Here is a 56141-nt window from a genome sequence, read left to right on the forward strand (position 1 = left end):
CTTTAACCCGGCCAAAAAGATCATGGACCAGGTGGTCGAGGCAGCGGTGGAGCAAAAGAAGTTCTCCCGCAAGGAGGCCGAGGAGCGCGCGCGCACCCTGTTCGCCAAGCTGGGCCTGCCGGATCCGGACAATATCGGCGAGCGCTACCCCCACCAGGTGTCGGGCGGCCAGCTGCAGCGCTGCATGACGGCGCTGGCGCTGTGCCCGGAGCCGGATCTGGTGGTCTTTGACGAGCCCACCACGGCGCTCGATGTGACCACCCAGATCGACGTGCTGATGGCGATCAAGGAAGCAATCCGCGACACCGGCGTTGCCGCGCTCTACATCACCCATGACCTGGCGGTTGTGGCGCAGGTGAGCGACGACATCATGGTGCTGAAGATGGGCAACACCGTGGAATACGGCAGTGTCGATCAGATCATCAACAACCCTCAGGAGGAGTACACCCAGGCGCTGGTCTCGGTCCGCTCCATCGAGCATGAGGAAAAGGCTCCGACGCCTGATCCGGTGCTGAGCGTGAGGAACATCACCGCGCGCTACAAGGGCACCCAGTTCGACGTGCTGCATAATGTGAATGTTGATCTCTACCCCGGCCAGACACTGGCGGTGGTGGGCGAGTCCGGATCCGGCAAGTCCACCCTCGCCCGCGTCATCACCGGGCTTCTGCCACCGCGCGAAGGCGAGATCGAATTTGCCGGGCGCACGTTGTCGCCGGACCTCAAGGGGCGCAGCCGCGAGGACTTGCGCGAGTTGCAGATGATCTACCAGATGGCAGATGTCGCGATGAACCCGCGCCAGACCGTCGGCACCATCATCGGCCGGCCGCTGGAATTCTACTTCGGGATGCGCGGCGCCGAGAAGAGGAAGCGGATCATCGAACTGCTGGACGAGATCGAACTGGGCGAGAAGTTCATGGACCGCTATCCGGCAGAGCTGTCGGGCGGCCAGAAGCAGCGTGTCTGCATTGCCCGCTCGCTGGCTGCGAAGCCGAAGATGATCATCTGCGACGAGGTCACCTCGGCGCTGGACCCGCTGGTGGCAGACGGCATCCTGAAGCTGCTGCTGGACCTGCAGAAGATCGAGGATGTCGCTTATCTGTTCATCACCCACGATCTGGCAACCGTGCGCGCCATCTCCGACAACATCGCAGTGATGTACCAGGGCAAGGTTCAGCGCTACGGCGGCAAGTCCAAAGTGCTGAGCCCGCCGTTTGACGATTACACCGATCTGCTGCTGAGTTCCGTCCCCGAGATGAAGCTGGGCTGGCTGGAAGAGGTGATCGCCCACCGCAAAATGGAAAGCGCCGGCAACTGATCCGGCGGCCGTCTGCGACGCTATACGCCCCTGCCCGGTTCCGGGCGGGGGCATTTTCTTTTCTGCCCCTCGTGATTTTATGGTAAATTGCCGCCACCTGAGCGAATGCGGCGGGTCCAGCCGCTAACAAGATCCAGACATTGAGCGCGGCCGTTTCCTGTGCAGGCCACCCCGTTTCCGACGGGCGGTATTTTTGTTAACGATTTCCGGGAGGAACTGCCATGAAAGACTGGGCCATTCACGGTTTGGGAATTGCCAACTGCAACTGCGTTCCCGGCTGCCCCTGCCAGTTTTCGCAATTGCCCAGCGACGGCACCTGCGAGGCGATGCTGACCTTCCGCATCGACAAGGGCCATCACGGCAAGGTGTCTCTGGACGGGTTGACGGCTGCGGTGCTCTACAAGTGGCCGGGCGCCGTTCATGAAGGCAACGGCGAGATGCAGATGATCATCGACGAAGGCGCCTCCGCCGATCAGCGCGCGGCGCTGGAAGCGATCATGCGCGGCGAGGACACCCAGGAATTTGCCACCATGTTCCATGTCTTCAGCACCATGAGCCCGACCAAGCACGAAACCCTGACCGCGCCGGTCTCGATCGATTTCGATGCGGAGAAGATGACCGGCTCGGCCAAGGCTGGCGATATCGCCGAAACCACGGTCAAGCCGATCGCCAATATCGTGTCGGGAGAACCGCATTCCGTCAGCATCAAGCTGCCCAACGGGTTCGAGTACGCCGAGGCCCATGTCGCCAGCGGCAGCACCGTCACCCATAAGGGGGCAATCCGGCTGGAAAAAAACAGCGATACCCACACCCATGTGGCCGAATTGCATTTGACCGGCGACGGTGTCCAGCGCGCGGCCTGACCGGCCGTGGGCCGGCAGCAGCAGTTTCGGGGGCCGGCCGAACGTCTGGCCCGCCGCGATCAGGCGGTGGTGCTTGGTGCTGTAGGGATGATCCTGCTGCTGAGCTTGCTTTACACCGTTTCCGGCGCAGGGATGGAGATGAGCGCGGTCGAGATGACCCGCATGGCCCGCCCCATCGGGGAGCCGATGCAGATGGGCGCGGTTGGCGCCTGGACCCCGGGTTACGCGGCGCTGATCTTTCTGATGTGGTGGATCATGATGATCGCCATGATGACTCCCAGCGCGGCGCCGGTACTGCTGTTGTATACGGCCATCAAGAAAGCCGGCGCCCGGCCTGGCCAAGCATCGGTGCTGGGCCTCCTGTTCCTGTGCGGCTATCTGCTGGCCTGGGCCGTTTTTTCATTTGCTGCCACGGCCTTGCAATGGTGGCTGGAAACAGCGGGACTGTCGGACGGCCCGATGATGTCGCTCAGCAGCCGCGCGCTTGGCGGCGTGTTGCTGCTGGCGGCCGGCGCCTATCAGTTTACCCCCAGCAAACACGCCTGCCTGCTTCATTGCCGTATGCCGGTACAATTTCTGACCGCGCATAACCGCACTGGGCTGGCCGGTGCTGTGCTGATGGGCGCCCATCACGGCGTTTTTTGCCTCGGCTGCTGCTGGGCATTGATGCTGCTGCTGTTCGCCGGCGGGATCATGAATCTCTACTGGATTACCGGCCTTGCGCTTTATGTGCTGGCAGAAAAACATGTTCCCAACCCGCGGCTGTTTGCCTGTTCCACCGGCGGGCTTCTGATGCTGGCCGGCTGCTATGTCTTTGCTACGGCCTTCTGAGATCCGGCCGGCGCCTCCGCGGCAATGCAGGTGAACATCCACCTGCATTGCCGGTTTCTGACCATTCATTCGTTTTCTGAATGGCAATTCAAGAATCCGTGACGATGATACCGCACTTAGGCCCTAGCCATGCAAAAGGATTCGGCGAATGGACAACAAACTCCTGCTCATCATTCTGGATGGCGTGCCCTGGCGCAACTTCCGCCGCCTGTTCGGCAACCTCGAAGGCTGGGTCGACAGCGGCGATGCCCGGGTCTGGAAACTGCGTTCGGTGCTGCCATCGATCTCGGCCAGCTGCTATGCCTCGATCCACACCGGCGTCGCGCCCGCCATCCATGGCTGCACTGGCAACGCCAATGTGTTCCGGCTGAAGGAAAAGGACGTGTTCTCCCAGGTGCGCGAAGCGGGCGGCGTCACCGGCGCCGTGGCGCACAGCTACTGGTCGTCGTTCTTCAACCGTCATCCTTTCGACTACGTGCGCGACATCGAATACGACGAGCCGGAAAGCAAGACCATCAACCATGGCCGTTTTCACTCCATGACCGGCTACGGCAAGGACAACCAGATGACCCCGTCGGATGTCGACCTGTTCGGCACGCTGACCAATCTCTGCCTGCGCTTTGGACTGGACTACGGGATGCTGCACACCTGCACCCTGGACAGCATGGGCCACCGGTTCTTCCACGACTGCCACGAAATGGATCACGCCTGTTTCGTGATGGATGAAATGCTGGCCCCTTTCATCACCCGCTGGCGCGACCTGGGGTATGAGGTGATCGTCACTGCCGACCACGGCCAGGACGAACGCGGCCATCACGGCGGCCGTGGCGCCCTGCAGCAGGAAACAGCACTCTACTACTTTGGCCCGGCCGAAGGCCCCGATCATGACGCAGTGATCGACCAGCGCCAGCTGGCGCCCACTCTCCTCAAGCGGCTGGGCGCGCCGGTTGCGGACAGCATGAAGGCAGAACCGTTCCTGAAATAACGCGGCCGCGGCGGCTTTGTGCTAGACTGCAGCTCAGCCGCCGTATTCGAATGACAGGAATGATTGCCATGAAGTCCTTTGCTGCTGCGCTGTGCCTGCTGGCGCCCCCGGTCCTGGCCAGCGATGCCTGCCACGACCTTTGGTTCACCAGGAACGCTGTCATCGACCGTGCCGGGTACTGTTTCGGCTCCCCGCTGGGGCGGGCTGTGTTCAACAACGGCGATTGCATCGGAAAATCCGTCTCATTGCCGCCGCATGCCGAACGGATGGTGGCATTGGTCAAGGAGATGGAGGCGCGCTTTGGCTGCCGGGTGAACAACAAGCAGACCTATCTGGACCTGGACGATCTGTTCCTCAGGCAGCAGCTGTGGGACCTTCCTGTGCGCGACGAATTTGAAAGCGCCTGCCTGGGCTGGCTGGGTCCGGTGACCGGCCTGCGGGCGGGGCACCGGCCGCAGGCCCCGCTGGTCGGACAGATCGTTGCCGGGGACTATGTCAGCTACTCGCATATCCCGGTGGGCAGCTGGACCTATGTCACAACCTCCGGCCCGGACTGGCAGGCAATCAGCGGCGGCTGGCTGGATACATCCCTGGTTCAGGAGCAATGCCGGGAGGTTGCCGGCTAGGGCGCCGCGTCATCGTAGCTCCAGATCCCCTGCCCCAGCGCCTCGATCGCAACCGAGATCCGCTCAAAACTGTCCCGCGCCCGGCCCACGGTGTGGCGCGCGCGCAGGTATCCGTGGATCAGGCCCGGCTCGTTGATCCAATGCGCCTTGCCGCCGGCCTCCAGGATACGGTCGCGGTAATCGCGGGAGTCATCGCGCACCGGGTCGCAATCAGCCGTCACCAGCACGGTCGGCGGCAGGCCTGAAAAATCGCTGTCGGCAAGCGGAGTCAACCGCGGATCATTTTCCGGCGCCGCGCCATCGGTGCGGATATCCATGTAATACAGCACATCCTCGCGGGTCAGCATCGGCGCCTGGGCGTGTTCGATATAAGACCCCCGGTTCACATCGCCGCCAAAGGCGCCATAGATCAGCACCTGCCCCAGAATTGCCTCCGTCCGGCCACGCGCGTAATGGGAAACCGCGGCGCACAGGTTCGCACCGGCACTGTCACCCGCCAGGACAATACCCTTGCCGTAAGCCGCCTCCACCCATTCCAAAGCGGTCCAGGCATCCTCGAAACTGGCCGGGTGCTTGTGTTCCGGCGCCAGGCGGTAATCCACGGCCACCACCCGGTAGCCGGTCTGGGCGCAGATCTCGGCGCAGACATCGTCGTGGCTGTCGAGCCCGCCGACCACAAATCCGCCGCCATGGCAGAACAGCACCGTGCGGGTCGGATCGCCTGCGGTGTAGACGCGGACCGGCACGCCATTGGCCGAACTGCCGGTGACCGCCACAACATCCGGGCGCGGCGCCCGGAACTCGCGTGCCATGGAATCGTAAATCCGGCGCTGTTCCTCGATGGACATTTCCACGGCGTCATCAGGGTACAGCTCGCCGGTCTTCTGGATAAAGTCCCAGGTCTCCTCGTCGATCAGCCGTTCGTAATCCATCCGCGAGCCTCCCTGCGTGCCTGTTTTTCAGAGCCTAGGCAGAGATTCCCGCAAATGGAATGCCTGAATGAAAAAGCGCCCCTGAGGGCGCCCTTTATCTCACGCCTGCCGGCCGGTTCAGGCCGCCGCCGGCTCCCAGGGCCGGGTGAAGCTGTCCAGAACACCCGCAATTTCTGGCTCCGTACTGCCATTGGCCGCCACCTGGGCCACCAGACCGCGCTTCTTGTCGTCGGTCACGCTGACAACGCGCGCGGCCAGCCCGGCCTTTTCAAGCGCGCCATTGTAAACGCGGATGATCGCGTGTTTGCGCAGATCCGGCTTGAAGACTTTGCCCACGGCGGTCTTAGGCAGCTCCTCCAGCACTGTCAGATGCTTGGGGATCGCCGCGCGCTCATGCACGTGGATCTTGCAGTAGTCCAGCAGCTCCGCCTCGCTGACCGAGGCGCCTGCGACCAGTTCGACAAAGGCGCAAGGCAGCTCACCCGAATGGGCATCCGGCTGGCCGATAGCGCCGGCGAAAGCCACCGCTTCATGCCCCAGCAGCGCTTCTTCGATCTCAGCCGGGTCGATATTGTGGCCGCCGCGGATGATCAGATCTTTGGCACGGCCGGTGATCCACAGATAGCCATCCTCGTCAATCCGCCCCAGGTCGCCGCTGCGCAGGTATTTGCCCTGATAGTAGAGGTCCACGTTTTTGTCGGCTTCAGTATAGGTATTGCCGGGGTAGACGCCAGGGTTCGAGATGCAGATTTCCCCGACATCATCCACACCGCATTCCAGCGGGCCGCCGGAGGTCTGCTTGACAATCCGCACATCCGTGTAGGGGAGCGGGATCCCGACCGACCCAACTTTTTTCTCGCCGCCTGGCGGGTTGCAGGAAACCAGGCAGGTTGCCTCGGTCAACCCGTAACCTTCTACAATGGTCACGCCTGAAGCCGCCTGAAACCGCTTGAACAGCTCCATCGGCATCGGCGCCGAGCCGGAAAACGCAGTTTTCACCGAGGAGATGTCAGCGTCCACTTCGCGCTGCATCAGCGCCGAAACAGCTGTGGGCACAGTGATGATAAAAGTGATTTTCCAGCGCTCGATCAGCTTCCAGAAGTTGTCGAATACCCCCTCGCCCCGGTAGCCCTGCGGCGTCGGGAACACCACATGCGCCCCCGAGGATACGGCCGCCATCATGATCACATGCACCGCAAAGACGTGAAACAGCGGCAGCGGACACATAATGTTGTCTTCTTCGGTGAAGAGCAGCGTGTGCCCCAGCCAGCCGTTATAAATCAGGCCCGAGTATTTGTGCTGCGCCACCTTGGGCATCCCGGTTGTGCCGCCGGTGTGGAAATAGCAGGCAACCCGGTCGCCTTTGCTGTCGGCGAAATTCAACGTGGCGGGCTGTTTCGCCATCTCCTTGGAAAAATTCAGGTAATCCGCATGGGCCGCCTTGGCCTGATTGTCCAGTTTGGGCCGGATCAGCGGCACGATCCAGGATTTCGGCGGCGTCAGATAGCGGTTCAGGTCCACTTCCAGCACCGTGTTCACCCCGGGCGCATGGCGCACCGCCTCGGCCACCTTCTGCGCCACATCGGTCTTGGGGAAGGGCCGCAGGGTCACCACCACCTTGGCCTTGGTCTCCCGCAGGATCGAGGCGATCTGTTCCGGCTCCAGCAGCGGGTTGATCGGGTTCACAATTCCGGCCACCGCGCCGCCCAGCATGGTCACCAGTGTTTCGTTGCAGTTGGGCAGCACATAGGCGACCACATCCTGCTCGCCGATCCCCAGCGCGCGGAACATGTTGGCCGCCTGGCTCACCTGATCCTTCAGAGTGCTCCAGGTCAGGGTTTCCGCCTTATCCTGGGGGCCGGAAAAAATCTGATAGCTCACCGCCTTGCTGTTCGGGTATCTGCCCGCAGTCCGTGACAGCAGCCCGTACAGCGTGGCCGGCAGATCCCGCGCCTCATACGGCATTTCGTTCTGCAGCGCGTCGCGGTCCGCGACTCCGGAAAATCCCATAAATGTCCTCCCTGTTCCCCCAATGAAGGGGGGGTCTATTTTCGCCAGACTATTGCAAACGCGCCATTGCGCAAGCGCCGGCGCTGGGTCACGCCAAGGCAGTTTACGGCATGACGTGGCGCCATTTTGCGGCCCGTTGCAGCTTTCTGAGCAAAAAACACCCCGGACCCGGTGAGGGGTGCGGGGTGCGGGGTGTTTGGCAGAATTCGGCGTCTACTCCGCCGCCAGCCCTTCGGTGAACTGCAGTTTGGCCAGACGCGCATAAAGCCCGCCCTGCGCCACCAGTTCATCATGGGTGCCGGTGGCCACGATCCGGCCCTGATCCATCACCACAATCCGGTCGGCCTTTTTGACAGTCGCCAGACGGTGCGCCACGATCAGGGTGGTCCGGCCCTGGCTCAGCTCGTCGACCGCGGCCTGCACCAGACGCTCGCTTTCGGCATCCAGTGCCGAGGTCGCCTCGTCCAGCAGCAGCACCGGTGCATCGCGCAGGATAGCACGGGCGATGGCAATCCGCTGCTTCTGACCGCCCGACAGCATCACCCCGCGCTCGCCGACAAAGCTGTCATAGCCTTCAGGCAGTTTCGAGATGAAGCCATGCGCGGCGGCGGTCTGGGCTGCAGCCTCAACTTCGGCATCCGAGGCCTCAGGACGGCCAAAGCGGATGTTCTCGCGGGCCGAGGCGGCGAAAATCACCGGATCCTGCGGCACCAGCGCGATGTGGCGGCGGAACTCATCCCGCTGCAGTGCAGTCAGCGCGACGCCGTCCAGTTTCACCGCGCCCTGGTTCGGGTCATAAAACCTTTGCAGCAGCTGAATAATGGTGGTCTTGCCCGCTCCGGACGGGCCGACAAAGGCCACAGTCTCGCCCGGCTTCACCGCCAGCGACACCGCGTCCAGCGCCGAGACATCCGGGCGCGACGGATAGCGGAAAGACACGTTGTCGAACTGGATCTCACCCTTCACCGGTGACGGCAGAACCTGCGCCGCGACCGGATCCAGCACAGTATCCTCAGCATTCAGCAGCTCCACCAGACGCTCGGTCGCGCCGGCGGCCCGCTGCAGCTCGCTCCAGATCTCCGACAGCGCCGCCACGGAGCCGGCCACCAGCACCGCATAGATCACAAACTGGATCAGGGTCCCCTCGGACATAACCCCTGCGCGCACATCATTGGCACCCATCCACAGCACGCCGACAACGCCCGAGAACACCAGGAAAATAACGATCACCGTCAGATAAGCCCGTGTCCGGATCCGGCGGCAGGACACGGTATAGGCGGTTTCGGTCATCTCGCCGAACTTCTGCCGGCTGGCGGCCTCATGGGTAAAGGCCTGCACGGTCTGCACCGCCCCCAGCGCCTCACCGGCATTGCCCGAGGAGGCCGCAATCCAGTCCTGGTTTTCCTTGCTGATGGCACGCAGGCGGCGCCCCAGGACCAGGATCGGGACAATGACGGCCGGGACGATCAGCAGCACCATCATCGTCAGCTTGGCCGAGGTCAGCAGCATCAGCACCATGCCGCCCAGGAAGATCAGCAGGTTGCGCAGCGCGATCGACACCGAGGATCCCAGCACCGACTGGATCAATGTGGTGTCGGTGGTGATCCGGCTCAGCACTTCACCGGTCATGACCCGTTCGTAAAACTCAGGGCTCATCCCGATCACCCGGTCGAACACCGCCGTGCGGATATCGGCCACAACCCGCTCGCCCAGCCGGGTCACCAGCGCATAGCGCACGCCGGTGCCCGCCGCGAGCAGCGCAGCAATCCCCAGCGCAGCGCCGAAGTAGAGGTTCAGCAGTTCGGCCTCTGAGACCCGGAAATTATCCACCACCCGGCGCACCGCCAAAGGCAGCGTCAGCGACAGCCCTGCGGTCATCACCAGCGCACAGGTCGCGGCAAACATCAGCAGACGGTACGGCCGCATGAACGGCCACAGCGCCGAAAGCACGCCAATCTTCCGGGAGCCTTCGCGCTCCTGTTCCGCATTCGGGGCCGCCTGTCTCCGCGCCATTCCGGATCCTTCTGCACTTTGGGCTGGCGGGTATGAAACCCCGCGCATTCGCCACGGTTCATGGCCCCGCAGGCCCCGCGCGTCAAGCGCTGAGCCGGTTCAAAAGGCACATGATCGCGCGAACATCCCGCGTCACGGTGTAACAGAATGGCAGAAGGGGGAGAATCTGGAGCGGGTAGCGGGAATCGAACCCGCACCTTAAGCTTGGAAGGCTCTTATGATACCATTTCACCATACCCGCTCAGAGTGTTTGCTGATTTAGGTGAAGCGCCCGGGAAGGTCAACCTCCTTGGTTTCGTTTCTCAACACGCCGCAGAAAAAATCTCCCCAAGCCTTGCGGAGTGCCCGGCAAGCCCCCCTAATAGCGGAACAAACCCGCCGATTTACGCAGTTTCAACGATCCGGACCCCCGCCTTGACAAAGACCGCGCGCACCGCCGTCATCACCGCCCATGGCCAGCCTTCCGACCCTGATCCGGCAGAGGCCGCCCTGGCCAGGCTTGCGGCAGAGGTTGCGGCGCATCTGCCGGCTTGGGATGTCCGCTCCGCCACCCTTGCCACGCCCGGGCGGCTGGAGCAGGAAATGGCCAAGGACACCGTGGTCTATCCGTTTTTCATGTCGCAGGGATGGTTCACAGCCAAGGTTCTGCCTGACCGCCTGCAGGGCCGCAGCTATCGCATGGCCGCGCCTTTCGGTCTGGATGCCGCCCTTCCCGCCCTCGCTGCTGGGGCCGTCCGTCAGGCCGCCGAAGGGCAAGGCTGGCCGCTGGCTGAAACGCATCTTCTGCTCGCCGCCCACGGGTCTGCCCGCGGTCCCAAAGCGGCAGAGGCCGCAGAAAGTTTTGCTGCCAGGCTGCGGCCCCTGCTGCCCGGCTGCGCCGTCTCGCCCGGCTATGTGGAGCAAGCTCCAAGGGTTGAATCCGCCGCAACCGCTTTGCCTGCATGTTCCATCTGCCTGCCGTTCTTTGCCCAGGCCGGCGACCATGTTAAACAGGACATCCCCCAGGCGCTTGAGGCTGCCGGTTTCCAAGGACTTCTGCTGCCAGTCACGGGTGCCCTGCCCGGCATTCCCGCCCTGATCGCCGATGGCATCCGCGCGGCGGCACGTGACCAAACTGCGGCGGGGTGAGTTTCCAGCGATCGGGAAAGAAAAGCAATTTTTGGCCCGGACAGAGGCAAAACGCCTCTTGCGCAGGCAGCGGGCATGTGATTAATCACGCCCTACACCACGGATGGCGAGTTGGCGGAGTGGTGACGCAGCGGATTGCAAATCCGTGTACACCGGTTCGATTCCGGTACTCGCCTCCAAACAAAATCAACGACTTAGGCAATGTAGAGTGTGCAGCACTTGCTGCGTCTAAACATTTCTCTAAACATTCTGTTTTTGTTCTGTTCGCCTTTTCTGTGCTTCCAGCGCCCTCACACGCTGTCGAACTTTCTTAGTATAGTGGGTCACCATCGCAGGGCTTTGCCCGGTCACTGAGGCAACCAGATCGTCGCCGCATCCTGCCTCGACCAGCTCGCAGGCTGCATTGTAGCGCCAACTGTGGATGTCGTAGCGCAAAGCTCCAAGCTGCCCTCGGACCTTACGCACTGCCTGTGACGCACCCCGATACGACCATCGATTAGTGCCGCGTTCATTAGTCAGGATAAAAACGGAGTGCTTGCTTGCCGCTTTGAGTGCAGAATCCAGTTCCGGCAAGATGGGTATCCAAAGCTCTTTGCCGGTCTTGTTTTGCCGTATGACAAAGCCACCTTCTTGAATGTCAGACCAGCGCATTTCAAGAACATCGCCAACGCGCTGGCCTGTGCCTACACAAAGCTCCATAAGCAGCCGCTCGCGCGTTCCTAGTGCGCATTGCTTACGGTAAGAATTCAACAGATCTTGCGGCCATGGCTCGCGTTCTTTGCTGTCTGTTTTGATTTCCATCACGCCTTTGGCGGGGTTGGTTTCGCACCACCCCAGATCGACACAATGCTCCATCAGTATGCGCAAGACACGCAATGAATAGTTTGCAAAATAAGGCTTGACTGCGTTCGCGTCACGTAAGCGTATCACGTCCTTGCGTTTCATCGCTGCCGGGTTTGCACTTCCCATCCGATCGCGGAAAAATTCCAGATACTTATCATAGTCCAAGGCGGTTCGTGGCTTCAGCCGCGTATACCTCGGAGAGGTGTGATAGCTCCGAATAAGCGCATCGAACGTCCGAACGGACACCCGAGGCGCGAGGGTCTCCCCATTCAGAATTGATGCGTATTCCTGCCAGAACTCAGGCGTTCCAAACTCCGCCTGAAATTTCTTAGAAGGCCAGCCACGGCGTTGAAAATACAGCCCATTGCGCTGCTTATATACATGTTTAGGAAGCTCACGTTTTGCCATGGTACAAATCGATCCTCTCAAACTCATCGACCGGGTCCTCATGCGAGAGAACCAACTCTATCTTGCGGCCCTCCACGATCACCCGACTGACCGTCTTGCCCGCCTTTTCAAAGGTCGTAAGCAAGCGCAGCGCAGACTGCTCCAACTTTGTTACCGACATTTCACCAGCTCACTTTTACACGTAGCATGAATGGAGTGAATCCCCTCTCGGCGCATCAGTGCTGGAGAGACCTGCACGTGAACCTTCATGCGAAAGCGGTGCCGTTGGCACCTATGAGGTAAGACCGTGTAGAGACCCTGCATGATGCACCCTTCCTTGACGAGTCAGGTTCGCGCGCCATCGGCGAATGGATCATCCATGCAAACCAGAACATGAGGCAAGCTACAGGTGCTCTATGGTACTCCGCAAATCACGCCATCACGGTTGGGACCACTAAACGTATATACTGACCTGCAACAATTGTAACATAACGTGAAATCGTTTCATTCACGCCCACTGCGCGTCAGACATCAGATCGGTAAAGTACAGGCTCCCAAAATCTGCGAAAGGGACCACTAAAAGGATATACTATCAAGAAAGGGGAAAATCCTCGCCCGCCCCTCCTAAGGTTCGGGGCGGGACTGGATGGCGACGCGGCCTTGGGCCTGTCGCCCTTCGCCGCATCTACCTTCGCGGTTTTACCATGTACCGCTGCGAAAGCTGAAAGCCGCTAAGGCGGGCGCAATGGGTGCCATACTGCTAGTTAGTGCCTCCGGCACTGATTGTCGCGAAAGAACCGACTTAAATTCTCACAGCTCATGAAATTTGCTTAGATTGCCATGGAACTGCATCCGCCAGCGCGCGCGAAGCGAACGCCCAAGGCGTGCTAACTGGCGATCAGGGCGTCACTGATCTGCATTTCACCGACCATTTCCAAGCAACCTGGGGGGAGCAACGGTACTGTCGACACCCACAGAAGCACGGAATGCGGCCACACAGAGTCTGCTCTATGCTCTAGCGACCCAATACCGCACTCAGCGCGAACAACGCTCCTAGTGCCCGCTATTCCTCCCAAACAAAGTTCTGAAACGGAAAGCTAGCGCAGAGATTGAATTCTTTAAGTCAGCTTGACGATACGCTGCGGGAAAGAGGGCACCTCAGAGCCCACAGGCGCCATTGGCGCTTGATCGGAATGCTGCGGGCGCAGTTGGTCGTTAGCAGCCTGAAACAGACCTGCAACTGAGAGCCCGCCATCAAAGGCTCGAATCTGCGACTGCAGCAAAGCTAACACTGTTTCGCAATCTGGAATTGTTCATCTCTCGGAGGAATTACATCTTACGCAGAGTGCCGCAAAACCCTATGTTCTAATGCGACAGCAGAGCCTTGAATATCGAGCGCCGCGTGCGCAACCCGTTAGGAGTCAAGATGTATTTGAAAGACATACTAGTATTGAATAGCGGTCCACTAATAGACCTGGAGCTCGCGCTCCCGTTCCAAGAGGACGGAAAACCCAAACCCATTGTCATAGTTGGCAAAAATGGGTCAGGTAAATCGAACCTTTTGGCGTACGTGACTGACGCGCTCACCGAGATTGCCGCCAAAAAGTTCACCGACATTGCTCCCAAGCACGACGGTGGTGGGCATCAATGGCATCGTGTGATTGGTGGTACAACTAGGCGGACTGGCAGTGATTATGAACTCGCAATTCTGAAGTTAGAAGAGCAACAAAACCGCTTCATATATTCAAGCAAAGGTGGACAGCTGGCCAAACCCGATATCCAGGGGAGGTTAGCGGCTTTTCCGCAAGCGCCGAACTGGGCGCCAGAAGGCAACCACAAGGACGTAACTGGACCTGAAGCTCAGATTGAGGCCATCTTTCGAAAGGGTTGCTACGTGAGTTTCCCGGCAGGTCGATCAGAAGCGCCCTATTGGTCTGGGCAGGTGCAGGAAACGGATCAAGCTCGATTTGTCGACCGGTTTCAAAACCTTTTGCGCAAACCAATTTCCGTTCAATCGAGCATCGAAGAAATTAAGCCGTGGCTTGTCGATGTCTTGTTGGACCAAATGGTCGACGCTGGCCCATTGCTTCTTAACCCGCAAAAACAAGGCCCAATGCTCGCGGCTGCAGCGGCTAACCAGACCGCTCTTGCCAATGTAAACTCTCTATTGCGAGCAGTTTTGGGCAGACCAAACGCAAGACTAGTGCGAACAGGGCGAGAAATGGGCAAAAGAAAGCTCATGGTACACGATGGCCAAGAGCTGATTTTACCTAGTCTAGATTCTTTTTCTTCAGGCCAAGCAATGCTTTTTGGGATTTTTGGGACGATACTGCGGTACGGAGACTCTGGCCGAGCTCCAAAGTCGACAAATCAAATAGAAGGTATAGTACTGATCGACGAAGTGGATGCTCATCTTCACGCCGACCTTCAGCATGATGTTCTGCCAAACCTTATGCGACTTTTTCCCAAGATACAGTTCATCGTCTCTGCCCATTCCCCATTGTTCCCATTGGGAATGGAAAAGCACTTTGGGGAAGATAACTTCTGCCTATTACAATTGCCAGATGGTTCGCCTATTAGCGCGGAAAGGTTTTCCGAGTTCGAAAGTGCATATCAATATCTCGCGGAAACAAGGCGCTTTGAAGATGACTTCAACACAAGGATTTCTGAATCTACTCGTCCGTTGCTCATCGTCGAAGGAACAACAGACATCGACTACATTAAGAAAGCTGCAGAGCACCTCGGAAAGATCGATTTTTTAGAAGGGGTTGAGCTGGTGGATGGCGATGGGTTCAAAGGGCTTGATAAGATTTGGAAGAACCTGCACCATGAGCGGTGGACGAATATCGGCCAACCTGTTGTGCTGCTCTATGACTGCGACGTTAATCCCAAAAACAATGAAGTCGCGCTAGCATTCCAAAGAACTATTCCAAAACTAGACTCAATTATAGAAAAGGGAATCGAGAATTTGTTCACGTCGGAGACGCTTCAAAAGGCGAAGGGCCACAAAGCAGCTTTCCTCGACCATTCGCCCGCTTGGACCAAAACCGTCAGAGGCGAGCAGATCACAACTCCGGAGAACTGGTCAGTAAATAAGGACGAAAAGAGAAACTTATGCGATTGGCTGTGTGAAAACGGCGATGCCGATGATTTTCAACGTTTTTCGGTCGTATTCGATTTATTAGAAGAGTGCTTCGGTTCGGTTCCAGAAGGCCAGTAAGCGACTGCAGCGAAAGTCCGCGAACACAACCGAGCTACAGCATCGCAAGGGAAAATTCAACGACAGCGTTGGGTCGGTCATTCCGGCCCTCACTCCCTGAAGTATTCGACTTTGCAAGGGGTGCTACGATACGCAAAGCGGACGCTCGACGTTGCCCAGGCTGAAACCGCAGCGAACGGCAGCAAGGTCCCGCAAGACCGCCAGTCACTTGTTAAAAACGGCCATGTGGCCACGTTGCCTCGCTGCGGCCTTCCAATGCTTTTTGCGCACCCCTTCCGGCTCAAGGTGCGCGTATTTTCCACCTGAAAATTTAGGCCAATCCAATGCCATACCGATCCGAACCATCTCCGCACTCAGATCACGACCATCTGGCAGGAAACACGTTGCGACAAGGCGATCATAGGATAGTTCCGGCTCAATCTCCGCGATAACAGTTTGCCCCTTGCACAGCTGAACCAACGCCCACTTCGCCTTCTTTCCCCAAGGATGATCAAGCTCAGGTGCATCGATACCCGCGAGCCGGATATTAACAGAACCAATCTTGATCGTGTCGCCATCTACAACGTAGCACTTTCCACTTAGCGTGGTCTCAGGGGGCACAACCGCTTGCTCATCACCTTCTGTAATGCAAGCATCCGCTTCGCGAGCCTGCCCCAATTTTAACGGCAACTCCGCTTTCTCGACCTGTTGCTCAGTGAATATTAACGAGACCGATTTCGCCTCAGTCAACCGTGAATCCTGACGCCTTTTCGGTGTTCGAGTAGGCAAAAGAATACGGAGGAGAAAGCGAATCATGATGCACCTCACGATGACTACCTTATGGCGCAGGATTGTCATACGCTCACCCAAAAGATGCAAGCCGGGTAGATCCGCCGCGGCCACCTTAGGGTCGTCAACCTCACGCGGCCAAGCGCCTGAAACGCTCTAAACATTCGTGATATGTTCTAGCCAAAATCGCTCTCTGTCTAAACAGGTTTCTGTTTTAATTCAGTCGCATACCTACTCTTGCAAATCCGTGTACACCGGTTCGATTCCGGTACTCGCCTCCACCTGCACTCAGTTGCAATTGCCGTTCTAATTCAGCCCCTTACATCCGCCCGAGCGTGCCATAGGCTTGCTGAATCCGCCAAACCCGCGCACCTTGCCGGCAGTTTGGCAGCCGCCGTCAGGACAGGTGCCGGGAATGGCCCTGGCAGCTAGGCTTTCAGTCTGAAGCGCTGGATTTTACCGGTTTCGGTCTTTGGCAGTGCCGCGGTGAACACAACCGATCGCGGATACTTGTAAGGCGCGATCGCCGCCTTCACATGGTCCTGCAGACGTTTCACCAGGTCCACCGACGGCACCTGCCCCTCGGCCAGCACCACATGGGCCTGCACAATCTCGCCGCGGGCCTGGTCAGGGGCGCCGATCACCGCGCATTCCGCCACCGCCTCATGCGCCAGCAGGGCGGCTTCCACTTCAGGTCCCGCAATGTTGTAACCGGCCGACACGATCATGTCGTCGTTCCGGGCGGCAAAGTGCAGATAGCCGTCTTTGTCCCGGATGAAACTGTCACCAGTGATGTTCCAACCGTCCCTGACATATTCTGCCTGCCGGTCATCAGCCAGGTAACGGCAGCCGGTCGGTCCCTTTACTGCCAGCCGCCCGACCTCGCCGCGCGGGGCCTCGGTGCCGTCTGCAGCCAGCACCTTCACCTGATAGCCGCCGACCGGTTTGCCGGTGCAGGCAGGCCGGTGGTCGCTGAACCGGTTGGTGATGAAGATATGCAGCATCTCGGTCGCGCCGATCCCGTCCAGCATCGGCTTGCCGGTCTTCTGCATCCACTCCTCATAGACCGGTGCGGGCAGGGTTTCCCCGGCTGAAACTGCCGCCCGCAACGACGACAGATCCGCCCCCTCCTCCATCGCCCGCAGCATCACGCGGTAGGCTGTCGGCGCGGTGAAGCAGACCGTTGCCTTGTATTTCTCGATGATCTCGATGAGGTTCGGCGGGGTCGCGTTTTCCAGCAGCGTCGCTGCAGCGCCAAACCGCAAAGGAAAAATTGCCAGCCCGCCAAGCCCGAAGGTAAAGGCCAGCGGCGGCGAGCCGACAAAGACATCTTCGGGCTGCACATCCAGCACTTCGCGCGCATAGCCATCGGCGATGATCAGCAGATCGCGGTGAAAATGCATCGTCGCCTTGGGCGACCCGGTGGTGCCGGACGTGAACCCCAGCAAAGCCACGTCATCACGCCCCGTCCGCACCGCCTCATATGCCACCGGTTTTTCCAGCGCCAGCCGGTCCAGTTCCGCATCGTGATTGGACGTTCCATCAAAGCCCACTACGGTTTTCAGGAATTTCGAGTCTTTGGCGCAGGCGACCAGTTCGTCCTTCAGCCGGGTGTCGCACAGCGCATGGGACACCTCGGCCTTATCGACGATCTTGGCCAGCTCCCCCTTGCGCAGCATCGGCATGGTATTGACCACCACCGCGCCCGCCTTGGTCGCCGCCAGCCAGCAGGCCACCATCGCCGGGTTGTTGGCCGAGCGGATCAGCACCCGGTTGCCCGGTTTCACCCCCAGATCCTCGCTCAGCACATGCGCCAGCCGGTTGGTCCAGTCTGCCAGCTCCTTGTAGGTGCGGTAGCGGCCGTTGCCGATCAGCGCAGTGCGGTCGCCAAACCCCTTCTCCACCATCGCATCGGTCAGCTCAACCGCGGCGTTCAGGTGGTCGGGATAGTCAAACCCCTCCAGCAGAAACCCGGGCCACTGATCTTCAGGCGGCAGGTTATCCCGGGTGAAAGTGTCTTCATGCGCTGATGGTCCCAGCATCTCAGTTCCCTCCCTGAAAAGCGGCAAGCGCCTGGCGGGCGATCACCACCCGCTGCACGTCCGAGGCCCCTTCGTAAATGCGCAGGGCACGAATATCGCGGTAAAGCTCCTCAACCTTCTGGCCCCGGCGCACGCCGTCTCCGCCATGCAGCTGCACCGCCCTGTCGATCACAGATTGCGCCTGATCTGTGGAAAACAGCTTGGCCATCGCCGCCTCCCGTGTCACCCGCGCGGCGCCGGAATCCTTGGCCCAGGCGGCGCGGTAAACCAGCAGCGCGCTGGCATCCACATCCAGCGCCATGTCGGCAATATGCCCCTGCACCATCTGCAGATCAAACAGCGGCGCGCCCTGCACCTGCCGGGTGGTAACCCGCGCCAGCGCCTCGTCCAGCGCCCGGCGCGCAAACCCCAGCGCCGCCGCCGCCACGGTCGAGCGGAACACATCCAGCACCGACATCGCGATCTTGAAGCCCGCGCCGGGCTGCCCCAGCAACGCGGACTTCGGGATCCGGCAATCGGTAAAACGCAATGTTGCCAGCGGATGCGGCGCGATGGTTTCCAGCCGTTCCGCCACCTCAAATCCAGGCAGATCGGCCGGCACAACAAAAGCACTCAGCCCCCTGGCTCCCGGCGCCTCGCCGGTGCGGGCAAACAGCGTGTAGACATCGGCAATACCGCCATTGGAAATCCAGGTTTTCTCGCCATTCAGCACGTAATGGCCACCGTCCTGCGTCGCAGTCATGGTCGAATTGGCCACATCCGAGCCCGACTGCGGCTCGGTCAGCGCAAAGGCCGAAACCGCCTTGCCTGCGCGGGTCAGCGGCAGCCATTCACCCTGCTGCTCCGGAGTGCCGAACAGCGAGAGCGCACCGGTTCCAAGCCCCTGCATGGCAAAGGCGAAATCCGCCAGCCCGTCATGTCGCGCCAGCGTCTCGCGGATCAGGCAGAGGCTGCGCACATCCAGTGTCTCCCCGGCCATAGCACCGGAATGCTGCGTCCAACCACCCTCTCCCAGCGCAACCACCAGCGACCGGCAGGCGGCATCGGTGTCCGAATGATCAATGCCCGCCAGATGCGCCGCGGCCCAATCGTCCAGCTCCGCCGCCAGCGCGCGGTGGCGGTCTTCAAAGAACGGCCAGTTCAGAAACGTCCTGTCCGCCATGGCGCGGCCCTCCCTGTTTCATCTTTCCCCAAATACTCCCGCCGGAGGCGCCCGCCCCCTCCTCCAGCGCGGGCTCCAGCGGTTCACACGGCTCAATCACCCTCGAACAGCGGTTTTTCCTTGTTCACAAAAGCATGATAGGCACGTTCGAAATCCGCCGTCTGCATGCAGATTGCCTGCGCCTGCGCCTCGGCCTCGATCGCCTGTTCGATCGACATCGACCATTCCTGCGCCAGCATCGTCTTGGTCATCATATGGCCAAAGTTCGGCCCCGCCGCGATCCGCGCCGCCCAGGCCTGCGCCTCGGCGTCCAGCTCATTCGCCGCCACCAGTTTATTGTGGAATCCCCAGGCCTGGCCTTCCTCGGCGCTCATCGACCGCCCGGTATACAGCAGCTCCGCCGCCCGTCCCTGGCCGATGATCCGCGGCAGGATCGCACAGGCGCCCATATCGCAGCCCGCAAGACCCACTCGGGTGAACAGAAACGCGGTCTTGGCCTCCGGCGTGGCAATCCGGATGTCCGAGGCCATGGCAATGATTGCCCCCGCCCCCACACAGATCCCGTCAATGGCGGCAATCACCGGTTTGCCGCAAGTCACGATCGCCTTGACCAGATCCCCGGTCATCCGGGTGAACGCCAGCAGCTCCTTCATACTCATGCGGGTCAGCGGCCCGATGATGTCATGCACATCGCCGCCCGAGCAGAAATTGCCGCCGTTGGAGGCAAAGACCACCGCCTGCACCGTATCGTCATAGTGCAGATCCCGGAACCAGTCGCGCAGCTCGGCGTAACTGCCGAATGTCAGCGGGTTCTTGCGCTCCGGCCGGTCCAGGGAGACCGTGGCGACGCCCTCCTCGATCCGGCACAGGAAATGCTCTGGATCCCTGTTCACCTTCATAACTTGCCTCCGTTTTCCAGCCTTTGGGCCACTGCTTCCAGGCTCTCGGCGATGCCCTGCACCTCATCCGGGTTCAGACCCGCAAAGGCAGCAGCGATCCAGCCTTCATGCGCCTCAGCCTGGCGGGAGAATTCCACCTTGCCCGCTTCGGTCAGCCGCACCAGATTGGCGCGCCGGTCGCCCTCGATCTTCTCGCGCTGCACATGGCCGTCCTCGACCAGCCGCTCGACAATGCCGGTGACATTGCCGTTCGAGACTTTCAGAACACCTGACAACTCGCTCATCTTCAGGCCTTTTCCGTGCTGCATCAGTGCCGCCATCACATCGAACCGCGGCAGCGTTGTTGCAAATTCACGCCGCAGGTTTTCGCGCACTTCGCTTTCCACCGCCTTGGTGGCCTTCAGCACCTTCAGCCACAGCCGCAGCCGGTCTTTGGACGTGGTACTCAAACCTCTCCTCCCGACACGCTCATCGCGTGGCCATTGACCGAGGCCGCGCCGTCAGACGCCAGGAACAGCGCGGTTGCGGCCACTTCCTCCGGCGTGATCAGCCGCTGCATCGGGTTGCCGCCGACCACCATCTTCAGCGCCTTGTCGCGGGAAATCCCCTGCCGTGCCATCAACCCGGTGATCGCTGTCTCTGCCATTTCGGTATCGACAAATCCGGGGCAGATCGCGTTGCAGGTGATCCCCCGCTTTGCCACGCTCTGCGCAACCGACCGCACCAGCCCCAGCACCCCGTGTTTCGACGCCGCATAGGCCGGGATCTGCGCACCGCCCTGCAAGGACGCGGTCGAGGCAATGGCGATCAGCCGACCGCCCGGTTTCATGCCGGCCCGCAGGGCTGCCCGGAAGGTCAGGAAGGTGCCCGTCATATTCACGGTCAGGGCCCGCTGCCAGTCGGCCAGCTCAACATCCTCGATCCTGGCGGCCGTCCCGGTGCCGGCATTCGCCACAACCACATCATACGGCCTGTCGAACAGCGCCTCGACCTGCGCCTCATCCGTAACGTCGGCCGGCCTTATTTCCAGCCCTGTACCCGCCGCGGCTTGCTCCAGCGCGTCGCGCCGGCGGCCGGAAATTGTCACCTGACAATTTTGAGCTGCAAAGGCCTGCGCGATTGCCTTGCCAATCCCGGTGCCGCCGCCTGTCACAAGAACCCTGCGTGTCATGCCCGGATCACCTCCGCTTCGCGGTCGGCCAGCCGCCAGGCCTGATCGCGGCCCGCGTGATAGGGCAGCGGCCAGTCGCCATGCCGGTCGCCGATCCGCGCCGCCTCATGTAAAGTCCAATAGGGATCGGCCAGATGCGGCCGGCCCACGCAGACCAGATCCGCCCGCCCCGCCATCAGGATCGAATTGGCATGGTCCGCCTCATAGATATTGCCGACCGCCATGGTTGCAATCCCGGCCTCGTTGCGGATGCGATCGGAAAACGGGGTCTGGAACATGCGGCCATAGACCGGCTGCGCCTCGGTCGAGGTCTGCCCGGCGGAAACGTCGATGATATCCGCGCCGGCGGCGGTGAAGGCCCTGGCGATTTCCACTGCTTCTTCCGGCGTGACGCCCTCGTCTCCAACCCAGTCATTGGCAGAAATCCTGACCGACATCGGCTTGGCCTCCGGCCAAACCGCACGCATCGCCTGGAACACCTCCAACGGGTAGCGCAGGCGGTTCTCCAGCGCGCCGCCATACTCATCACCCCGAATGTTCGATTTTGGCGAGATAAACGATGAAATCAGGTATCCATGCGCCGCATGAAGTTCGATCATGTCAAACCCTGCGCGCTCTGCCATCCGGGCAGATGCCACAAATTCCGCCTTGATCGCATCCATTTCCGCCCGCGTGATCTGCCGCGGCGCCGGATTGTTTGCCGACCAAGGAAGGGCTGAGGCCGATACAGTCTCCCAGTTGCCATCTGGCAAGGGCGCGTCCATCACTTCCCAGCCCAGCTGGGTGGACCCTTTGCGTCCCGAATGGCCGATCTGGCAGCAGATCTTCGCACCAGTCTCAGCATGCACAAAATCCGTCAGCCGCTTCCAGGCTGCCTCATGCTCCGGCGCATACAGCCCCGGACAGCCCAGCGAGATCCGGCCCTCGGCGCTGACACAGGTCATCTCGGTATAAACCAGCCCGGCACCGCCCTTGGCCCGCTCTCCCAGATGGACGAAATGCCAGTCCGTCGGGCAGCCATCAACCGCCTTGTACTGCGCCATGGGGGAGACCACGATGCGGTTCTTCAGCTCCATATCCCGCAGCTTGTAGGGGGCGAACATCGGTGGCCGCACCGGCGTATCCGCGGGCGCTCCGGCCTTGTCCTGAAACCATTTCTCCGCGCTCTGCAGCCAGTCGGCATCGCGCAGGCGCAGGTTCTCGTGGGAGATCCGCTGCGACCGCGTCAGCAAGGAATAGTTGAATTGCACCGGATCCATATCCAGATAGCGCTCGACCTCCTCAAACCACTCCAGCGAGTTGCGCGCCGCCGATTGCAGCCGCAGCACATCCAGCCGCCGCTCCTCCTGATAGCGCTCAAAGGCGCGCTCAAGCGTCGGCTCGGTGCTGACCAGCTCCGCCAGCGCAATCGCGCTGTCAAAGGCCAGCCGGGTGCCGGATCCAATGGAGAAATGCGCGGTGGCCGAGGCATCGCCCAGCAGCACCACATTCTCATGGTGCCACTTTTCGCACAGCACCCGCGGGAAGTTGATCCACACCGCCGCGCCACGCAGATGCGCGGCATTCGACATCAACGCGTGCCCGCCCAGATGATCGGCAAAGATATCCTCGCAGGTGCGGACGGTCTCCTCCTTGCTCATCGCCTCAAAGCCCCAGTTCTCCCAGGTCTCGGCCGAGCATTCCACAATCACCGTCGCGGTGTCCGCGTCGAACTGATAGGCGTGGATCCACATCCAGCCGTGTTTGGTCTTCTCGAAAATAAAGGTGAAGGCGTCGTCGAATTTCTGATGCGTGCCCAGCCAGATGAACTTGCAGGGCCGCACATCGATTTCCGGTTTGAAATGTCCGGCAAACTCAGTGCGGACACCGGAGTTCAGCCCGTCGCAGCCGACCACCAGGTCATAGTCTTTCTGATACTCCGCGGCAGGTTTGGCCACGGTTTCAAATTGCAGGTCAACGCCCAGTTCGCGGGCGCGGTCTTGCAGCAGCAGCAGCATCTTCTTGCGGCCGATGCCGGCAAATCCGTGCCCGCCCGACACCGTGCGGGTGCCGTCATGAACCACCGCGATATCATCCCAATAGGCAAAGTTTTCGCGGATCGCTTCGGCGCTTTCCGGGTCGTTTGCGCTCAGGTTGTCCAGCGCGTCATCCGACAGCACCACACCCCAGCCAAAGGTATCATCGGTTTTATTCCGCTCAATCACCGTGACCTGCGCCTCCGGCTGCCGCAGCTTCATCGAGATCGCAAAGTACAGACCGGCAGGCCCTCCTCCCAAACAGGCGACTTTCATGATCATCCCTTCCCGCTCAGCGCACATCCTTGCGGATCAGGATAAGCGGGTCCGGAAAAACTTCAAGCATAAAGTTTTAAGCTTGAAATAATCGGGCGCAAAACTTTGGCGCAGCCCGTGCCCGGCCCGCTCAAGAGCTTAATGAAATTATCTGCCAGGGCCGGGGGCCGCGGCTGTCAAAGTTCCCGCAGGTATTGCATCACTGCCGGGCGCACCGCCTGGTCGCCGCGGTGGCGCGCATCCGCGATGATCTTGCGCAGCTCGCCCAGATCCACCCGCAGCAGCAGCGACTTGACCGGCCCGATAGAGGCCGGGCGCATCGACAGCGTGCGGATGCCCATGGCGGCCAGGCACACGGCTTCGACCGGGCGGCCCGCATCCTCGCCGCAGAAGCTGAGCGGCGTGCCGGAGATCGCGCAGCGCTCCACGATCCGCTCGATGAAGCTCAGGAAGCTGACGTTCAGCGTGTCATAGCGCTTGCGCACCCGCTCATTCTCGCGGTCGGCCGCGAAAAAGAACTGTTTCAGGTCATTGCCGCCGATCGAGATAAAGGCCACCTCGTCAAAGAACTTCTGCGGCGCATAGGCCAGCGACGGCGTTTCCAGCATCGCACCGACCTCCAGCTCGGCAGGCAGCACGTGGCCCAGAATACGTTCACGCTCGATGGTCTTGTCCACTTCGGCCTTGGCCGCGCGGTATTCTTCGAACTGGGCGACAAAGGGGAACATGATCGACAACGGCCGCCCTTCCGCCGCGCGCAGCAGCGCCTGCAGCTGCATCCGCATCACACCGGGCTTATCCAACCCCACCCGGATCGCCCGCCAGCCCAAGGCCGGGTTCGGCTCATCCGTCGGCTTCATGTAGGGCAGCACCTTGTCGGAGCCGATGTCCAGCGTGCGGAACACCACCGGCTTGCCGTGCGCCGCATCCAGCACCCGCTTGTACAAAGCAACCAATTCCGAGCGTTTCGGCATCTGATTGCGCACCAGGAACTGCAGTTCCGTGCGAAACAGCCCCACGCCTTCGGCACCAGAACCATCCAGCGACGGCAGGTCCGCCATCAGCCCCGCATTCATCACCAGGTTGATGCGCTGGCCGTCTGTGGTGACCGCCGGCTTGTTGCGGATCGAGGTATAGCGCTCCTGTGCCTGGGCGTGCATTGCGATCTTGTCGCGGAACGCGCTGACAACCGTTTCATCGGGCCGCAGATGCGCCACGCCCTGATCGCCGTCAACCATGATGTGGTCGCCGTTCAGCGCCTCGGTGGTGATCCGCTGGGCATTCACCACCAGCGGAATGGCCAGCGCCCGCGCGACAATAGCGGCGTGGGAGCCGACCGAGCCTTCCTCCAGCACGATGCCCCGCAAGCTGCGGCCATACTCCAGCAGATCTCCCGGACCTATGTTGCGGGCGACCAGGATGGGATTTTCCGGCAGCTCGGCCCCGGTGTCCGCCCCCTGCCCGGTCAGGATCCGCAGCAGCCGGTTGGACAGGTCATCCAGATCGCTGAGACGTTCGCGCAGGTAGGCGTCCTGCACTTGCGACATCCGGGCGCGGGCCTGGGATTGCTCCTTTTCCACCGCCGCCTCGGCGCTGAGACCGCGGGCGATGTCTTCTTCCATCCGCCGCATCCAGCCTTTGGAATTGGCAAACATCCGGTAGGCTTCAAGAACCTGCAGCTGCTCCTTGTCGCCATGGCGGGAGACTTCCAGCATCTTGTCAACGCCGACCCGCAGCTCCTCGACCGCGGCGTTCATCCGTTCCAGCTCACGGTGAGGATCATCGGCAATCGGATTGGTCACGATCACCCGCGGCTCATGCAGCCAGACATAGCCTTCCGCCGCGCCTTCCTGGGCCGAAGTGCCATGGATCAGAACTGCCTGCTGGTGCAATGGCGACAGCGCCGCGCCTTCGCCGACAAAGGCGCCCAGTTCGGTCATCTCGGCGATGACCATTGCCACCACTTCCAGTGCATAAACCGCATCAGCGGAAAACTCGCGCGCCTCTTTGGACTGCACCACCAGGACGCCCAGCATCTCGCCAAGCCGCTGCACCGGCACCCCGAGAAAGGAGGAAAACCGCTCTTCCCCGGTTTCCGGCATATAGCGGAACCCTTTGGCATTGGGGGCATCCGGCGTGTTCACCACCTTGCCGAATTTTGCCACCCGGCCCACCAGGCCCTCGCCGATGCGCATCCGGGTCTGGTGCACCGATTCAAGGTTCAAACCCTGTGTTGCACAAAGCTCCAGCGTCTCGTCATCGCGAAACAGATACACCGAGCACACCTCGGTCCCCATGCTATCGGCGATCAGATGGGTAATCTTGTCGAGCCGCGCCTGGCCGGCATCGTCGCCCGCCATCGCCTCGCGCAAGCGAACCAGCAGCTTCCTGCTTTCGGATTCTGTCGTGTCAGCCATTGCCACCCTCTCCCGAGGTCATTTCCCGCGCACCGCCGCCCTGCCTGATCCCCGCAGTGCGAACACCCTCCAGAGTAGTACGCCAGTGCTCTCTCCTCCACCCACTTGTCCCACCCCAGCGGAAAAAGTCCAAGTGTTTTTGCTGCATTGCCCGTAAACAAAGCAGCCTGCCACGGCATTGCGCAAGATACCGCCCGTGGCAGGGCGAACACAACAAAGGCGCCGGTGCGGCGCCTTTGCAAGATACGGAAAACGGTTTCCCGGTCAGCGCTTAGCCGGCTTTTTCCAGCTCAAAAGCGTCATGCAGCGCCTGCACGGCCAGCTCCATGTACTTACGGTCGATCAGCACCGAGATCTTGATTTCGGAGGTTGTGATCACCTTGATGTTGACGCCCTCATCCGACAGCACCTTGAACATCTTGGCGGCCACACCGGACTGCGAGCGCATGCCGATCCCAACAACCGATACCTTGGCGACATCCTTGTCGGCCAGCAGTTCGGCATAGTTCAGGTCGCCCTTTTCCTTGATCGCCTGCAGCGCCTGTTCGGCACGCGCCACCTGGTCGGTCGGGCAGGAGAAGGTCATATCGGTGCGGCCCTCATCCGAGATGTCCTGCACGATCATGTCGACATTCACGCCCGCATCGCTGAGGGTGGTGAAAATGGTTGCCGCGATACCGGGGCGGTCGGCCACCGACTGCACGGTCAGCTTGGCCTCGTCACGGGAATAGGCCACACCGGCCACAACATTGGATTCCATGATTTCCTCCTCGGCGCAGACCAGGGTTCCGGCCTCGTCAGTTTGTTCCTCAAAGCTCGACAGCACGCGCAGCTTCACCTTATAGCGCATTGCCAGTTCAACCGAGCGGGTCTGCAGCACCTTGGCGCCCAGTGAAGCCAGCTCCAGCATTTCTTCAAAGGCGATCCTGTCCAGCTTGCGCGCCTTGTCGCAAATCCGCGGGTCAGTGGTATAAACGCCGTCCACGTCGGTATAAATATCGCAGCGTTCGGCCTCGAACGCCGCCGCAAAGGCCACCGCGGTGGTGTCCGAACCGCCGCGGCCCAGCGTGGTGATGCGGCCTTCGGGGCTGATGCCCTGGAAACCGGCCACAACCGCCACTTTCATGCCCTCGCCAAACTTGGCGCGGATGTTTTCCGGCGGGATCTCCTCGATCCGCGCCTGGCTGTGCGCCGAAGTTGTCCTGAGCGGCACCTGCCAGCCCTGCCAGCTGCGGGCGGGAACATCCATTTCCTGCAGCGTCAGCGCCATAAGGCCGGCGGTCACATTCTCGCCCGAGGACACAATCGCATCATATTCGCGTGCGTCATACAGCGGCGAGGTCTCATCGACCCAGCCCACCAGCTCGTTGGTCTTGCCGGACATCGCCGACACAATGACGATCACATCATAGCCCTTGGCCACTTCAACGCCGACGCGTTTGGCGGCGCGGCGGATGCGGTCCAGGTTGGCGACAGACGTGCCGCCGAATTTCATCACAAGTACGGGCATATGGAGCGGGTCTCCCTGCGCTTGCGGGTTTCGGTCCCGTGCCTCATATGCGAGCGGTCCCTTAAGGGCAAGGGCATGCAGCCCCATCGGGCAAGGAAGCTGCGGTTCCGGCGTCCGTTTCAGCGCGGCAAACCGCCACAACGGTCAGGCTGCGCAACTTCAGCCAACCCGAGGCCCCTCAGCTGCGCCAGAAGCGGACAGTCAGCATCGCGTAAACCGCCATCAGCTCCAGCCGCCCGATCAGCATCGCCGCGCTCAGGATCCATTTTGCCGGGTCGTTCAGGGTCGAGAAGTTTCCCGCAGGCCCGATTGTATCGCCCAGGCCAGGGCCGATATTGCCCACGGCTGTGGCCGCGCCCGACAGTGAGGTCACGAAGTCCAGGCCGGTGAGCGCCAGCGCCCAGGCCACCATGCCCAATGTAACCACGAAGAACATGAAAAAGGAAATCACCGAGCTCAGCACCTCGGCATCCACCCGGCGGCCGTCATAGCGGGTGAGAAACACCCCGTGCGGCGACCGGATGCGCTGGATCTGCGCCCGGATCGAGGCAAACAGCAACTGGTAGCGGAAGATCTTGACCGAACAGGCCGTCGAGCCCGCACAGCCGCCGATCAGCCCGATAAAAAAGAACACCATGATCAGGAAGCTGCCCCATTGCATGTAATCGACACTGGCATAGCCGGTTCCGGAAATGATCGAGGTGATGTTGAACAGCGCTTCGCGGAAAGCCTGCTCGGGGTGGTGCGGAAACACGGTGACAAGCACACCGGAGGTCACCGCCACCAGCACCCCGATCGTCATCATGAACACCCGGATTTGGCTGTCGCGGAACAACGGCACACCATGGCCGTTGACCAGCTGCACATAGCGCACGAAAGGCAGCGCCGCCGCGATCATGAAGAACGACGCGGCATATTCCGCGGGCCCGGAAAAAGTCCCGAACGAGGCATCGTAATTGGAGAACCCGCCGGTGGACATGGTGGTCATCGCATGCACCAGCGCATCGAACGGCCCCATTCCCAGCACCATGTAGACCAGCACGCAGGCCAGCGTCAGCGAGACATAGATCAGCGAGATCTGCTTCGCGATCGCCTGCGCGCGCGGCAGTATTTTCCCCATTGTCTCAAAGGCTTCGGAGCGGAATATCTGCATCCCGCCGACCCGCAGTTCGGGCAGGAACACCATCGCCACCACAATGATGCCGATGCCGCCGAGCCATTGCAGGATGCCGCGCCACAACAGCAGCCCGCGCGGCAGATCGTCCAGCCCGGAAATCACGGTGGATCCGGTGGTGGTCAACCCTGACATCGCCTCGAAAAACGCATCGACGAACCGCAGCTCGGTTGCCCCCAGCATCAGCGGAATGGCCCCGAACAGCGGCAGCGCCAGCCAGACCATCGTGGTCAGCAGGAAGGTCTGGCGGATGCTAAGCCCCTCGCGCACCCCGTTGGCACAGCTCAAGGCCAGCAGCCCGCCCACCAGGATGGTGAACAGCGCGCTTTCCAGGAACACATGCCACTCTCCGCGGCCATCCATCAGATCGACCAGCAGCGGGAACAGCATCATGGCTCCCAAAATGACGACCAAAAGGCCGATGACATATCCAACCGGGCGGAGATCCAACATGCGGGGCAGCGTTGGACCTGCGCACGGTAAGTGTCAAGCCTGCGCCGCTATTCCTTGCCCTCGCCGGCTTTTACAGCGTTGCGCGCGGGCATCTTCTGCGGCTTGGACGGCTTGCGCGGGCGTTTGCCGGGCGCAGCTGTCTCAGATCGCGCCGGTTCGGAGGCCGGGGGGGCCGGTTCCGGTGCGGGCGTCTGCACAGCGAAGGATTTGGTCACTGCCGCCACGGCGGCGGACTGCGCGGTGTTCCCCTGTGTTTCCGGGCTGGCGCGGCGGGCGGCGGATCCGCGGAACACCGCGGACGGTTCCGAAGCCGCATCAGCGGCTGCTTTATCTGTTGCGCCCGGCGTTGCCTGATTTGCCTTCGCCGCCACCGGTTTTGCAACTTCCGGCTTCGCAACCGCAGCCTCGGCCGGCACGGTTTTTCCGCCGGCTGTATTTTCTGCAGCGGCCGTCACCGCGGTTTTTTGCTCTGCGGTCTTGGGCGCCGCCGGTTTTCTGGCAACCGTCTTCCTTTTGGCAGCGGGCTTTTCTGCCGTCTTCCGGGCAGGCGGTCGCGCGGGCTTAACTGCGGGTGAAACTGAAGTCACGTCTTCCGATGCCTTTGACGGTTCCGCAGTCTGCGGCTGTGCCGTGTCACCCAATGCCGCCTGCGGCACCGCGAGGCCGAGGATTTTCCGCTGCAATTCAAACATGGAACGGGCGGCCCGCATCTGCTGCAGCGGCGTCGCAATCGCTGCTTCGGTCATTTGCCGCCACAGCTTCAACTGCGTGCCAGCCGTATAGCCGGCCCATTCCTGCGCCAAGGCCGGGAATGCGCCATGCTGGTGAAAACTGCTCATCAGATACTCCTTACTTCTTGCGCTGGTTTTACCCTGCCTGTTCGGGCTGCGGCCGGGCAAAATAGGAGAAGCGCGGCGCCGGAGCAAATCCGGGCCTGCAGCAGCGGCAATCGGGTGTATCTTCCCTGCCCCATGCACAACGGCTCCCCAGGACACCTGGAGAATCCTCCAGGCTACAGTCCGGAGCTTACCATATTCCGCTGCATGGCAGCGTAAATAATGCGGCGGCGCAGAAATCACAGGGGGCCGGCCGGAGAACTGCCTTTTAATCAGGCGCGTCAGCCCAGCATTTACCCTTGATGGATAAGGGTCGCGAACAGTTTCGGATCCAGGCTCATCGCCTTGAACAGCGGCCCCTGGGTCAGCACGCTGACCGCATCATGGCTGTGCAGGCTTTCCTGATGGCTTGCAACCACCCGGAAATCGCCGATCCGCGCATCACCCTGCAATGCTTCGCAGAACAGCCGCGCCGCGTCTTCAACAAAGATCGGATTGGCCGCGTTCAGCTCGGCAAAGGCCTGTTCATCCTCGCGTTTGACCATCACCTGGGTCTCGGTCGGCACCGCCTGGCGGCACAGTTCGATCAGGTCCTCGAACCACAGGCAGCCGCTTTCCGGCACCGACTGCACCGAAATCCGCGCCACCGAGCGCTGCGAGTGCGGCGTCGCCAGCTGGCCGCGCGACTGGCGGGCATGCTCAGACAGCTCCAGTGAACACGGACAGGTCGAGGAATAGACATAGTCCAGATGCATGATCTTTTCACGCACGCCGTCATGGTCCACCAATTCCAGCGCAAAATCGTAATACTGATAGCCGCTGAGACCGGAGCGCAGGCTTTCGACCCTTGCCGGGAAGGAAAACCGCATCTGAATGCGCGCATCCGGGCTGTCCAGGTCGCTCAGGTAATCATCCAGCGCCGCCGCCATGACCTCGAAGCTGAAGGTGCGTTCGGCGTGTTTGTAGAAGGTGCGCATGATCCGGGACATGTTGATGCCCTTCTTGGCCGCATCCAGCGACACGGTGCCAGTGACGCTGGTTTCCAGTGTCAGATCGCCATCATCGCGGGTATGAAAGCGGATCGGCAGGCGGAAGTTGGAAATCCCCACATGCTGGATCTGCTCCTGCGCGCCGCGGATCAGGCTGGTCGGCCCGTTCTGCAAGTCGGGCAGCGTGGCGCGGTACGCCTCGTCCGATTTGAAATCCTCAGGGTAGTGCCGCGACAAATCCGGGTAGTTCCCCACCTCGCGGCCGGGCAGCAGCCGCGCCACAGCCGGATCCAGCTGCGCAATCTCGGTCTCGGTCACAGTGCCGGCCCAGGCCCGCAGCACATCCAGCGCGGCGGCAGCGGCCTCGCGGTCCGGCGCCTCAGCAGCATCGCGGTTATGAATGTTCATCGGCGTTCCCCCAAGTCATACGGCCCATATATAGGCCGGCAGGCCACCCTCATATACTGTTACGCGGCAGTTTTCAAAACGGATCCGCCAAATGCGGCAGAACCGGCGCCTTATCGGACCCCCAGCGCCTCTGCAGGCGCCGCGAGCGCGACTTGCAGTGCGCGGGGATCAGCACATCAGGCCGCGGCATGTCCAGTGCCGCTCCGTCCAGCCGGTGCAGCGGTCCGGCCCGGATTTCCGGCCCGCCACCTGCGCGGGCAGCAAGGCAATACCAGCCCCGCCTGAACCAGCGCCACCGCGGCGGGCACCCACGGTGCAATCGCCGATCCAACCGCTGCAAGTGGATTTCGCTGGCGCCCATGGCGGGCAGTTCGAGGAAAACGTGGTGATCTGCATCGAAAGCCTGATCGGCGAGATCGGGTCCGGGCCGGTCAAGCTGGAAACCCGGGTTCGGATCACCGCGGTCGGGCCGGGGCGGCTCGGGACGTTACCCTGGGAGATGTAAAAGTAAAGAGGGGGCTGTCCGCCCCCTCCTGAGCCTGCGGCTCACTTCACCCCCGAGAGTATTTTGACCAGAAAGAAGGCGGGCCGGGGCGCAGGCTTCAGGCCTGCGATGCCTCCAATGCGGCTGTCAGGTCGGCGATCAGATCACCTGCATCCTCCAGCCCCACCGAAAAGCGCACCAGGCCGGGTGTGATTCCCAGCTCCGCCTTCAACTCATCGCTGAGCCGCTGGTGGGTGGTGGTGGCCGGGTGGGTGGCAATGGATTTGGCGTCGCCCAGGTTGTTGGAGATCACCGGGATCGTCATTGCGTTCAGGAACTTGAACGCCGCCGCCTTGCCGCCTTTCAGATCCAGCGACAGCACGGTGCCGCCCTTGCCGCCCAGCTGGGTCTGCACCAATGCGTTCTGCGCGTGCCCCTTGAGACCCGGATAGATAATCCGCTCCAGCGCCGCGTGGCCATCCAGCGCCCCGGCGATCTGCAGCGCATTGTCCGCCTGGGCGTTGACGCGCAGGTCGATGGTCTCCAGCCCCTTCAGCATCACCCAGGCGTTGAACGGGCTGAGACTGCCGCCGGTGTGCTTCATATAGGGTTCCAGCGTGCCGCGGATAAAGTCCTTGGTGCCCAGCACAACACCGCCCAGCGCCCGGCCCTGGCCGTCGATATGCTTGGTTGCGGAATAGACCACCACGTCGGCGCCCTGCTCGATCGCGCGGGAGAACACCGGGGTCGAGAACACGTTGTCGACAATCACCAGCGCGCCTGCCGAATGCGCGATCTCAGCCACCGACCGGATGTCGATCACTTCCAGCGTCGGGTTCGACATCGACTCGAAAAACACCGCCTTGGTGTCCGGCCGCATCGCGGCGCGCCACTGGTCCAGGTCGGTGCCATCGACAAATGTCACCTCAACGCCGAAACGGGTCAGGATGTTTTCCAGGATATAGAGACAGGAGCCGAACAGCGCCTTGGCCGACACCACATGATCGCCTGCCTTCAGCACCGAGGTCAGCGCGCCGCTGACCGCCGCCATGCCGGAGGCGGTGGCAAAAGCATCCTCGGCCCCTTCCAGCGCGGCGATCCGCTCTTCGAACATCGCCACCGTCGGATTGCCATAACGGGCATAGATGAATTCATCCGGGCCGGTCTCGATGAACCGCGCCTCTGCCTGTTCGGCACTCTCGTAAACAAATCCCTGGGTCAGGAAAATCGCCTCGCTCACCTCGTTGTACTGGCTGCGGCGGGTGCCGCCGTGAACCAGTTTGGTGCGGCTGTTCCAGGTCTCGCTCATCTTCCGTCTCCTCGCGCCATTAGCGCACAAAAAAACCCCAATCGGCCAAGCGAAAGGGGGTCCTTCTCGTCCTGACCTCTTTAGCGGGAATGTTTAACGTGGCCCGCAATCCGGTAACAAATCGCGCACGCCCGAGGCGGCAACCCTCAGGATTCAATCAGTCTAAAGAAAACACCGAATCGGTCGTTTTCCGCAGAAGGATCTTTGCCACGATCCCAGCTGTTTCCCTCCCTCCCCGCTTGGGTATGCCAGCATGCCGAACGTAAAGCCCTAGGGCATACTTAGCAAACTTGGCCGCTTTGGGCCATCTGGCCGGTCCGGGCACCGGAAAGGATTGCGCGGGAATACAGCAGAAAAGCCCGGTTATGCAAGGCCGAATACGGCCTGGAATGCCGGCCGGCCTGCCGTGCAAAAGGTCTCGTTTTTCATGGTAGGGCCTGCGTCCCCTGCCCGGATTGCAGAACCGGGCGTTCCTCAGCAGGCAGCGGGACTGTTCAGGCGTTCGCCGCAGCCGCAGCATGCAGCATGCAGCGCGATCCCTAAGGTCAGGGAAGTGCCTGCCGCAAGGTTCCGGCAGGCTGCCGGTGGAGCATCCCTCTCCACCGGCAGCCACCTGGGTTTACACTCAGGATTTTTTCACTCAGGCTTTTACCTGGTGCCTGGCAATGAAGTTGTAAGCCAGGCCGCCGAGGATGGCGCCAATCACCCAGTTGAAACCGGACAAGAACGCGAACCACGGAATCCAGACAGTCGCCACCGAGAAGACGGCCGCCGCCGCGAAGGCTTTGACCGCAGCGTTGTTCCAGCCGTTGTCATAATGGTAAAGACCGGCGTCCATGGTGTAGAGGTCGGCGACCTTCAGCTGCTCCTGCCGGTGCATATAGTAGTCAACGATCATGATGCCGAAGATCGGCGCCAGTGTCGCGCCGAGCGTGTTGACAAAGCCGCTGATGCCGAACTGGCTGATGAAACTGTTCCAGAACCCGCCGATGACCAGCGCAAACAGCGAGGTGATCAGACCGGCCTTGCGGAAGCTGATCTTTTCAGGGGCCAGATTGGCGATGCCGTTCACCGCCGGAATGAAGTTGGCCACCAGGTTGATGCCGACAGTCGCCGCAAAGAAGGTGATTGCGGCAACGATACCCAGCAGCACACTGTCGGTCCGCTCAACGATCTCGGTCGGATTGATGATCTCCTCCCCGAAGACAACAGCCGCACCGCCGGTGGTCAGCAGGGCCAGGGCCGAGAACAGGATCATGTTGAACGGCAGCCCGGCAAAGTTGCCCAGGACCATCGCCCGCTGGTCCTTGGCATAGCGCGAAAAGTCGCTGAAATTGATCATCACAGCCGCAAAATAGGCCACCATGGTGCCGACAATGGCGATGAACCCCTTGAATTCGCTCCAGAAGGTGCCTTCGGGGTTGGCAAAGATCGTGGCCGTGGCGCTGAGCAGCTGACCGTCCGAGCGCTGCCAGAGCACGGCAACCAGGCCGATCATCACCAGATAGACAAAGGGGCCTGCGATATTGAGGAAGGTTTCCACCCAGTTCATGCCGCGCCAGAAGATGAGGATATGAAAGCCCCAGACGAGCACGAAGGAAAGCCAGTCGATGCCGGTAAGGCCGAGGATCTCGGTGCCGCCGGAGATGCCGGTAAGCGAGCGGATCAGCAGCGCCAGTGCGGTTGAGGCAAAATAGACCTGGACCCCGTACCAGAACACCGCCACCGTTGCGCGCAGAATGGCCGGCAGTTTGGCGCCTTGGGTCCCCATGCTGGCACGGGCAAGGACCGGATAGGGTATGCCGTATTTCTCGCCCGGAGCACCTGAGAGATTCACCATCCACATCACGAACAGCCCGGCGCAGATCAGCGCCGCAAAGGCAGTCCAGCCGCCGACGCCATAGGAAATGAACAGCGACGCCACCAGCGAATAACCGAACAGCGACTGCACGTCATTGGCCCAGATGTTGAAGATGGCGAACCATCCCCATGTTTTTTCGTCGCGGCCAGCGGGGTTAAGCGCATTGCCTTCGGGGTCAAGTGTGCCCCCTTGCGCGATGCGCATGTCTTCTGTTGCAGTCATGGTTTCCTCCCTGATGCTGTTCCGCGGCCGGCGCCTCCCTGCCCCTGCCAAACAGCTTGGCAATCTAGTCTTGCAACTGGCATATTAGCAGATATCCTAATTAGCATCTGTTCGGAATTTCAGATAACACTTTATTGAAACCGCAGATAATGCCGATTGAGGAAAGCCGGATGACCCAGTCTCAGAATGTTCAGCTTTTGGCGGTGAAGGCGCAGCAGGCCCTGATGGCGGCACTGCGCAGCGGGCAGCTGCGCGACGGGCAGTTTCTGTCGATGTCACAGCTGGTTACCATGCTCGGCTTGCCGCTGTCCGCGGTCCGCGAAGCGGTCAAGCACGCCAGCTCGCAGGGCCTGCTGGTCACGATGCCGAAACGCGGCATTCAGGTGATGGAGGCGCGCCCAGAAACGATCCGTGACTGCCTCGACTTCCGGATGGTGCTGGACCAGGAGGGGGCACGGCGCCGGATTGCCAACGACGATCTGACCGGACTCGGCGCCCTTCGGGACCGGCATCAGGCCTTCCGTGAAGCCGCACTGCGCGGCGAAACCGGCAAAACGCCGGACGGGCCCATAGAAGTCGACCTCTCGCTGCATGATTTCCTGGCCGCTGGACTTGGAAACCCCCAGCTGGCGGCAGCTTATGCAGCCAACCGGATGCGGACTGCCATTATCCAGAACGCCCGCCCTTTTCTGCAGGACCGGATCATTTCGGCGATGGAAGAACACCTTGCCATTATGGACGCCCTTGAACGCCACGATGCTGACGCCGCAACCGGCGCAATCCGGCTTCACTATACGCAGACCCTGCGATGGTGGGGCGTCACCTGACCTCCGCCCTGCCCCGCCGCGCAGCAAACTGCTCGGGACCGGAACGGTCGCGCCGGCGGGAGGGCAGCCGCCTCTTGCCTGCCCGCTGCCTGCCGTGTTCCTGTAGCCGGGCAACCTGACGGAGAAAACAGATGCAGGAACCGATCCGGCTTTACTACTGGCCCACGCCCAACGGCTGGAAAATCTCCATCGCACTGGAGGAAATGGGGCTGCCCTATGAGGTGACGCTGATCGACATCGGCAAGGGGGATCAGTTCGCTCCGGAGTTCCTGAAACTCTCCCCGAACAACCGGATGCCCGCAATCGTGGACCCGGACGGCCCCGGCGGCGCCCCGGTTCCGCTGTTCGAAAGCGGCGCCATTCTGCAATATCTCGCCCGCAAGACCGGGCAATTCTATGGCCGGGACGAACGGGCGCGGCTGGCCGTGGATCAATGGCTGATGTGGCAGATGGGCGGGCTCGGCCCGATGGCAGGCCAGGCGCACCACTTCCTGAAATACGCGCCCGAGGACCTGCCTTATGCCAAAGACCGCTACCGGAGCGAGGCTGCCCGCCTCTACGGCGTGCTGGACCGGCAGCTGGCGGAGAATGAATTTGCCGCGGGGCCGGATTTTACGATTGCCGATATCGCCATCTGGCCCTGGGCGTCGCTGTGGGAGGGCCAGCAGCAGACGCTGGAGGACAAGCCCCACCTCTCCCGCTGGCTGGAGCGGATGTGGTCGCGGCCCGGGGTCGTGGCAGGCCGGGCGCTGCATGCGGATTTGCGGGCGGACAGGTCGGACACCAGGGCGCAGCAGGTGATTTTCGGACAAGGCGGCTGATTTGCGCAGCAGCAGCGCACCGCAGGTGCGCTGCCGGGCCCAAGGCTTGAAGCGTCATCTTTGATGAGGCGCCAGGGCGCGGGAGCCCTGCCCTGCCGGCCGCCGGTCACTCCGCCGGGCCGGCCTCTTCTTCCTCGGCGCCGTATTTCTGGAACAGCTGCCCTTGCAGCATGAAAAAGGCAAACATCGCCACCGGCAGGCCGAAGGTCTTGAAATAGACCCATGTGTCGGTGCTTTGCGTCCGCCAGATCAGCTCATTGGCCACCGCCAGGCCAAAGAAGAACGCGCACAGCCGCCGGGTCAGGATCATCCAGCCTTGCTGCTGCAGCGGCATGACTTCCTCCATCACCACCTTCAGCCAGCTCTGCCCGCGCAGAAGCCCGAGCCCCAAAAGCCCGCCGAACAGCAGATACAGCATCGTCGGCTTCATCTTGATAAAGCGGTCGTCGTTGAACCAGACCGACATGCCGCCGAACAGCACCACCAGAATGAGCGTGGCAAACTGCATCCGCGACAGATGCCCGGTCAGTTTCCACAGGGCCAGCGTCGATGCCGCCATCAGCGGGATGAAGGCGGCGGTGATGACGATGAAGCCCTTGTATTCATTGCCGCCGATCAGGAACACCTCATCCTTCAGCTTCAGATAGCCGATGAAGAACAGCACGATCGGGCCCAGCTCCAGCAGCATCTTCAGGGTCGGGTTGATCTTCTTTCCGGCCATGGGGCCTCCTGTCAGTTCTGCGCGCGGTCTCAGCCGCCCATTTCCACTATCACGGCGCCCAGCGCGATCAAAGCCATCAAGGCAATCCGCCGCGGGCCCACGGTTTCCTTCAGCACCAGCCAGCCGATCAGCGCCGCAAACACGGTGGAGGTCTCGCGCAGCACCGCCGCCTCCCCCACCTTGTCAAGCCGGGTCGCCAGCATCACCGCCCCGAAGGAGGCAAAGGCCACCAGCCCGCCGAAGACCCCCTTGACCATCAGCGGCCCCGGCGGCGGCGGTTCCGGCATCCGCCGCCAGCGGGCAAGGGCGATGACCGGAAACACCAGCCCGTCGATCATGAAGAACCATGCCAGAAAGGTGAACGGATCAGCGGTCGCCCGGATGCCATAGGCGTCATAGGTGGTGTAAAGCGCCACGAACAGCCCGGTGATCACCGCCAGCACCAGCGCAATCCCCAGCGTCTCCCGCGCAGAGACCAGAAAGATGAAATTGTATACTGCCAGGCCGAAGATCCCGGCCAGCAGAACCCCGACGCCCAGCCACTGCGTCACCGTGAAGACCTCGCCGAACAGCCAGTAGGCGCCGATCACCGTGAACAGCGGCCCGGTGCCGCGCACCACCGGGTAGACCACCGTATAGGCGCCCTTGGTATAGGCCAGCGCCTGAAACAGCTTGTACAGCACATGGATCACCCAGGCGCCAAAGAAGATCAGCCACATGTGCGGCTCGGGCCAGGGCACCACAAACAGCGCGAACGGCGCCGCCATCAGGGCGTAGGAAATGTCGATGGCCCCGCGCGACAGCCAGGGGTCGTGGCGGCCCTTTTGCAGCGCCCCGAAGACCGCGTGCAGCACCGCGGCCATCAGCGCCAGATACAGCGCCGCCTGATGCCCCGCCGCGGTGCCTTCCAGGGAAATCAGCCAATCGCTCAAATCAAACGCCTTTGCTCAAACCGGCAAGCCCGGGCTATTCCGCCGCCGGACCGCCGGAAGATAGTTGCAGCAAGAGGAAAACAGATCTCAGTTTTCTTCAAGACCGGTGAGAGCCGCCGCAAAGTCTTCCGGATCAAAAGGGGCCAGGTCGTCGATCTGCTCCCCCACACCGATGGCGTGGATCGGCAGGCCGAATTTGTCCGCCAGCGCCACCAGCACACCGCCTTTGGCGGTGCCGTCCAGCTTGGTCATCACCAGGCCCGAGACATCGGCCAGTTTCTGGAAGGTGCCCACCTGCGACAGCGCATTCTGGCCAGTGGTCGCATCCAGCACCAGAAGCGTATTATGCGGAGCGGTTTCATCCTTCTTGCGGATCACCCGGACAATTTTCGACAGCTCCTCCATCAGGTCGGCGCGGTTCTGCAGCCGGCCTGCGGTGTCGATCATCAGAAGATCGGCGCCCTCTTCCTGCGCTTTCGTCATCGCGTCGAACGCCAGCGAGGCCGGGTCCGAACCTTCCGGGGCGGTCAGCACCGGCACGCCCGCACGGTCGCCCCAGACCTGCAGCTGTTCAACAGCAGCGGCGCGGAAGGTGTCGCCTGCAGCAATCACCACCTTTTTGCCGGCGCCCTTGAACTGGCTGGCCAGCTTGCCGATGGTGGTGGTCTTGCCCGAGCCGTTGACGCCCACCACCAGCACCACCTGCGGGCGTTTGGCGTAGATCGGCAGCGGCTTGGCCACCGGCTCCATGATGCGGGCGACTTCCTGCGCCAGCAGCTCTTTGATCTCGCGCGAGGACACCCGCTTGCCCATCCGCCCCTCCGCCAGGTTGGCGGTGACGCGCAGCGCCGTGTCGACCCCCATGTCGGCGGCAATCAGCAGCTCTTCCAGCTGCTCCAGCATGTCGTCATCCAGCGCCCGGCGCGGCTCGGCAGCACTGCCGCGGCCCATCAGACGGCCCAGCAGGCCCGGCGCTTTCTTCTCCGGTTCCGCTGCAGCTGCAGGCTGCGGAGCGGGTTCAGGCGCCGGTTCCGCCTCAGGGTCCGGTTGCGGCGCCGGCTGCGGCACAGGCACAGGCTGCGGCACAGGCACAGGCTGCGGCACAGGCGCCGGGGCTGGCTGTTCAGGCGTGACAGCGGGCGCATCCGCCAGGGCTTCCACCGCCGCGGCCGCACTGTCCTCCGCCCCCTCCTCGACAATCGCATCGAGCCCCTGCTCGAGCTTGGAGGAGGATTTGAACAGCCGCTCCTTGAGCTTTGAGAAAAACGCCATCTTGGTCTCCGCAAAAGGGTCTGCTCCCCACCTAATGCGGATTGCGCCGGAGTGCAAAGCGCAAGGCGTCCTGCGCATCAGGAAAATACAGCAAGAAACCCTGCTTGCGCGCCCCAGTAAAGCAGCCAGACCGCATAGGGCGCAATCCGCCGCAGCGGGTGCTCTGCACTCAGCACAAAGGTTTCCGCGGCCAGGATCATGTCCGACAGCATAAAGGCGCAAGCCGCGGCAAAGACCCAGGTGCCGGGTGGCAGGGTCAGCGCCGCCGCCCCCATGCCAAGGATGACCGGGATATAGGCCAGCACCGGCCCCTTAAGCGCCCCGGCCCGCGGTGCCAGGACACGCGACATCCCCAGCCCCAATAGAACCATCGCAATCACCACCCCCGGCATCTGCAGCAGCCGCGCCGGATCGCTCGCATCCCGGGTCAGGAACAGCACCGCATAGACCAGATGCCCGGCAGCAAAGGCGCCGACACCCGCCATGAACGCCCCCTCGCCGTCGCGCGACAGGAACAGATCCCCCAGCGCGCAAAGACCCAGCGCCAGGGCCAGCAGCCAGGGTGCGCCAACCAGCAGTGCCGCCAGCGCCAGCAGGGCCACCGACGCCGTTTTCAGCACGCTGCGCAGCAGCCCGGGCGGCGGCACGGCCAGGAGAAGATAGATCAGCGCACAGGCCCCAGCCCCCGCCCAAAGCATCAGTTCCGCCGTCATACCCCGCCTCCCCTTTGATCTTACGCCACTCTGTCCGTGCAAGCCGCACGCCGTCAAAGGTGACCCCGCGGGAGCCGGCGCAAGAGCACGCAAAGCTTGGAGCTGGACCCCCGCCTGAGGCACAATGGCCTCATGCGCTCAATGATGATTCTCCTGCTGGCAGTCCTGCCCGCCCCGCTCTCGGCTGCCGAGCCGCTGAACGCCGAACAATTCGACCGCTATACCCAGGGCCGCACCCTGTTCTACGGCTTTGGCGGCATCATGTACGGGGTGGAGCGCTACCTGCCCGGTCGGCGGGTGATCTGGTCGTTTCTGGACGGCAGATGCCAGGAGGGCAGCTGGTACGAGGACGCAGGCCGGATCTGTTTCATCTATGAAAACCGGGGCGATCCGCAGTGCTGGAGTTTTGAACTCGCCCCCGGCGGGCTGACCGCCAGGTTCGAAGATGACCCGGCCTCGACAGAATTGTACGAGGCCGAAGACATCGGCGAGAAAATGCTGTGCTACGGCCCTGACGCCGGTGTCTGAAGCCTGCGCCGGCGCCGTGAGTATTTCAGACCGGAAAGAAGCTAGAACAGCGAGCCCTGACCGCCGCCGGACGGTTTTTCTGCGGCGCTCTGGGAAGCCGGATCCGCAGTGCCCCTGTCCAGATCCAGAATGCCATCGGCAAATTCGATCTGCAGCGGGCCGGCCTGGGCCGCAGCGGCCTTGGTGGTGAGGATCCCGGCACCCGAACGCACCACCGCATAGCCGCGCTGCAGCGTCGCCTTGTAGCTGAGGATCTCCAGCTGGCGCCCCGCCGCCGCCAGGGTCTGGCGCTGGCGGTCGAGACGCAGCGACTGGGCCGCATCCAGCCGCTGCGCCAGATGGCCCAGCGCGTCCTTGCGGGCCGTGATCTCGCGCTGAATGGGGCGCAGGCTGAGGCGGGAGGACAGGTTCTGCAACCGGTCGCGGCGCCCCTGCACCAGCTGGCGCAGGGTGGCGGGTCGCAGGGAGGCCGCTGTTTCGCTCAGATGCACCCGGCGGCGCTGCACCCCGGATATCAGCGCCCCCGGCAGCCGGTCGGCAATCCGGTCCAGCCGCTGGCGCGGGGTTTCCAGCAGGGTATCGGGCCTGGGCAGCGCCCGCGCCAGATCATTCAGCCGCTGGCGGCGCTGCTGCACCGCCTGGCCTGCGGCGCGGGTCAGCCGCGCCCCCTGGGTCTCGGCCCAGGCCATCAGTTCCAGCCGCACCGGCACGGCAAGTTCCGCCGCCGCCGTCGGCGTCGGCGCCCGGCGGTCGGAAACAAAGTCGATCAGCGTGGTATCCGTCTCATGCCCAACGGCGGAAATAAGCGGGATCTGCGACGCCGCCGCGGCGCGGGCCACGATCTCCTCGTTAAAGCCCCACAGATCCTCGATCGAGCCGCCGCCGCGGGCGACAATGATCAGGTCCGGCCGCGGCAGCGCGCCGCCCGGAGTCAGGCGGTTGAAACCGTCGATGGCGCGGGCCACTTCAGGCGCGCAGTTCTGCCCCTGCACCGCCACCGGCCAGACCAGCACCTTGCGCGGGAACCGGTCGCGCAAGCGATGCAGGATGTCGCGGATCACCGCGCCGGAGGGCGAGGTCACCACGCCGATGATCTGCGGCAGATAGGGCAGCGGCTTTTTGCGCCCGGGCGCAAACAGCCCCTCTGCCTCCAGCTGCTTCTTGCGCTTTTCCAGCAGCGCCATCAGCGCGCCCTGCCCCGCAACCGCAACCTCGTCAACGTTCATATTGTATTTGGACTGGGCGCCAAAGGCGGTCAGCCGGCCGGTGACCACCACCTCCAGTCCTTCCTCGGGCACCACCGACAGGCTGGAAACCTGCCCCTTCCAAGTGGTGCAGGCCAGCACCGAGCGGTCATCCTTGATGTCATAATACAGATGGCCGGAGCGCGCCTTGAACACCCGGCCCACTTCGCCCTTCACCCGGATGCGGCCGAAGGTGCCCTCCAGCGTGCGCTTCACCTCGCCGGAGATTTCCGAGACAGTGAATTCGGGCGCGTTCTGCCCCGGTTTTGGATCATCAAACAGGTCGGACATGGGGCGCTGCTCTCCAGTGGCTTGAGGCTGGTCTTGTTTTGAGGCCGCGCGCAGCATAGAACGCGCCGCAAGCATGGCAAGCCCCGGATGGCGCCGGGAGGCCAGACGGCTCAGGCAGATCGGAGAACACGCACATGAACATCCTCATCCTCGGCAGCGGCGGGCGCGAACACGCCCTGGCCTGGGCAGTGATGCAGAACCCCAAATGCGACAAGCTGATCGTGGCGCCGGGCAATGCCGGCATCGCCCAGATTGCCGACTGCGCCGCGCTGGACATCGAAAACGGCGGTGCGGTGGCGGCGTTTGCCGAGGAAAACGCCATTGATTTCGTGATCATCGGCCCCGAAGCGCCGCTGGCGGCAGGGGTTGCCGACCGGCTGCGCGAGGCGGGCCTGCTGGTCTTTGGCCCGTCCGAGGCGGCGGCCCGGCTGGAAGCCTCAAAAAGCTTCACCAAGGAGGTCTGCGATGCGGCGGGCGCCCCCACTGCCGCCTATGGCCATTTCACCGATGCCGAGGCCGCCAAGGCCCATGTGCGCAAACATGGCGCGCCGACCGTGGTCAAGGCCGACGGGCTGGCAGCCGGCAAGGGCGTCATCATCGCGATGACCGAGGCGGAGGCCATCGCCGCCATCGACGACATGTTCGGCGGCGCCTTCGGCGGCGCCGGCGCCGAGGTGGTGATCGAAGAATTCATGGAAGGCGAGGAAGCCTCGCTGTTTGTGCTGGTGGACGGCGAGGACGTGCTGGCGATCGGCTCGGCCCAGGACCACAAGCGGGTGGGAGAAGGCGACACCGGCCCCAACACCGGCGGCATGGGCGCCTATTCCCCCGCGCCGGTGCTGAGCGCCGGGATCGAAGCCCGCGCGATGGAAGAGATCGTGAAACCCACCATGCGGGTGATGGCAGAGCGCGGCATGCCTTATCAGGGGGTGCTTTATGCCGGCCTGATGATCAACGACGGTTTGCCGCGGCTGGTGGAATACAACGTCCGTTTCGGCGACCCGGAATGCCAGGTGCTGATGATGCGGCTTGGCGCGCAGGCGCTGGACCTGATGCATGCCGCGGCTGAAGGCCGGCTGGGCGAGGCGCAGGTGAACTGGGGCGACGATCACGCGATCACGGTGGTGATGGCGGCTGAAGGCTATCCCGGCTCTTACCAAAAAGGATCCGAGATCAAGGGGCTGAAGGCCCTGCCCGAGGACAGCAGCAATATGGTGTTCCATGCCGGCACCAAGGCTGAAGACGGCAAGGTGCTGGCTGCCGGCGGAAGGGTGCTGAACGTGACCGCCCGCGGCGATACCCTGCAGGAGGCCCGCGACCGCGCCTATGCGATGGTGGACGGGGTCGAGTGGCCGCAAGGCTTCTTCCGCCGCGACATCGGCTGGCGCGCGCTGGATTGACCCCCTGCTGCGGCGGCGGCTCTCCCGCCTGCTCCCGGCCAATCAAAGATTGACCGTCGCAGTTGGGCCTGGCCGGGGCGCAGGCGCCCGGCCAGGCCCCCTTGCTCCGTCCGTCAGCGGTATCCTTGCCGGGTGCAATGCGGTAGTCTGCACCTCAGCCGGACGCGAGAGGCTGCATAGCGGTGAGAATGGCCCTGGGGGAGCGATGATCCGCGGTTGCCGGACAGGGCAGGCGATGCCGGCCGTCCGCTGCAGCCTGCCGTGCCGTCTGCGCCTCCTGCCTGCTGCACCGGGCCGGCCGGGAGGAGGCCCGCCCCGCCCGCTGGAAGGTCCAACTGTGAAACTGCCGCGCAGAATCAGCGCTGACGATCCGCTGCTTGCCGAGGTGCTGGCCCTGATCCAGCGCAGCTTTGCCTATATGGACGGCCGCATTGATCCGCCCTCTTCCATGCACCGGCTGACAGTCGGCGGCATGGCGGAGCATTGCCGCGCCGGCGGCGAGATCTGGGCCGCCGGCAGCCCGCCTGCGGCCTGCATCTTTCTGACGCCGAAGGCGGACTGCCTGCACCTTGGCAAGCTGGCCGTTGATCCCGCCCGCCGGGGATCAGGCCTGGGCAGGCAGATGGTGGACCTGGCGGCACAGCGCGCCAGGGATCTGGGCCTGCCGGCGCTTGAGTTGCAGACGCGGATCGAACTGGTGGAAAACCACCGCCTGTTCGCCCGGCTCGGGTTTGCCAAGACCGCAGAAGGTTCCCATCCCGGCTGCAGCAGGGTGACAAACATCACCATGCGTATGCCGCTATAGCGCGCTCCTGCGATGCCCGGCGGTGCCAATGTCCATGCCTCAGGCCAAGGCGCATCCGCCGGGTCAGAACAGCGACAGAATCGGATCGCTGAAGCCAGAATTCACAGACCCGTTGAGATCCGCCAGCATGAGGAACCTGTTACGGAATTCATCCAGTTTTGCATCGTCGAGAAGATCCGCCGGATGGGTGGTTCCGAAGGCGGCAAACGCGCGCTCCTTCATCTCCTTCACCTGCCGGTCCACATCCAGCTGGCCGAAACTCGACGGCAGCGCCAATGCGGTTTCGAATACCGTTTTCAGCGGCGGCGAGCCGATGATGCCGTACCAATGGGCGTTTTCGCTGCCGCCCGCATCCGCAACGGCTTGCAGCTCGCGCTCAAAAGCCAGCGCCAGCCGCATGTTCGAATCGCTCTCGCCGATCTCAATTTCAAACTGGCGGGTGGTGTAAAGCTCGGAGAGCTGCGCGGCGAAACCTTCCGGATACGCGCGGCCGGTTTCCCCGCCGTTGAAGGAGAAAGCATATGCCATTGCTTTCAAACCGGTATCGTAATGCAGGTTGGTGAATGACGTGCTGGACGACAGGTCGGATTCAAAGGCCCGGATCACAGTGTCGAAATCCAGGCTCCGTTTGCTCTGGCCGAAGAGATCCAGCGTCGCTTCAAACAGGCTTAAATCAAAGACCAATTCCCGCGGATCGGCAAAGGTGCCCAGCTTGCCGGTGATTTCATCCGAAAACACCTTCATCTTGCTGACATGTTCCGGCCAGCCGTTCTGAAACGCGTCAGCAAAATCGTAATAGTCTGAATTTTCGGGCTGGTTCACATAGGAGTTCGGGTCAGACAGATCCGACTCCAAAATCTGGCGCAGCTCGTCCTCATCCCTGCCATACAGCCCGAATGTATCCAGCGCATGCTCCAGCACCTCCGGGTTCGACAGCAGCTCATCCGGATCGGTCATCGCATTGATATCCGGCCAGCCGAATCCAAACGCCCTGGAAACCGCAAGATATCTTTTGTCCTCCAGCTGATTCACAAAGGAGGCCGGATCGGTGGTATCCGAATTCAGAACCCGGCGCAGGAAATCGGGGCTGGTGCGTTCCAGGTCAAAGGTATCGACAACGGCCTGCAGAAGATTTTCATCCCCCAGCAGATCATCCGCGCTTGCCAGGCCTTCGCTGTGCGCGTTGAATTCCCCGACCAGCGCCTGGATGCTGTTTTCATACACCGGCGGCGTGTTGAAACTGAATTGCCGGGCAAACTCGGCATATTTGGGATTGCTCAGCTTGTTCACAAAGGACTCCGGGTCTGCCAGGTCGGATTCCAGCACTTTCTGCAGAAAGAACTGATTTTTCTCCAACCCTTCCATTCCCGCGTTGGCAAGCGCCTTGCGCAGCAGGGGGCCGTTTGCCAGCAAATCATCCGGCGAGGCGACACTGGCAAATTCAGCGCCGGCCTTGGCGCCGGGAAGCGACGGGCCATCCGGGCTGTTGAAGCCAAAGGTTTCCGCCAGCGATTGATACCGGCTGTCGTTGAGCCGGTTCACAAAGGAGCCCGGGTCGCTGATATCGGATTCAAGCACCTTCTTGATGAACGCCCGGTTGCCGATATCCTCGTCCAGGCCAAAGGCGCCCAGCGTCACGGTCAGCAGGTTGTAGTCATCCAGCAGCTGGTCCGGTGTCTCGACGCTGGTGATTCTCTGATTGAAGTCCTGCACCTTCCGGTCGACGACCGGCGACTTCTCATAGATTTCCTGCTGCTGGCCGCGGGTCCGCTGCAGGAAGCTCCACCCGCTGATACCGGTGCCCAACACATAGGGTGTAAAGCTCACGCGCCTGTCTCCTGTAAAACCGGCTCAGGCAGATAGCCGCCTGGCGCCGCTCGTCAGGAGCAAGGTAACCCGAAGGGAATGAATAAATCTGAAACACCGCGCAAAAACCGGATCGGGTGCTGCACGGCCGGTCTGTATGTCCAGGCGGCAGCGGCGGCAGGCACGCCCGCCTGTTCCTCCCCTCCTGCCGGAGCGGCTGAACAGTTGGGCCGGGCGCCGCGCAGGGCGCGGCGCGGGCAGGTTTCAAGCGCGGCGCTCAGCGGCAGACCGGCGCGTCAGCCTGTCCGGTTCCGGTGCGGAAAGGGCGCCATCCCTGAACCGCCAAATGCGCAAGGGCCAGCCAAGGCCGGCCCCAACCACACCCGCCATGCGCGGCGGGCGGAACCGCGGGCAGCAGCGCGCCTCATCAGACGCCGCGCCGCTGCCCCTGCGATCATCAGATCTGTTTTTCGGGCATATGCACCACCAGCCCGTCCAGCGCATCGCTCACCTTGATCTGGCAGGTCAGCCGCGAGCGGGCCGGATCCGGCTCATAGGCGAAATCCAGCATATCCTCTTCCATGTCGTCCTTGGCAGGCAGCTTCTCGACCCAGTCCGGCGCAATGTACACATGACAGGTCGAGCAGGCGCAGGCGCCGCCGCAATCAGCCTCGATGCCCGGGATATTGTTGTCGCGCGCGCCTTCCATCACGGTCAGCCCATTGGCGACATCCACAACATGGCTGGTGCCGTTGTGCTCGATGTAAGTGATCTTTGCCATTGTCAGCTCTCTTCCCTTTTCCGGTACTTGCGCGACTGTGTAGCCAAGCCCCTGCACCGGTGCCAGCCCCAATTGCGACCCAGCCCTGCCGCAGCTGGACTTTTCACCTCAATGTTCTATATTTGTTCACGCCGGATATTTTTCAACCGCAAGGCCGTTTTCCTCATGCCAGCCCCCGCCTCACCCCCCGCCTCCGGCCCAGCCCCCGCCGCCGCCTGCGCTGCGGGCGGGCACCGGGCACAGCCCTGGCCGCAGCCGCCGCACTGCCTGCCCGCCGCCCGGCTGCAGGAGCCGCCGGAGGGCGCCCGCGTCACCGTGGCCGGGCTGGTGATCCTGCGCCAGCGTCCCGGCACCGCCAAGGGCGTGATTTTTGTCACCCTTGAGGATGAAACCGGCGTGGTCAACGTGATCGTCTGGCGCAAGATCTACGAGGCGTTCCGCCGGGCGGTGATCTCGGGCCGGCTCTTGCGCGTCACCGGCCGGCTGCAGCGGGCGCATTCCGTCACCCATGTGATTGCCGGGACGGTTGAGGATATTTCACCGATGCTGGACCTGTTGCTGGCGGAACAAGGCCGCCGGGAGGATCCCGCCTTTGCGCAGGGGCCGGAACTGGGCTAACCTGCCGTCAAAGCACCGGCCCCCGGAACGGACATGCGGAACGGGCAAGCGCGCCGGCAGAGGCACAGTGACAAAGGCATCCGGGCATGACGCCGAGCATATTCGAAACCAGCCGCCGGTTCTGGCCCGGGCTGCTGCTGGCGCTGCTGGCGGCCTGCGTCCAGCCGCCGCCCGGCGGCGACGTGTCCCGCGCCGGACGCTATGCCCCGCCGGGCGCGCCGCCCGGCACCTGCTGGAGCACACACATCTCGCCCGCGGTCGTCGAAACCGTCACCAGCCAGGTGCTGGCACAACCGGCGCAAACCGACAGCAGCGGCCGGGTCACCCGCCCCGCCATCTTCCGCACCGAAACCCGCCAGCAGATCGTCACCCCGCGCCGGGCGGACTGGATCGAAATCCCCTGCCCGGCGATGATGACTCCCGCTTTCATCCGCACCATCCAGCGCGCCCTGACCGCCCGCGGGCTGTACCGCGGCCCGGTTCACGGACAGATGGACATGGCCACCCGCACGGCCGTGCAACGCTATCAGGCCCCGCTGGGGCTGGACAGCGGCACCCTGACGCTCACCTCCGCCCGCAAGCTGGGGCTGGTCGCCGTGGCGGGCTGAACCAGCCGGTTCAGTTCCCCGGTTCCCCGGCGCCCCGGCCTCTGCTAAGGTCCGCCGGACTGGGCACCAGACGCAAAGAGATTTGGCCATGCTGACAACCCGCCTGCCCGATACCGGCTTTCTTTCCGGCGCCTCCGGCCCGCTGCGCCGGATGCTGGAAAGCCAGGCCGCGGAGGTCCGCCTGCGCCAGGGCGAGGTGCTGTTTGAACAGGGCGATGCGGGTGATGCGCTTTATGCGATCGCCGAGGGGGCGCTGGAATTTTCGGTGCTCTCTGCCTCTGGCCGCAAACTGTCGCTCGACATGATGCGCCCCGGCGCCGTGTTCGGCGAGATCACCCTGTTCGACCCCGGCGAACGCACCGCCACCGCCATTGCCGCCGAACCCAGCCGGGTGCTGCGCCTGCGCAGCCGCGACGTGATGGATCAGATCCGCCAGTATCCCGACCTGGCCGCCGACCTGCTGCGGCTGGCCGGCCAGCGGATGCGCTGGATGAACACCCAGCTGAACGAACAGGTGTTCCTGCCGATGCCGGTGCGGCTGGCGCGCAAATTGCTGTATCTGGCCCCCGAGGGCCGCGATGGCCGGATTGCCCTGTCGCAGGCCGAACTGGCGGAGTTTGTCGGCGCCACCCGCGAGGCGGTTTCAAAAACCCTGGCGGCCTGGAAACGCAGCGGCCTGGTCAGCATCAGCCGCGGCGGCGTGCAGATCCTGGACCGCGCGGAACTGGCGGTGCTGGCCGGGCCGGATTCGATCTGACCGCCCCCGCAGCGGCAATTTCCCGGAAAATCCCCACGAAAAAAACCGGTTTTGTAATCCCGGTCACAGAACATTCCGCTGCATCCGGCAATAACCGGAAACAGACAGCCATTATCCGTTCCATCCCAATGGCTGCCTGTCCAAAAGAGCCATGCGCCCGCCAGCGCGTGGCTCTTCCCTGTTGCGGCTCCCGCCCGGTTCCGGACCTCACGAAATATTTCACTTAGCCTTCGCGGAGCCGGGCCCGTACAGTGCCGCGCATGGCATATGATTACGACAAGCTTTACCGCGAAACGCCGGAGGCGCTCGGCGCTCCCTCCCCGGCAATCACCGCCTTTTTCAGCGGGCTGGGCTCCAAAGGCCTGCGCGTTCTGGATGCCGGCTGCGGCCAGGGGCGGGACGCGCTGTTCATCGCCCGGCTGGGCCACCAGGTGACCGGGGTCGACCTGTCTCCGCATGGCATCCGGGACCTGCAGGCCGCCGCCGCACAGGACGGCCTGGACGTCACCGGCGTTACCGCCGACCTCACAGTCTGGGAACCCGGAGAAGACTACGACATCCTGCTGTTCGACCGGACCCTGCACATGCTGGCCGCGCCGGACCGGCGGGCGCTCCTGTCCCGCTGCCTGCCGTATCTGCGCCCCGGCGGCTGGGTGCTGATTGCCGACGAAAAACCCAACTTTGAGGATTTCCGCCGGATCTTTGCCGCAGAGCCGGGGGGCTGGCGCACGGAACAGGACACCGGCAGCCTATTATTCATGAAACGCCGCTGACCGCACAGCAAGACCCGCAAAAAAAGGCCGGGCAGATGCCCGGCCTTTGTCAGGGTGTTGCGGGGCCGGCCTGCAGGCCGTTATTCCGCCAGGTTCAGCGCCACGAACCGCGGCTCGCCGCCGCGGCGCACCAGCAGCAGCAGCGACTTGCGGCCCGCCTCCCTGGCTTCGGCAACGCGGGACTCCAGCTCGCTGATCGCGGCGACCTTCTGCTGGCCTGCCTCGGTGATCACATCGCCGGCGCGCAGGCCTTTTTCCCAAGCCTCCGATGCCTCATCCACTGACAGAATGGCCAGTCCTTCGACCTCTTCGCCCAGGTTCAGCTCACCGCGCATCTGGTCGGTCAGAACCCCGACCGACAGGCCCAGCAGTTCCTTTTCGCTCTGGCCGGTTTCGCCGTCACCGTCCTGACGGCTGGACGGCCCGCGCTCGGCATCCTCGCGGCGGCCCAGGGTCACCCGCAGGGTTTCGGTCTTGCCCTCGCGGTAGACCACCAGCCGCACGGTCTTGCCGACCTCGGCATTGCCGACCTGACGCACCAGGCCGCGGGTGTCCTTCACCTCGCCGCCGTCAAAGCTGACAATCACGTCACCGGCCAGCACGCCGGCGTCCTTGGCGGGGCCATCCGGCACGTCCGTCACCAGCGCGCCGCGGACCTTGTCCAGCCCGATCGCCTCAGCCAGATCCGCATCCACATCCTGGATCTTCACACCCAGCCAGCCGCGGCGCGTCTCGCCGAATTTCTTCAGCTGGTCGACCACTTTCACCACCACATTAGAGGCCATCGAGAAGCCGATCCCGATGGAGCCGCCATTGGGCGACAGAATCGCGGTGTTCACCCCGACCACATCGCCATCCATGTTGAACAGCGGCCCGCCGGAGTTGCCCCGGTTGATCGCCGCATCGGTCTGGATGTAGTCGTCATAAGACCCCGAAAGCTCGCGGTTGCGGGCCGACACGATGCCCGCCGACAACGAGAACCCCTGCCCCAGCGGGTTGCCCATGGCCACCACCCAATCCCCGACGCGGGCGGTGTCGCTGTCGCCGAACTTGACGTATTTCAGCGGCGCAGGCGCCTCGACCTTCAACAGCGCGATATCGGTATTGGGATCGGTGCCGATCACCTTGGCCGGCAGCAGCTCCTTGGGCTGGCCGGTGCCGGGGAAGAATTCGATCTCGATCTCATCCGCACCTTCGATCACATGGTTGTTGGTGACAATATAGCCATCCTCGGAAATCACAAAACCCGACCCCAGCGCCGAAGACCGGCGCGGGCGGCTGCCGTTGCCATTGCCGTTGCGGTCCTGGAACTCCCGGAAGAAATCCTCAAACGGCGAGCCTTCGGGCACAATGCCCTGCGGACCGGTGCGCCCCTCGATCACGGTGGTGGTGGTGATGTTGACCACCGACGGGCTCACTTGGTTGGCCAGCGGCGCCAGGCTTTCGGGGCGCGCCATTGCGGCCGCGGCCTGCATCAGCAGGACCGCCATGGCCAGCACCGCCAGCCAGATCATGCGCATCATCGCGCTGCTGCTGCCTGCCCGGCCGGAAATTGCAATTGCCTGTGGCTGCACGGATCTACTCCTTGTCACTTATCATTCTTCTTTTCCGCCCCGGACCGGCGCAATTGCCGGCCACACCGGGCGGAGCCTTACGGACCCAATGTAGGAACTTCCGCCCGCCCCGCAACAAATGTTGCAAGGAATAAAGCCCCTGTGACCGGGTTTTCAGCCCGGCCAGAGCGGGGACAGGTCCTGCTGCAGGCATCCTAGCAGGGAAACCTTGCGGTTTCGCTGAAAATCTAGGGGGAAAACGGCGTCTCAGACCCCAAAACGGAACGCCAGCCAGACCAGGATCAGACCCAGCGCCAGCGCCGCCAGACCGGCATTGCGGCGCTGCGCCTCGCTCAAAGCGCGCAGCATCTCCAGCAGACGTTCCACAAGCGAAGGGGCCAGTGCGTACACCAGCCCCTCTGCAATCAATACCAGCCCGAGAGCCAGGAGGATAAACCCCATTTACTGCTCCGCCGGCCGCTTGCCGTCCGAGGATTTCAGGTAGTTGAAAAACTCGTTGTCCGGCGACAGCACCATGGTGGAGTTCCCCGCCAGCAGCGAATTCGCATAGGCGTTCAGGCTGCGGTAGAATTCAAAGAATTCCGGGTCGGCGCCATAGGCCTCGGCAAAGATCGCGTTGCGTTCGGCATCCGATTCACCGCGGATGATCTCTGCCTCGCGCTGCGCTTCGGACACCAGCTCGACCACGGTCCGGTCGGCCTGCGCCCGGATCCGCTGCGCCGCTTCGTTACCGCGGGCGCGCTCGTCGGTGGCTTCGCGCACCCGCTCGGCCCGCATCCGCTCAAACGTCGCATCGAGGTTTTCCGACGGCAGGTCGGTGCGCTTCAGCCGCACGTCGATGATGGCAATGCCCAGTGCGCGCGCATCGGCGATGGCGCCGTTGCGGATCCGCAGCATCAGCGCGGCACGGTCCGACGACAGGATATCGTTGGAGCTGACCGAGCCGAGGATCTCCCGGGTTTGCGCCCGCAGGATCGAATCCAGACGGTTCTCCGCGGTGGCGATACCGCCGGCGCCAACAGCCTGACGGAACCGGTTGACGTCCACGATGCGGTAGCGCGCAAAGGCATCGACCACCAGACGGCGGTCGTCCGACGGGGTGATTTCCAGCGGGTCGATATCGCGGCTCAGGATGCGGTCGTCATAGCGCACCACCTCCTGGATCAGCGGGATCTTGAACGCCAGGCCCGGATCTTCCTTGACCGAAACCACCCGGCCGAACTGCAGCACCAGCGCCTTTTCACGCTCGTCCACAATGAACACCGATGACAGTGCGGTAATCGCAGCAATCACCAGCACCGGCAGCAAAAGAGTTGTCTTACGCATCAGTTGCTTCCTCCGCGGCGCAGTTCATTCAGCGGCAGGTAAGGCACGACGCCCTGGCCTTCGCCCGACTGCTCGTCAAGAATGATCTTGTCGACCCGGCCCAGCACCTCTTCCATGGTTTCAATGTACAGGCGTTTGCGGGTCACCTCAGGCGCCTTCTGGTATTCGGTCAGAACCGCCGAGAACCGGCTGGCTTCACCCTGGGCTTCGTTGACAACCCGGGCGCGGTAGCCTTCGGCCTTCTCCAGCAATTCCGCAGCCTGGCCGCGGGCCTCGGCCAGCGCATTGTTGGCATAGGCGTCGGCTTCGTTCTGGCGCCGGTCGCGTTCCTGTTCCGCGGCCTGAACATCGCGGAAGGCGGCAATCACCGAAACCGGCGGGTCGGCCTTGTCAAAGTTGACGCGGATGATGTTGATGCCGCTGTCATAATCATCCAGCGTGAACTGGATCAGTTCCTGCAGCCGCGAGGCGATCGAACCGCGGTCGCGGTTCAGGATCGGCGCCAGTTCGGACTGGGCGATAATCTCGCGCATCGCCGATTCAGACACCGCCCGGATAGTGGTGCGGGCATCGCGCAGGTTGAACAGGAACTTCGCCGGATCGCTGATGTTCCAGACCACCTGGAAATCGATATCGACGATGTTCTCGTCGCCGGTCAGCATCAGCCCGGCTTCCGAGCTGAGGCCGCCGCCGACACCGATGTCTTCGGTCTGTTCACGGGTGACCGGCAGGATCTCCTTGGTCACCAGCGGCCAGGGCGCAAAGTTCAGACCCGGCTGCCCGGTCGAGGAATATTCGCCCAGGAACAGCTCAACCGACTGTTCTTCCGGCTTCACGGTATAAAAGCTGGCAAAGCCCCACAGGACCGCTGCCGCAACAACGGCCAGCCCCACCGTGCCCTTGGTGAACATCGGTCCGCCGCCGCCAGAGCCGCCGCCGCCGCGCCCGCCCGAGCCGCCGCGCCCGCCCATGAGGACGCGCAGCTGCTCCTGGCCTTTCTTCACCAGTTCGTCAATCTCGGGGATCTGGGGCTCATCAGGCTTGCGGCCGCCGCCGCCGCCATTGTTGCCGCCGTTGTTGCCCCGGTTGCCTCCGCCGCCAGAGGAGCCACCGCCCCCCCAGGGGCCACCGCTATTGCCCGCCATTTCTCTCCTATCCGTATGCTGCTGCCCATCAGTTTCCACGATGGGCGGCATGTGTTGTCAGTTATTGCCAGCCGCCCGATCAGGTCGAACGCACCGGAGTCTTCAAGGTTACCAACTCTTCCGACATTGTCGGATGGACCGCAACTGTACGGTCGAAATCTTCCTTGGTCGCCCCCATCTTTACAGCGATTCCCGCCAACTGGATCATCTCTCCGGCGCCGGGTGCGACGATATGGCAGCCCAGCACCTTGCGCGTCGCCTTGGAGACAATCAGCTTCATCAGCACCCGCTGGGCACGGCCCGCAAAGGCCTGCTGCATCGGCTTGAAGGAAGTTGCATAAACCTCGACCGGTTCCTGCTCGCTGGCCTCCTCCTCGCTCAGCCCCACAGTGCCCATCTCCGGCTGGGTGAAAATCGCCGTCGGGATCAGGTCGTGGTCGGGGCTGGTCGGGTTGCCCTTGAACACCGTCTCGACAAAGGCCATGCCTTCGCGGATCGCCACCGGCGTCAGGTTCACCCGGTCGGTCACATCGCCGATGGCATAGACCGACGGCACCGAAGTCTGGCTGTACTGGTCGACCACAATCTCGCCCTTGCGGCCGCGCTCCACGCCGATCTCTTCCAGGCCAAGGTTGCCCGAATTGGGGTTGCGGCCGGTAGCATACATCACCTTGTCGAACAGCCGTTCCTGGCCATTGGTCGACTTCACCCGGATCTTATCGCCTTCCTGGCTCATCTCCAGCACATTGGTGCCCAGATGCACGTCGATGCCCGCCTGGCACATTTCCTCGCAGATCAGCCCGCGCGCCTCGTCGTCAAAGCCGCGCAGGATCTGCGCGCCGCGGTAGAACTGCGTGGTCTTCACGCCCAGCCCGTTCATGATGCCTGCAAACTCGCTGGCGATATAGCCGCCGCCGACGATCAGCAGCGTCTCCGGCAGCTTGTCCAGGTGGAAAATCTCGTTCGAGGTGATCGCCAGCTCCGAGCCGGGAAACTCCGGCACCGACGGCCAGCCGCCGGTGGCGATCAGGATGTGCTTGGCGGTCTTGCGGGTGCCGTCGGCCAGCTCCACCGTATGCGCATCCGCCAGCTTCGCGCGCTGGTCGAAACTTTCCACGCCGTTATTCTTCAGGATATTGCGGTAGATGCCTTCCAGCCGGTCCAGCTCGGCATGCAGCTTGCCCTTGAAGGCATCCCAGTTGAACCCGCCGGCCTGGATGTCCCAGCCATAGGCCTGCGCGTCCTCGACCATGCCGGAATATTCCGAGGCAAACACCATCAGCTTCTTCGGCACGCAGCCGCGGATCACGCAGGTGCCGCCATAGCGGTCCTCTTCGGCCAGCGCCACCTTGACGCCTTCCTGCGCCGCCACGCGGGCTGCCCGCACCCCGCCCGAGCCGCCGCCGATGACAAACAGATCGTAATCAAAGCTCATGAATTTCCGCCCTTTGCATCTCTTGTGCAGGTGTATCCCATAACGGACCACCAAACGCCATATGCCCAAGTGGGCGTTAATCCGCTGCTTTCAACCTTTTGCTGCAGAAACAAACGGGGATGTGAGGCGGACAGGCCGTCATTCCGGTCCCAGGCGCTGCCGGGCCTGCCGGCCGGGCGCGCCTCGGTTTGCACCGGTCCTTAATCCTGCAGATCGGTGAACAGGTTGTCGGTCTCGGCAAACTCCAGCCTGTCTTTCTCAACCGTGCCTTCGTTGATGTCGCGCACCTCGATCCGGCCGTCGCCATAGCCGATCACCACCGTGTCGCAGATGTCGATGAACAGCCCGTTCTCGATCACGCCGGGGATCTGGTTCAGCACCAGCGCCAGCTGACGCGCGTTGCCGATGCGTTTCAGATGCAGGTCAAGAATGTAATTCCCCTCATCACTCACAAACGGCGCATCGCCGTTCATCCGCAACGTGGTGGTGCGGCCCATCACATCCATCGACACCAGGGTTTCCTCGATCAGCGCCTGGCTGCTCTGCCAGCCGAACGGCAGCACCTCGACCGGCAGCGGAAAGGCACCCAGCGTCGCAACCGATTTGCTGGCGTCC

The 56141-nt window shown here is 62.6% G+C and carries 49 protein-coding genes, 2 tRNA genes and 1 riboswitch (2 of these 52 only partly in view); of the genes, 18 read left to right on the forward strand and 33 right to left on the reverse strand.

Going from position 1 to position 56141, the window contains the following annotated elements:
- The 5 genes from AC0KW6_RS06605 to AC0KW6_RS06625 all read left to right on the forward strand — a co-directional run.
- Positions 1–1315, forward strand: the 3' portion of a protein-coding gene (locus tag AC0KW6_RS06605) for an ABC transporter ATP-binding protein (RefSeq protein ID WP_474034480.1). 323 nt of this gene lie to the left of the window's left edge; 1315 of the gene's 1638 nt are visible here — the last part of the coding sequence; the start codon falls outside the window, past its left edge; its stop codon occupies positions 1313–1315.
- 221 nt (positions 1316–1536) lie between these two features.
- Complete coding sequence (locus tag AC0KW6_RS06610; RefSeq protein ID WP_323776563.1) at positions 1537–2178, forward strand: DUF1326 domain-containing protein; 642 nt, start codon at positions 1537–1539, stop codon at positions 2176–2178.
- Positions 2179–2184: 6 nt separating this feature from the next.
- Positions 2185–3009 carry a DUF2182 domain-containing protein gene (locus AC0KW6_RS06615; RefSeq protein WP_474034481.1) on the forward strand — a complete coding sequence of 275 codons (825 nt, stop codon included), beginning with the start codon at positions 2185–2187 and terminating at the stop codon, positions 3007–3009.
- Between the two features lie 148 nt (positions 3010–3157).
- Complete coding sequence (locus tag AC0KW6_RS06620; protein ID WP_323776560.1) at positions 3158–3994, forward strand: alkaline phosphatase family protein; 837 nt, start codon at positions 3158–3160, stop codon at positions 3992–3994.
- Positions 3995–4044: 50 nt separating this feature from the next.
- A complete protein-coding gene (locus tag AC0KW6_RS06625; protein WP_474034482.1) occupies positions 4045–4620 on the forward strand; it encodes a DUF4453 domain-containing protein in 576 nt (191 codons plus the stop codon).
- Here the strand turns inward: AC0KW6_RS06625 and AC0KW6_RS06630 are convergent.
- From AC0KW6_RS06630 to AC0KW6_RS06645, 4 genes are all read right to left on the reverse strand, one after another.
- On the reverse strand, positions 4617–5552 hold the full coding sequence (locus AC0KW6_RS06630) for an alpha/beta hydrolase (protein WP_323776556.1): 936 nt from the start codon (positions 5550–5552) through the stop codon (positions 4617–4619). The genes AC0KW6_RS06625 and AC0KW6_RS06630 overlap by 4 nt on opposite strands.
- A gap of 117 nt (positions 5553–5669) precedes the next feature.
- On the reverse strand, positions 5670–7562 hold the full coding sequence (locus tag AC0KW6_RS06635) for an acyl-CoA synthetase (RefSeq protein WP_474034483.1): 1893 nt from the start codon (positions 7560–7562) through the stop codon (positions 5670–5672).
- A gap of 213 nt (positions 7563–7775) precedes the next feature.
- Entirely contained in the window at positions 7776–9575 is a 1800-nt protein-coding gene (locus tag AC0KW6_RS06640) for an ABC transporter transmembrane domain-containing protein (protein WP_474034484.1), read from the reverse strand.
- 167 nt (positions 9576–9742) lie between these two features.
- Positions 9743–9816: transfer RNA gene (locus AC0KW6_RS06645), tRNA-Gly, on the reverse strand.
- A gap of 173 nt (positions 9817–9989) precedes the next feature.
- On the opposite strand from AC0KW6_RS06645, the gene AC0KW6_RS06650 reads away from it, so the two are divergent.
- Both AC0KW6_RS06650 and AC0KW6_RS06655 read left to right on the forward strand, forming a co-directional pair.
- Entirely contained in the window at positions 9990–10703 is a 714-nt protein-coding gene (locus tag AC0KW6_RS06650; RefSeq protein WP_474034485.1) for a CbiX/SirB N-terminal domain-containing protein, read from the forward strand.
- Positions 10704–10808: 105 nt separating this feature from the next.
- Positions 10809–10882, forward strand: a tRNA-Cys gene (locus tag AC0KW6_RS06655).
- 61 nt (positions 10883–10943) lie between these two features.
- Here AC0KW6_RS06655 and AC0KW6_RS06660 read toward each other — a convergent pair.
- Both AC0KW6_RS06660 and AC0KW6_RS06665 read right to left on the reverse strand, forming a co-directional pair.
- Positions 10944–11954, reverse strand: coding sequence for a tyrosine-type recombinase/integrase (locus tag AC0KW6_RS06660; protein ID WP_474034486.1), 1011 nt, complete (start codon positions 11952–11954; stop codon positions 10944–10946).
- The gene (locus AC0KW6_RS06665; RefSeq protein ID WP_474034487.1) at positions 11941–12114 is read right to left on the reverse strand and encodes a hypothetical protein; all 174 of its coding nucleotides are present in this window, start codon (positions 12112–12114) and stop codon (positions 11941–11943) included. Before AC0KW6_RS06665 ends, AC0KW6_RS06660 begins: the two co-directional genes overlap by 14 nt.
- 1245 nt (positions 12115–13359) lie before the next feature.
- On the opposite strand from AC0KW6_RS06665, the gene AC0KW6_RS06670 reads away from it, so the two are divergent.
- Entirely contained in the window at positions 13360–15153 is a 1794-nt protein-coding gene (locus AC0KW6_RS06670; RefSeq protein ID WP_474034488.1) for an AAA family ATPase, read from the forward strand.
- 204 nt (positions 15154–15357) lie between these two features.
- On the opposite strand, the gene AC0KW6_RS06675 is transcribed toward AC0KW6_RS06670, so the two are convergent.
- The 12 genes from AC0KW6_RS06675 to folE2 form a co-directional block, all read right to left on the reverse strand.
- The gene (locus AC0KW6_RS06675; protein ID WP_474034489.1) at positions 15358–15948 is read right to left on the reverse strand and encodes a thermonuclease family protein; all 591 of its coding nucleotides are present in this window, start codon (positions 15946–15948) and stop codon (positions 15358–15360) included.
- A gap of 401 nt (positions 15949–16349) precedes the next feature.
- Positions 16350–17963 carry an AMP-binding protein gene (locus AC0KW6_RS06680; RefSeq protein WP_474034490.1) on the reverse strand — a complete coding sequence of 538 codons (1614 nt, stop codon included), beginning with the start codon at positions 17961–17963 and terminating at the stop codon, positions 16350–16352.
- Position 17964: 1 nt separating this feature from the next.
- Positions 17965–19125 (reverse strand): acyl-CoA dehydrogenase family protein, encoded by a 1161-nt coding sequence (locus AC0KW6_RS06685; RefSeq protein WP_474034491.1) that lies wholly within the window; start codon positions 19123–19125, stop codon positions 17965–17967.
- 92 nt (positions 19126–19217) lie between these two features.
- Positions 19218–20024 carry an enoyl-CoA hydratase family protein gene (locus tag AC0KW6_RS06690; protein WP_474034492.1) on the reverse strand — a complete coding sequence of 269 codons (807 nt, stop codon included), beginning with the start codon at positions 20022–20024 and terminating at the stop codon, positions 19218–19220.
- Entirely contained in the window at positions 20021–20473 is a 453-nt protein-coding gene (locus tag AC0KW6_RS06695; protein ID WP_474034493.1) for a MarR family winged helix-turn-helix transcriptional regulator, read from the reverse strand. The genes AC0KW6_RS06690 and AC0KW6_RS06695 overlap by 4 nt, the downstream gene beginning before the upstream one ends.
- Positions 20470–21195: an SDR family NAD(P)-dependent oxidoreductase gene (locus AC0KW6_RS06700; protein WP_474034494.1), complete on the reverse strand. Its 726-nt coding sequence runs from the start codon at positions 21193–21195 to the stop codon at positions 20470–20472. The genes AC0KW6_RS06695 and AC0KW6_RS06700 overlap by 4 nt, the downstream gene beginning before the upstream one ends.
- Positions 21192–23486 (reverse strand): bifunctional salicylyl-CoA 5-hydroxylase/oxidoreductase, encoded by a 2295-nt coding sequence (locus tag AC0KW6_RS06705; RefSeq protein ID WP_474034495.1) that lies wholly within the window; start codon positions 23484–23486, stop codon positions 21192–21194. The genes AC0KW6_RS06700 and AC0KW6_RS06705 overlap by 4 nt, the downstream gene beginning before the upstream one ends.
- Before the next feature lie 176 nt (positions 23487–23662).
- Positions 23663–25903: a phosphoenolpyruvate--protein phosphotransferase gene (ptsP, locus tag AC0KW6_RS06710; RefSeq protein WP_323781474.1), complete on the reverse strand. Its 2241-nt coding sequence runs from the start codon at positions 25901–25903 to the stop codon at positions 23663–23665.
- Positions 25904–26174: 271 nt separating this feature from the next.
- The gene (locus tag AC0KW6_RS06715) at positions 26175–27413 is read right to left on the reverse strand and encodes an aspartate kinase (protein ID WP_474034496.1); all 1239 of its coding nucleotides are present in this window, start codon (positions 27411–27413) and stop codon (positions 26175–26177) included.
- Between the two features lie 178 nt (positions 27414–27591).
- Positions 27592–29040, reverse strand: a complete 1449-nt coding sequence (locus AC0KW6_RS06720; protein WP_474034497.1) for a TrkH family potassium uptake protein — start codon at positions 29038–29040, stop codon at positions 27592–27594.
- Between the two features lie 47 nt (positions 29041–29087).
- On the reverse strand, positions 29088–29879 hold the full coding sequence (locus tag AC0KW6_RS06725) for a hypothetical protein (RefSeq protein WP_474034498.1): 792 nt from the start codon (positions 29877–29879) through the stop codon (positions 29088–29090).
- Positions 29880–30169: 290 nt separating this feature from the next.
- Positions 30170–31273 carry a GTP cyclohydrolase FolE2 gene (gene folE2, locus AC0KW6_RS06730; RefSeq protein ID WP_474034499.1) on the reverse strand — a complete coding sequence of 368 codons (1104 nt, stop codon included), beginning with the start codon at positions 31271–31273 and terminating at the stop codon, positions 30170–30172.
- Positions 31274–31586: 313 nt separating this feature from the next.
- Between folE2 and AC0KW6_RS06735 the strand changes: the two genes are divergently transcribed.
- Positions 31587–31778, forward strand: a complete 192-nt coding sequence (locus AC0KW6_RS06735; RefSeq protein ID WP_474034500.1) for a hypothetical protein — start codon at positions 31587–31589, stop codon at positions 31776–31778.
- A gap of 97 nt (positions 31779–31875) precedes the next feature.
- Here AC0KW6_RS06735 and metZ read toward each other — a convergent pair whose 3' ends face one another.
- Entirely contained in the window at positions 31876–33066 is a 1191-nt protein-coding gene (gene metZ / locus AC0KW6_RS06740; protein ID WP_323784286.1) for an O-succinylhomoserine sulfhydrylase, read from the reverse strand.
- 59 nt (positions 33067–33125) lie between these two features.
- Positions 33126–33205: riboswitch (SAM riboswitch) on the reverse strand.
- Positions 33206–33706: 501 nt separating this feature from the next.
- The gene (locus tag AC0KW6_RS06745; RefSeq protein WP_474034501.1) at positions 33707–35149 is read right to left on the reverse strand and encodes an NCS1 family nucleobase:cation symporter-1; all 1443 of its coding nucleotides are present in this window, start codon (positions 35147–35149) and stop codon (positions 33707–33709) included.
- A 170-nt stretch (positions 35150–35319) separates the two neighbouring features.
- Between AC0KW6_RS06745 and AC0KW6_RS06750 the strand changes: the two genes are divergently transcribed.
- Together AC0KW6_RS06750 and AC0KW6_RS06755 are read left to right on the forward strand one after the other, a co-directional pair.
- Positions 35320–35976 carry a GntR family transcriptional regulator gene (locus tag AC0KW6_RS06750; RefSeq protein WP_474034502.1) on the forward strand — a complete coding sequence of 219 codons (657 nt, stop codon included), beginning with the start codon at positions 35320–35322 and terminating at the stop codon, positions 35974–35976.
- Positions 35977–36107: 131 nt separating this feature from the next.
- Positions 36108–36797: a glutathione S-transferase N-terminal domain-containing protein gene (locus AC0KW6_RS06755; protein ID WP_323776161.1), complete on the forward strand. Its 690-nt coding sequence runs from the start codon at positions 36108–36110 to the stop codon at positions 36795–36797.
- A 106-nt stretch (positions 36798–36903) separates the two neighbouring features.
- Here AC0KW6_RS06755 and AC0KW6_RS06760 read toward each other — a convergent pair whose 3' ends face one another.
- The 4 genes from AC0KW6_RS06760 to AC0KW6_RS06775 all read right to left on the reverse strand — a co-directional run bounded on the left by AC0KW6_RS06760 (position 36904) and on the right by AC0KW6_RS06775 (position 40435).
- Positions 36904–37518, reverse strand: a complete 615-nt coding sequence (locus tag AC0KW6_RS06760) for an inner membrane-spanning protein YciB (protein WP_474034503.1) — start codon at positions 37516–37518, stop codon at positions 36904–36906.
- Between the two features lie 29 nt (positions 37519–37547).
- Positions 37548–38450, reverse strand: a complete 903-nt coding sequence (locus AC0KW6_RS06765) for a DMT family transporter (protein WP_323776159.1) — start codon at positions 38448–38450, stop codon at positions 37548–37550.
- A gap of 87 nt (positions 38451–38537) precedes the next feature.
- Positions 38538–39722, reverse strand: coding sequence for a signal recognition particle-docking protein FtsY (gene ftsY / locus AC0KW6_RS06770; protein WP_474034504.1), 1185 nt, complete (start codon positions 39720–39722; stop codon positions 38538–38540).
- 77 nt (positions 39723–39799) lie between these two features.
- On the reverse strand, positions 39800–40435 hold the full coding sequence (locus AC0KW6_RS06775) for a lysoplasmalogenase (protein ID WP_474034505.1): 636 nt from the start codon (positions 40433–40435) through the stop codon (positions 39800–39802).
- Positions 40436–40567: 132 nt separating this feature from the next.
- On the opposite strand from AC0KW6_RS06775, the gene AC0KW6_RS06780 reads away from it, so the two are divergent.
- Positions 40568–40963 carry a hypothetical protein gene (locus tag AC0KW6_RS06780; RefSeq protein WP_474034506.1) on the forward strand — a complete coding sequence of 132 codons (396 nt, stop codon included), beginning with the start codon at positions 40568–40570 and terminating at the stop codon, positions 40961–40963.
- A gap of 41 nt (positions 40964–41004) precedes the next feature.
- On the opposite strand, the gene xseA is transcribed toward AC0KW6_RS06780, so the two are convergent.
- A complete protein-coding gene (xseA, locus tag AC0KW6_RS06785; RefSeq protein WP_474034507.1) occupies positions 41005–42498 on the reverse strand; it encodes an exodeoxyribonuclease VII large subunit in 1494 nt (497 codons plus the stop codon).
- Positions 42499–42632: 134 nt separating this feature from the next.
- On the opposite strand from xseA, the gene purD reads away from it, so the two are divergent.
- Both purD and AC0KW6_RS06795 read left to right on the forward strand, forming a co-directional pair.
- Positions 42633–43898 (forward strand): phosphoribosylamine--glycine ligase, encoded by a 1266-nt coding sequence (gene purD / locus AC0KW6_RS06790; RefSeq protein ID WP_474034508.1) that lies wholly within the window; start codon positions 42633–42635, stop codon positions 43896–43898.
- Positions 43899–44235: 337 nt separating this feature from the next.
- Positions 44236–44703, forward strand: coding sequence for a GNAT family N-acetyltransferase (locus AC0KW6_RS06795; protein WP_323776153.1), 468 nt, complete (start codon positions 44236–44238; stop codon positions 44701–44703).
- Between the two features lie 63 nt (positions 44704–44766).
- Here AC0KW6_RS06795 and AC0KW6_RS06800 read toward each other — a convergent pair whose 3' ends face one another.
- Together AC0KW6_RS06800 and AC0KW6_RS06805 are read right to left on the reverse strand one after the other, a co-directional pair.
- Positions 44767–46530: a DUF1217 domain-containing protein gene (locus AC0KW6_RS06800; RefSeq protein WP_474034509.1), complete on the reverse strand. Its 1764-nt coding sequence runs from the start codon at positions 46528–46530 to the stop codon at positions 44767–44769.
- Between the two features lie 436 nt (positions 46531–46966).
- Positions 46967–47290 carry a 2Fe-2S iron-sulfur cluster-binding protein gene (locus AC0KW6_RS06805; protein WP_024089409.1) on the reverse strand — a complete coding sequence of 108 codons (324 nt, stop codon included), beginning with the start codon at positions 47288–47290 and terminating at the stop codon, positions 46967–46969.
- 165 nt (positions 47291–47455) lie between these two features.
- Between AC0KW6_RS06805 and AC0KW6_RS06810 the strand changes: the two genes are divergently transcribed.
- The 4 genes from AC0KW6_RS06810 to AC0KW6_RS06825 all read left to right on the forward strand — a co-directional run bounded on the left by AC0KW6_RS06810 (position 47456) and on the right by AC0KW6_RS06825 (position 50046).
- On the forward strand, positions 47456–47908 hold the full coding sequence (locus AC0KW6_RS06810) for an OB-fold nucleic acid binding domain-containing protein (protein WP_474034510.1): 453 nt from the start codon (positions 47456–47458) through the stop codon (positions 47906–47908).
- Positions 47909–47994: 86 nt separating this feature from the next.
- A complete protein-coding gene (locus AC0KW6_RS06815) occupies positions 47995–48516 on the forward strand; it encodes a peptidoglycan-binding domain-containing protein (protein ID WP_474034511.1) in 522 nt (173 codons plus the stop codon).
- Positions 48517–48604: 88 nt separating this feature from the next.
- Complete coding sequence (locus tag AC0KW6_RS06820; RefSeq protein WP_323776149.1) at positions 48605–49273, forward strand: Crp/Fnr family transcriptional regulator; 669 nt, start codon at positions 48605–48607, stop codon at positions 49271–49273.
- Positions 49274–49533: 260 nt separating this feature from the next.
- Complete coding sequence (locus tag AC0KW6_RS06825; RefSeq protein ID WP_323776148.1) at positions 49534–50046, forward strand: class I SAM-dependent methyltransferase; 513 nt, start codon at positions 49534–49536, stop codon at positions 50044–50046.
- Between the two features lie 80 nt (positions 50047–50126).
- Here the strand turns inward: AC0KW6_RS06825 and AC0KW6_RS06830 are convergent, their stop codons facing one another.
- The 6 genes from AC0KW6_RS06830 to rpiA form a co-directional block, all read right to left on the reverse strand.
- Positions 50127–51569 (reverse strand): Do family serine endopeptidase, encoded by a 1443-nt coding sequence (locus AC0KW6_RS06830; protein ID WP_323776147.1) that lies wholly within the window; start codon positions 51567–51569, stop codon positions 50127–50129.
- Positions 51570–51866: 297 nt separating this feature from the next.
- Entirely contained in the window at positions 51867–52061 is a 195-nt protein-coding gene (locus tag AC0KW6_RS06835; protein ID WP_323776146.1) for a DUF2065 domain-containing protein, read from the reverse strand.
- Positions 52062–52946, reverse strand: a complete 885-nt coding sequence (gene hflC / locus AC0KW6_RS06840) for a protease modulator HflC (RefSeq protein ID WP_323776145.1) — start codon at positions 52944–52946, stop codon at positions 52062–52064. It lies immediately after the preceding gene.
- On the reverse strand, positions 52946–54091 hold the full coding sequence (gene hflK / locus AC0KW6_RS06845) for an FtsH protease activity modulator HflK (protein WP_474034512.1): 1146 nt from the start codon (positions 54089–54091) through the stop codon (positions 52946–52948). The genes hflC and hflK overlap by 1 nt, the downstream gene beginning before the upstream one ends.
- Before the next feature lie 79 nt (positions 54092–54170).
- Positions 54171–55526 (reverse strand): glutathione-disulfide reductase, encoded by a 1356-nt coding sequence (gene gor, locus AC0KW6_RS06850; RefSeq protein ID WP_474034513.1) that lies wholly within the window; start codon positions 55524–55526, stop codon positions 54171–54173.
- A 200-nt stretch (positions 55527–55726) separates the two neighbouring features.
- A protein-coding gene (gene rpiA / locus AC0KW6_RS06855; RefSeq protein ID WP_323776142.1) for a ribose-5-phosphate isomerase RpiA crosses the window boundary here: on the reverse strand, positions 55727–56141 show its 3' portion. Its footprint extends 374 nt past the window's final position; 415 of the gene's 789 nt are visible here — the last part of the coding sequence; its start codon lies beyond the right edge, outside the window; it ends in the stop codon at positions 55727–55729.

The organism is Leisingera sp. SA215 (assembly GCF_055902035.1).

What these genes read in the sequence shown, in the direction of transcription:
- AC0KW6_RS06610 (WP_323776563.1), top strand. Translation starts at nt 1,537, where the DNA reads ATGAAAGACTGGGCCATTCACGGTTTGGGAATTGCCAACTGCAACTGC.
- AC0KW6_RS06620 (WP_323776560.1), top strand. Translation starts at nt 3,158, where the DNA reads ATGGACAACAAACTCCTGCTCATCATTCTGGATGGCGTGCCCTGGCGC.
- AC0KW6_RS06625 (WP_474034482.1), top strand. Translation starts at nt 4,045, where the DNA reads ATGACAGGAATGATTGCCATGAAGTCCTTTGCTGCTGCGCTGTGCCTG.
- AC0KW6_RS06630 (WP_323776556.1), bottom strand. Translation starts at nt 5,552, where the DNA reads ATGGATTACGAACGGCTGATCGACGAGGAGACCTGGGACTTTATCCAG.
- AC0KW6_RS06635 (WP_474034483.1), bottom strand. Translation starts at nt 7,562, where the DNA reads ATGGGATTTTCCGGAGTCGCGGACCGCGACGCGCTGCAGAACGAAATG.
- AC0KW6_RS06640 (WP_474034484.1), bottom strand. Translation starts at nt 9,575, where the DNA reads ATGGCGCGGAGACAGGCGGCCCCGAATGCGGAACAGGAGCGCGAAGGC.
- AC0KW6_RS06660 (WP_474034486.1), bottom strand. Translation starts at nt 11,954, where the DNA reads ATGGCAAAACGTGAGCTTCCTAAACATGTATATAAGCAGCGCAATGGG.
- AC0KW6_RS06665 (WP_474034487.1), bottom strand. Translation starts at nt 12,114, where the DNA reads ATGTCGGTAACAAAGTTGGAGCAGTCTGCGCTGCGCTTGCTTACGACC.
- AC0KW6_RS06670 (WP_474034488.1), top strand. Translation starts at nt 13,360, where the DNA reads ATGTATTTGAAAGACATACTAGTATTGAATAGCGGTCCACTAATAGAC.
- AC0KW6_RS06675 (WP_474034489.1), bottom strand. Translation starts at nt 15,948, where the DNA reads ATGATTCGCTTTCTCCTCCGTATTCTTTTGCCTACTCGAACACCGAAA.
- AC0KW6_RS06680 (WP_474034490.1), bottom strand. Translation starts at nt 17,963, where the DNA reads ATGCTGGGACCATCAGCGCATGAAGACACTTTCACCCGGGATAACCTG.
- AC0KW6_RS06685 (WP_474034491.1), bottom strand. Translation starts at nt 19,125, where the DNA reads ATGGCGGACAGGACGTTTCTGAACTGGCCGTTCTTTGAAGACCGCCAC.
- AC0KW6_RS06690 (WP_474034492.1), bottom strand. Translation starts at nt 20,024, where the DNA reads ATGAAGGTGAACAGGGATCCAGAGCATTTCCTGTGCCGGATCGAGGAG.
- AC0KW6_RS06700 (WP_474034494.1), bottom strand. Translation starts at nt 21,195, where the DNA reads ATGACACGCAGGGTTCTTGTGACAGGCGGCGGCACCGGGATTGGCAAG.
- AC0KW6_RS06705 (WP_474034495.1), bottom strand. Translation starts at nt 23,486, where the DNA reads ATGAAAGTCGCCTGTTTGGGAGGAGGGCCTGCCGGTCTGTACTTTGCG.
- ptsP (WP_323781474.1), bottom strand. Translation starts at nt 25,903, where the DNA reads ATGGCTGACACGACAGAATCCGAAAGCAGGAAGCTGCTGGTTCGCTTG.
- AC0KW6_RS06715 (WP_474034496.1), bottom strand. Translation starts at nt 27,413, where the DNA reads ATGCCCGTACTTGTGATGAAATTCGGCGGCACGTCTGTCGCCAACCTG.
- AC0KW6_RS06720 (WP_474034497.1), bottom strand. Translation starts at nt 29,040, where the DNA reads ATGTTGGATCTCCGCCCGGTTGGATATGTCATCGGCCTTTTGGTCGTC.
- AC0KW6_RS06725 (WP_474034498.1), bottom strand. Translation starts at nt 29,879, where the DNA reads ATGAGCAGTTTTCACCAGCATGGCGCATTCCCGGCCTTGGCGCAGGAA.
- folE2 (WP_474034499.1), bottom strand. Translation starts at nt 31,273, where the DNA reads ATGAACATTCATAACCGCGATGCTGCTGAGGCGCCGGACCGCGAGGCC.
- metZ (WP_323784286.1), bottom strand. Translation starts at nt 33,066, where the DNA reads ATGAGCGAGACCTGGAACAGCCGCACCAAACTGGTTCACGGCGGCACC.
- AC0KW6_RS06745 (WP_474034501.1), bottom strand. Translation starts at nt 35,149, where the DNA reads ATGACTGCAACAGAAGACATGCGCATCGCGCAAGGGGGCACACTTGAC.
- AC0KW6_RS06750 (WP_474034502.1), top strand. Translation starts at nt 35,320, where the DNA reads ATGACCCAGTCTCAGAATGTTCAGCTTTTGGCGGTGAAGGCGCAGCAG.
- AC0KW6_RS06755 (WP_323776161.1), top strand. Translation starts at nt 36,108, where the DNA reads ATGCAGGAACCGATCCGGCTTTACTACTGGCCCACGCCCAACGGCTGG.
- AC0KW6_RS06760 (WP_474034503.1), bottom strand. Translation starts at nt 37,518, where the DNA reads ATGGCCGGAAAGAAGATCAACCCGACCCTGAAGATGCTGCTGGAGCTG.
- ftsY (WP_474034504.1), bottom strand. Translation starts at nt 39,722, where the DNA reads ATGGCGTTTTTCTCAAAGCTCAAGGAGCGGCTGTTCAAATCCTCCTCC.
- AC0KW6_RS06775 (WP_474034505.1), bottom strand. Translation starts at nt 40,435, where the DNA reads ATGACGGCGGAACTGATGCTTTGGGCGGGGGCTGGGGCCTGTGCGCTG.
- AC0KW6_RS06780 (WP_474034506.1), top strand. Translation starts at nt 40,568, where the DNA reads ATGCGCTCAATGATGATTCTCCTGCTGGCAGTCCTGCCCGCCCCGCTC.
- xseA (WP_474034507.1), bottom strand. Translation starts at nt 42,498, where the DNA reads ATGTCCGACCTGTTTGATGATCCAAAACCGGGGCAGAACGCGCCCGAA.
- purD (WP_474034508.1), top strand. Translation starts at nt 42,633, where the DNA reads ATGAACATCCTCATCCTCGGCAGCGGCGGGCGCGAACACGCCCTGGCC.
- AC0KW6_RS06805 (WP_024089409.1), bottom strand. Translation starts at nt 47,290, where the DNA reads ATGGCAAAGATCACTTACATCGAGCACAACGGCACCAGCCATGTTGTG.
- AC0KW6_RS06810 (WP_474034510.1), top strand. Translation starts at nt 47,456, where the DNA reads ATGCCAGCCCCCGCCTCACCCCCCGCCTCCGGCCCAGCCCCCGCCGCC.
- AC0KW6_RS06815 (WP_474034511.1), top strand. Translation starts at nt 47,995, where the DNA reads ATGACGCCGAGCATATTCGAAACCAGCCGCCGGTTCTGGCCCGGGCTG.
- AC0KW6_RS06820 (WP_323776149.1), top strand. Translation starts at nt 48,605, where the DNA reads ATGCTGACAACCCGCCTGCCCGATACCGGCTTTCTTTCCGGCGCCTCC.
- AC0KW6_RS06825 (WP_323776148.1), top strand. Translation starts at nt 49,534, where the DNA reads ATGGCATATGATTACGACAAGCTTTACCGCGAAACGCCGGAGGCGCTC.
- AC0KW6_RS06830 (WP_323776147.1), bottom strand. Translation starts at nt 51,569, where the DNA reads ATGATGCGCATGATCTGGCTGGCGGTGCTGGCCATGGCGGTCCTGCTG.
- AC0KW6_RS06835 (WP_323776146.1), bottom strand. Translation starts at nt 52,061, where the DNA reads ATGGGGTTTATCCTCCTGGCTCTCGGGCTGGTATTGATTGCAGAGGGG.
- hflC (WP_323776145.1), bottom strand. Translation starts at nt 52,946, where the DNA reads ATGCGTAAGACAACTCTTTTGCTGCCGGTGCTGGTGATTGCTGCGATT.
- hflK (WP_474034512.1), bottom strand. Translation starts at nt 54,091, where the DNA reads ATGGCGGGCAATAGCGGTGGCCCCTGGGGGGGCGGTGGCTCCTCTGGC.
- gor (WP_474034513.1), bottom strand. Translation starts at nt 55,526, where the DNA reads ATGAGCTTTGATTACGATCTGTTTGTCATCGGCGGCGGCTCGGGCGGG.